Source organism: Blautia sp. HCP3S3_C12 (assembly GCF_052064155.1).
In the GTDB taxonomy this organism is placed as follows: domain Bacteria; phylum Bacillota; class Clostridia; order Lachnospirales; family Lachnospiraceae; genus Blautia_A.
This window is the reverse complement of record NZ_JBQHWC010000011.1, coordinates 57,672-110,477: the sequence shown is the minus strand read 5'-3', so window position 1 is coordinate 110,477 and position 52,806 is coordinate 57,672. Positions and strand designations below refer to the sequence as shown.

The 52,806-nt window shown below is 42.2% G+C and carries 42 protein-coding genes; 7 read left to right on the top strand and 35 right to left on the bottom strand.

Features of this window, described 5'->3' with window-relative positions:
* Positions 1-252: 252 nt before the first annotated feature.
* The gene (yedF, locus tag ACTNDS_RS10335) at positions 253-867 is read right to left on the bottom strand and encodes a sulfurtransferase-like selenium metabolism protein YedF (RefSeq protein ID WP_173743034.1); all 615 of its coding nucleotides are present in this window, start codon (positions 865-867) and stop codon (positions 253-255) included.
* Positions 868-1,162: 295 nt separating this feature from the next.
* Here yedF and ACTNDS_RS10330 point away from each other — a divergent pair, with 295 nt between their 5' ends.
* Positions 1,163-2,431 (top strand): sensor histidine kinase, encoded by a 1,269-nt coding sequence (locus tag ACTNDS_RS10330; RefSeq protein WP_441035518.1) that lies wholly within the window; start codon positions 1,163-1,165, stop codon positions 2,429-2,431.
* Position 2,432: 1 nt separating this feature from the next.
* Here ACTNDS_RS10330 and ACTNDS_RS10325 read toward each other — a convergent pair whose 3' ends face one another.
* On the bottom strand, positions 2,433-2,621 hold the full coding sequence (locus ACTNDS_RS10325) for a hypothetical protein (RefSeq protein WP_173743032.1): 189 nt from the start codon (positions 2,619-2,621) through the stop codon (positions 2,433-2,435).
* A gap of 245 nt (positions 2,622-2,866) precedes the next feature.
* On the opposite strand from ACTNDS_RS10325, the gene ACTNDS_RS10320 reads away from it, so the two are divergent.
* Positions 2,867-3,397 carry a hypothetical protein gene (locus ACTNDS_RS10320; RefSeq protein ID WP_441035516.1) on the top strand — a complete coding sequence of 177 codons (531 nt, stop codon included), beginning with the start codon at positions 2,867-2,869 and terminating at the stop codon, positions 3,395-3,397.
* A 58-nt stretch (positions 3,398-3,455) separates the two neighbouring features.
* Here ACTNDS_RS10320 and ilvC read toward each other — a convergent pair whose 3' ends face one another.
* The 3 genes from ilvC to ACTNDS_RS10305 form a co-directional block, all read right to left on the bottom strand.
* Entirely contained in the window at positions 3,456-4,475 is a 1,020-nt protein-coding gene (ilvC, locus tag ACTNDS_RS10315) for a ketol-acid reductoisomerase (RefSeq protein WP_441035514.1), read from the bottom strand.
* 78 nt (positions 4,476-4,553) lie between these two features.
* Complete coding sequence (ilvN, locus tag ACTNDS_RS10310; RefSeq protein WP_019161239.1) at positions 4,554-5,051, bottom strand: acetolactate synthase small subunit; 498 nt, start codon at positions 5,049-5,051, stop codon at positions 4,554-4,556.
* Positions 5,052-5,206: 155 nt separating this feature from the next.
* Positions 5,207-6,256: a tyrosine-protein phosphatase gene (locus ACTNDS_RS10305; RefSeq protein ID WP_173743030.1), complete on the bottom strand. Its 1,050-nt coding sequence runs from the start codon at positions 6,254-6,256 to the stop codon at positions 5,207-5,209.
* Between the two features lie 128 nt (positions 6,257-6,384).
* Here ACTNDS_RS10305 and ACTNDS_RS10300 point away from each other — a divergent pair, with 128 nt between their 5' ends.
* Complete coding sequence (locus ACTNDS_RS10300) at positions 6,385-7,329, top strand: AEC family transporter (protein ID WP_433844138.1); 945 nt, start codon at positions 6,385-6,387, stop codon at positions 7,327-7,329.
* 24 nt (positions 7,330-7,353) lie between these two features.
* Here ACTNDS_RS10300 and ACTNDS_RS10295 read toward each other — a convergent pair whose 3' ends face one another.
* The 18 genes from ACTNDS_RS10295 to purF form a co-directional block, all read right to left on the bottom strand.
* Positions 7,354-8,163 carry an HAD family hydrolase gene (locus tag ACTNDS_RS10295; RefSeq protein ID WP_441035511.1) on the bottom strand — a complete coding sequence of 270 codons (810 nt, stop codon included), beginning with the start codon at positions 8,161-8,163 and terminating at the stop codon, positions 7,354-7,356.
* A gap of 52 nt (positions 8,164-8,215) precedes the next feature.
* Positions 8,216-9,484 carry a M18 family aminopeptidase gene (locus ACTNDS_RS10290; protein ID WP_441035509.1) on the bottom strand — a complete coding sequence of 423 codons (1,269 nt, stop codon included), beginning with the start codon at positions 9,482-9,484 and terminating at the stop codon, positions 8,216-8,218.
* Between the two features lie 150 nt (positions 9,485-9,634).
* A complete protein-coding gene (locus ACTNDS_RS10285; RefSeq protein ID WP_173743026.1) occupies positions 9,635-9,961 on the bottom strand; it encodes a cupin domain-containing protein in 327 nt (108 codons plus the stop codon).
* A gap of 69 nt (positions 9,962-10,030) precedes the next feature.
* Positions 10,031-11,815: a bifunctional metallophosphatase/5'-nucleotidase gene (locus tag ACTNDS_RS10280; protein WP_441035507.1), complete on the bottom strand. Its 1,785-nt coding sequence runs from the start codon at positions 11,813-11,815 to the stop codon at positions 10,031-10,033.
* A 100-nt stretch (positions 11,816-11,915) separates the two neighbouring features.
* Positions 11,916-13,130: an LL-diaminopimelate aminotransferase gene (locus tag ACTNDS_RS10275; RefSeq protein ID WP_441035506.1), complete on the bottom strand. Its 1,215-nt coding sequence runs from the start codon at positions 13,128-13,130 to the stop codon at positions 11,916-11,918.
* Positions 13,131-13,380: 250 nt separating this feature from the next.
* A complete protein-coding gene (gatB, locus tag ACTNDS_RS10270; protein ID WP_441035525.1) occupies positions 13,381-14,823 on the bottom strand; it encodes an Asp-tRNA(Asn)/Glu-tRNA(Gln) amidotransferase subunit GatB in 1,443 nt (480 codons plus the stop codon).
* Positions 14,820-16,289 carry an Asp-tRNA(Asn)/Glu-tRNA(Gln) amidotransferase subunit GatA gene (gatA, locus tag ACTNDS_RS10265; RefSeq protein ID WP_441035504.1) on the bottom strand — a complete coding sequence of 490 codons (1,470 nt, stop codon included), beginning with the start codon at positions 16,287-16,289 and terminating at the stop codon, positions 14,820-14,822. Before gatA ends, gatB begins: the two co-directional genes overlap by 4 nt.
* Before the next feature lie 11 nt (positions 16,290-16,300).
* Complete coding sequence (gene gatC / locus ACTNDS_RS10260) at positions 16,301-16,594, bottom strand: Asp-tRNA(Asn)/Glu-tRNA(Gln) amidotransferase subunit GatC (RefSeq protein WP_008704901.1); 294 nt, start codon at positions 16,592-16,594, stop codon at positions 16,301-16,303.
* Positions 16,595-16,712: 118 nt separating this feature from the next.
* A complete protein-coding gene (gene aspS / locus ACTNDS_RS10255) occupies positions 16,713-18,044 on the bottom strand; it encodes an aspartate--tRNA(Asn) ligase (protein ID WP_441035523.1) in 1,332 nt (443 codons plus the stop codon).
* 393 nt (positions 18,045-18,437) lie between these two features.
* Positions 18,438-18,992, bottom strand: coding sequence for an ANTAR domain-containing response regulator (locus ACTNDS_RS10250; RefSeq protein ID WP_055153468.1), 555 nt, complete (start codon positions 18,990-18,992; stop codon positions 18,438-18,440).
* A gap of 248 nt (positions 18,993-19,240) precedes the next feature.
* Positions 19,241-20,563: a glutamine synthetase family protein gene (locus ACTNDS_RS10245; RefSeq protein WP_062807541.1), complete on the bottom strand. Its 1,323-nt coding sequence runs from the start codon at positions 20,561-20,563 to the stop codon at positions 19,241-19,243.
* Positions 20,564-20,855: 292 nt separating this feature from the next.
* Entirely contained in the window at positions 20,856-21,218 is a 363-nt protein-coding gene (locus ACTNDS_RS10240) for a type II toxin-antitoxin system HicB family antitoxin (RefSeq protein WP_441035501.1), read from the bottom strand.
* Positions 21,202-21,459: a type II toxin-antitoxin system HicA family toxin gene (locus tag ACTNDS_RS10235; RefSeq protein ID WP_025579462.1), complete on the bottom strand. Its 258-nt coding sequence runs from the start codon at positions 21,457-21,459 to the stop codon at positions 21,202-21,204. The genes ACTNDS_RS10240 and ACTNDS_RS10235 overlap by 17 nt, the downstream gene beginning before the upstream one ends.
* 338 nt (positions 21,460-21,797) lie before the next feature.
* A complete protein-coding gene (locus ACTNDS_RS10230) occupies positions 21,798-23,282 on the bottom strand; it encodes a glutamate synthase subunit beta (RefSeq protein WP_441035498.1) in 1,485 nt (494 codons plus the stop codon).
* A gap of 128 nt (positions 23,283-23,410) precedes the next feature.
* Entirely contained in the window at positions 23,411-27,964 is a 4,554-nt protein-coding gene (gene gltB / locus ACTNDS_RS10225; protein ID WP_441035521.1) for a glutamate synthase large subunit, read from the bottom strand.
* Positions 27,965-27,983: 19 nt separating this feature from the next.
* Positions 27,984-29,606, bottom strand: a complete 1,623-nt coding sequence (locus tag ACTNDS_RS10220; RefSeq protein ID WP_441035497.1) for a CTP synthase — start codon at positions 29,604-29,606, stop codon at positions 27,984-27,986.
* A gap of 300 nt (positions 29,607-29,906) precedes the next feature.
* The gene (locus tag ACTNDS_RS10215; RefSeq protein WP_441035495.1) at positions 29,907-30,134 is read right to left on the bottom strand and encodes an HPr family phosphocarrier protein; all 228 of its coding nucleotides are present in this window, start codon (positions 30,132-30,134) and stop codon (positions 29,907-29,909) included.
* 332 nt (positions 30,135-30,466) lie between these two features.
* Entirely contained in the window at positions 30,467-31,882 is a 1,416-nt protein-coding gene (purF, locus tag ACTNDS_RS10210; protein WP_303243486.1) for an amidophosphoribosyltransferase, read from the bottom strand.
* 399 nt (positions 31,883-32,281) lie between these two features.
* Here purF and ACTNDS_RS10205 point away from each other — a divergent pair, with 399 nt between their 5' ends.
* Both ACTNDS_RS10205 and ACTNDS_RS10200 read left to right on the top strand, forming a co-directional pair.
* Positions 32,282-34,381 (top strand): glutamine synthetase III family protein, encoded by a 2,100-nt coding sequence (locus tag ACTNDS_RS10205; RefSeq protein ID WP_441035493.1) that lies wholly within the window; start codon positions 32,282-32,284, stop codon positions 34,379-34,381.
* A 294-nt stretch (positions 34,382-34,675) separates the two neighbouring features.
* Positions 34,676-36,388, top strand: a complete 1,713-nt coding sequence (locus tag ACTNDS_RS10200) for an ammonium transporter (RefSeq protein WP_441035491.1) — start codon at positions 34,676-34,678, stop codon at positions 36,386-36,388.
* Between the two features lie 90 nt (positions 36,389-36,478).
* Here ACTNDS_RS10200 and ACTNDS_RS10195 read toward each other — a convergent pair whose 3' ends face one another.
* Together ACTNDS_RS10195 and ACTNDS_RS10190 are read right to left on the bottom strand one after the other, a co-directional pair.
* Positions 36,479-37,141: a trimeric intracellular cation channel family protein gene (locus ACTNDS_RS10195; RefSeq protein WP_441035490.1), complete on the bottom strand. Its 663-nt coding sequence runs from the start codon at positions 37,139-37,141 to the stop codon at positions 36,479-36,481.
* Between the two features lie 46 nt (positions 37,142-37,187).
* A complete protein-coding gene (locus tag ACTNDS_RS10190) occupies positions 37,188-38,234 on the bottom strand; it encodes a LacI family DNA-binding transcriptional regulator (protein WP_441035488.1) in 1,047 nt (348 codons plus the stop codon).
* A gap of 431 nt (positions 38,235-38,665) precedes the next feature.
* Between ACTNDS_RS10190 and ACTNDS_RS10185 the strand changes: the two genes are divergently transcribed.
* The gene (locus ACTNDS_RS10185) at positions 38,666-41,101 is read left to right on the top strand and encodes a GH36-type glycosyl hydrolase domain-containing protein (protein WP_441035486.1); all 2,436 of its coding nucleotides are present in this window, start codon (positions 38,666-38,668) and stop codon (positions 41,099-41,101) included.
* A gap of 54 nt (positions 41,102-41,155) precedes the next feature.
* Here the strand turns inward: ACTNDS_RS10185 and ACTNDS_RS10180 are convergent, their stop codons facing one another.
* The 3 genes from ACTNDS_RS10180 to ACTNDS_RS10170 all read right to left on the bottom strand — a co-directional run bounded on the left by ACTNDS_RS10180 (position 41,156) and on the right by ACTNDS_RS10170 (position 43,890).
* Complete coding sequence (locus tag ACTNDS_RS10180) at positions 41,156-42,031, bottom strand: LysR family transcriptional regulator (protein ID WP_441035484.1); 876 nt, start codon at positions 42,029-42,031, stop codon at positions 41,156-41,158.
* A 137-nt stretch (positions 42,032-42,168) separates the two neighbouring features.
* On the bottom strand, positions 42,169-43,179 hold the full coding sequence (locus tag ACTNDS_RS10175; RefSeq protein ID WP_008707497.1) for a GGGtGRT protein: 1,011 nt from the start codon (positions 43,177-43,179) through the stop codon (positions 42,169-42,171).
* A gap of 18 nt (positions 43,180-43,197) precedes the next feature.
* On the bottom strand, positions 43,198-43,890 hold the full coding sequence (locus ACTNDS_RS10170) for an iron-sulfur cluster assembly scaffold protein (protein ID WP_019161164.1): 693 nt from the start codon (positions 43,888-43,890) through the stop codon (positions 43,198-43,200).
* Between the two features lie 252 nt (positions 43,891-44,142).
* Here ACTNDS_RS10170 and ACTNDS_RS10165 point away from each other — a divergent pair, with 252 nt between their 5' ends.
* Positions 44,143-44,883 carry a TraX family protein gene (locus ACTNDS_RS10165; RefSeq protein ID WP_441035481.1) on the top strand — a complete coding sequence of 247 codons (741 nt, stop codon included), beginning with the start codon at positions 44,143-44,145 and terminating at the stop codon, positions 44,881-44,883.
* A gap of 110 nt (positions 44,884-44,993) precedes the next feature.
* Here the strand turns inward: ACTNDS_RS10165 and ACTNDS_RS10160 are convergent, their stop codons facing one another.
* From ACTNDS_RS10160 to argH, 7 genes are all read right to left on the bottom strand, one after another.
* Positions 44,994-45,662 carry a UDP-N-acetylglucosamine pyrophosphorylase gene (locus tag ACTNDS_RS10160; protein ID WP_173743425.1) on the bottom strand — a complete coding sequence of 223 codons (669 nt, stop codon included), beginning with the start codon at positions 45,660-45,662 and terminating at the stop codon, positions 44,994-44,996.
* A gap of 2 nt (positions 45,663-45,664) precedes the next feature.
* Positions 45,665-47,770, bottom strand: a complete 2,106-nt coding sequence (locus ACTNDS_RS10155; RefSeq protein WP_441035479.1) for a DNA topoisomerase — start codon at positions 47,768-47,770, stop codon at positions 45,665-45,667.
* 1 nt (position 47,771) lies between these two features.
* A complete protein-coding gene (locus ACTNDS_RS10150; RefSeq protein WP_441035477.1) occupies positions 47,772-48,527 on the bottom strand; it encodes a formate/nitrite transporter family protein in 756 nt (251 codons plus the stop codon).
* A 170-nt stretch (positions 48,528-48,697) separates the two neighbouring features.
* On the bottom strand, positions 48,698-49,735 hold the full coding sequence (gene selD, locus ACTNDS_RS10145) for a selenide, water dikinase SelD (RefSeq protein WP_441035475.1): 1,038 nt from the start codon (positions 49,733-49,735) through the stop codon (positions 48,698-48,700).
* A 103-nt stretch (positions 49,736-49,838) separates the two neighbouring features.
* Positions 49,839-50,075, bottom strand: a complete 237-nt coding sequence (locus ACTNDS_RS10140) for a DUF3343 domain-containing protein (protein WP_441035473.1) — start codon at positions 50,073-50,075, stop codon at positions 49,839-49,841.
* An 85-nt stretch (positions 50,076-50,160) separates the two neighbouring features.
* On the bottom strand, positions 50,161-51,246 hold the full coding sequence (gene asd / locus ACTNDS_RS10135; RefSeq protein WP_173743430.1) for an aspartate-semialdehyde dehydrogenase: 1,086 nt from the start codon (positions 51,244-51,246) through the stop codon (positions 50,161-50,163).
* A gap of 150 nt (positions 51,247-51,396) precedes the next feature.
* Entirely contained in the window at positions 51,397-52,776 is a 1,380-nt protein-coding gene (argH, locus tag ACTNDS_RS10130; protein WP_441035471.1) for an argininosuccinate lyase, read from the bottom strand.
* Between the last annotated feature and the right edge of the window lie 30 nt (positions 52,777-52,806).

Sequence of the window (52,806 nt, the reverse complement as noted above, 5' to 3'; positions counted from 1 at the left end):
TTCATAACAACCATCCTTTCGTTGATGAGAATAGTATATCACATATTTAGTTTAAAATATATGGTACTTATTTAATTTATGTTATACTAGTACATCGTTTCGTAAATAACTATACCAATCGCGTAGGATGCGGATTCGAGTGTGCAGGTCTAAAAACGCAGGCGTAGCGGGCTACGCTGAGGCTTTTAGACCTGTGCAATCGGATTCGCAGACAAGTGAGTGGTATAGTTATTTCGAAATCGATGTACTAATCTACGGGCGGATAATTTTATCCGCCCCCATCATTCGTTCAGTAATGGTATACATATCCGTAACCTTTCCTACCAAAAGCTTCTCCATCAGGCCATAATGTTTCAGGCAGGTACCACAGGTCAGTATCTCTGTCCCTTCTGCTTCCATTTTCTTCAAATCTTCTATGCTGTCAGAACCTTCTGTAGTAAGCTTCGCTCCTCCGTTGTAAAAAAGGATTGTATCCACATGGGTCTCCATCTGTGATAAAGCATATAAAAAGCCCTTGATCAGAACTTTTCCCAGTTCATCATCTCCCTTTCCCATAACATCAGCGGAAATCACTGCTACCTTTACTTTCTTTCCCGGCATTTCACAGACAAACTCCTCTTCCTTCACTTCTGTGCCTGTCTGTTCGGTCTGAACCTTCATTTTTACCCTGTATTTTTTTACCTCCAGTTTTTCTGACACAAAGGTACAACCGGTTTTATTTGCCAATCTGCTGAGATTGTTTACCGCAGTCTCATTGTCAACCAGGATTTCTATTTCATCTCCTGTTCCCGACTGATCGATCACCTTTTTTGTCATTACCACCGGTATGGGACACTGTTTTCCCAATGCATTTACTTCATATTTCATTTCAGATCACCTCATTTAGTTTTTTTGCAGGCAGATACATAGCATCATTTCTGCTTTTATCGCTTTATACATAAAAACATACCATAATTCACAGACTACTTCAACAAATTTAACCGAATCAAGCAAGTCCCCTGCGGAGGTTGCGAAAAGCAATAAGCAATCCACACTTCCTGTCAGATACCGCGAATAAATGTACAAACTTGCGAATGAGTCTGGAATCTTTTATACTGAATATATATAATGATGTTAGGGCCAAAATCACTTTGCCCCTAACCTGATATCAGGAGGTTCTGTTATGTTCATACAGATTCTGTCTGCCATCCACAATGCAGGCACTTTGCTTTTTGGAATTTACTGTTCCGCCTTTTTTCTTGGTGTAAAATCAAATAAGAAAAATATTTTATCCCTGTTCCTGCTGATTTGTGTTCAAGGTTCCCTGTACCTCATTAATTCAGCATTTTTCGGAGAGGCACTTGCCCTGCAATCCTATCCTTTAATTATACATTTACCTTTAATCCTGTTTTTATCTTTTTATTACAAATTTCCTCTGATTTCTTCCTGTGTTTCGGTTTTCTCCGCATATCTTTGCTGTCAGCTGAGTAACTGGATCGGATTATTTGCACTAAATCTAACAGGTACAGAATGGTGCTACTATTCTGCCAGAATACTGACTACGTTTGGAACATTTATCATTCTTTATAAATATGTTTTTCGTTCCACCCGTACCATTTTTGCAAAAGGCACCCGGGAACTGAGTATCATCGGATTCCTGCCTTTTGTTTATTATATTTTTGATTATGCATCTACCAAATTCTCCAGTCTGCTGTATTCCGGAAACAAAGCAGTCGTTGAATTTATGGGATTCGCTTTCTGTATTGCATATCTGGTATTTCTTATGATTTATTTCAGAGAATATGAAAACAAGCAGGAACTAAAGCAGTACAGTAACCTGATGGAAATTCAGCTTCAGTCCATGCAGAAAGAAATTGATCAGGTAAAAATCAGCAGTCAAAAACTGGCAATCCTGCGTCATGATATGCGTCACCACCTAAGCATCATCCTTATGCAGCTGCAAAATAATCATTTGGAAAAAGCACAGAAATATATCAAAGAGATCAGCTCAGCATACGCTGATACCATTATTTCCAATTACTCCCCAAATGAAATGCTGAACTCTGTAATCTCTATCTATGATTCCCGCTTCACAGACAGGGGATTTTCTCTTGACTGTAATATTTCTACGGGAAAAGATCTGCCCTGTTCTGACCTTGCATTCTGTACAATTTTGTCAAATGCACTTGAAAATTCCATGCATGCATTAGAACAGGCAGACAGACAATCCAGATGGTCCAGACTTACTATTTCTCAAAAAAAGAAACATCTTATGCTCCAGGTTGAAAACCCTGTAGCAAAAATGCCGGAATTTGTAGATGGTATTCCTGTTTCAGCAAAAGAGGGACATGGCATCGGAGTCAAAAGCATTATTTATTATGTTGAACAGTTAAACGGACAGTGCCAATTTTCTGTATCTGATCAACTCTTTATTTTAAAAATTTTCATATAACCTATTTGCATTCCAGTGCCTTTGCTTGTCTGTAAATCTCGCAGGCTCCTGTATTTACGCACCTTTCATGGGCACAATCCATAAATGACAGTGTTTTTTCGTTATCTTGTATGGTATATTCACAGCATACTGTCTGCCCCATATTACAAGTACGACAAAAACCACTGATAAATTCCTCTTCTATTTTCAAATTTTTCATCTCCTTCTTATCATCTCTTTCGTGGCAATGTCTGTTTCATCGGACATTGCCATTTGGTTATTTTACACAATTTCAATTTTAGTTATCTTATTTTTTATTGCATTTTATACGATACCGACTTATAATAATATTAGTACATCCACTTATTATATTCCCTAAAAATCATATGATGTCAGTAACTCTATAATATCACAGCTTTAATTCTAAATCAAAATAATAAGAAAAGAGGGAACATTATGAACAAAGAACTTTATGATGAGGCCGTGAGATCAAATGTATTATCAAAAGCATTAATCAGTACACTTCTGGAGAGTATGAATTACAGTAGTATTTCCTTTATCAACTGGACTGTGGAGGTTTTGAAGGTAATCCGCACCCGCCTGGAACGTGGAGATAAGATCATTGATGAAGTATCTGGAATCACCTATGACCTGAATTCTTTTCATAAATTTGTTAAAACTAATTTTTCTTCTTATATAACCAGCCAGGTCTTTGATACACCTGACAAAGCTGAAAAAGTATACTTCTCTTTGGAAAAAGCCTCCCCTGATGGTCATGCTTACAATATGATCATGACAGATTCCTCAAAGAACAAAACCTACAAATGGATTTCCAGTCTCAGTGAACGTTTCTCCCTGGTAGAAATGATCGCTACCGGTATTGTCTATCTAAAGGATATTAAGACCAATACTTACCAGCCATTTATATCCGGAAATGGAAAATATTGCAGATATGATTCTGAAAATGGACAAATAGTAGAATTATAATTTTTCACAACAAAACCCCTGTCAAAATTATGACAGGGGTTTCATACTTATTCTTTAATTAGTTATTAATAAGTTTGTCTTCGCCATTCCAGCTGTAAAGTTTACGGATCTCTTCGCCAACTTTTTCAGACTGATGCTCTGAAGCTAATTTTCTCATAGCTTTGAAGTGAACCTGTGCACCTGCATCAGACATATCAAGTAAGAAGTCTTTTGCAAATGTACCATCCTGGATATCAGAAAGAATTTTCTTCATAGCTTTCTTTGTATCTTCTGTGATGATCTTAGGTCCTGTGATGTAATCGCCATATTCAGCAGTATTGGAAATAGAATATCTCATTCCTGCGAATCCTGACTGATAAATCAGGTCTACGATCAGTTTCATTTCATGAATACATTCAAAGTATGCATTTCTTGGATCATAACCAGCTTCAACAAGTGTTTCAAAACCTGCCTGCATAAGTGCACAAACACCACCGCAAAGTACAGCCTGCTCACCGAAAAGGTCTGTCTCTGTCTCTACACGGAATGTAGTTTCAAGAAGACCAGCTCTTGCTCCGCCGATTCCAAGACCATATGCCAATGCAAGATCCTGAGCTTTTCCTGTGTAATCCTGCTCTACAGCGATAAGACAAGGTGTTCCTTTTCCAGCCTGATACTCACTTCTTACTGTATGACCAGGTGCTTTAGGAGCAATCATTGTAACGTCAACATTCTTTGGTGGTTTGATGCATCCGAAATGGATATTGAAACCATGAGCAAACATTAACATATTGCCTTCTTCAAGGTTTGGCTCGATGGATTCTTTGTAAAGTTTAGCCTGTAATTCATCATTGATAAGAATCATGATGATATCTGCCTGTTTAGCTGCTTCAGCTGCTGTATATACCTTAAAGCCCTGCTCTTCAGCTTTCTTCCAGGATTTGCTGCCTTCGTAAAGACCGATAATGACATCACATCCGGATTCCTTTAAGTTCAGAGCATGTGCATGTCCCTGGCTTCCGTATCCAATAATTGCAATTTTTTTACCATCCAGTAAGCTTAAATTACAATCTTCCTGATAAAAAATCTTGTTAGCCATTTTAATTTTCCTCCTGCTAATTTGTAAAAAAATTTATCGTTAAGGGATTCTCCCCTAGCAAACTATGTAATAATCAAGCTATAAAAAAGTCACATCATCTGAACCTCTGGATAATCCGGTAACACCTGTACGGGCCATCTCCAGGATTTCATAGTCCTTCATCAGATCAATAAATGCTTCCAGCTTATTATGAGTACCTGTCATTTCCAGTATAAGGGATTCCTTACTCACATCCACAACCTTGGCATGGAATATATCTGCAATGGAAATAATTCCCTGTCTCTGTTCCGGTCTGGCCGATACCTTCACCATAAGCAACTCATGGCATACACTGTTATCCGGTTCCAGGATCTTGATATCTCTTACATCAACAAGCTTGGCAAGCTGATTTGTGATCTGTTCCAGAATCAACTCATCGCCGCTGCACACAACAGTAATCCTGGAAAACCGGTCATCTGCCGTTACACCGCCTGTAATGCTGTCAATATTATATCCTCTGCGGCTGAACAGACCAGATACCCGGGTAGTCACACCTGCAGTATTATCTACCAACAGGGATAATACTCTCTTCTGCATGTTTCACCTGCTTTCAACGCACTTCATCAACGCGTTAATATAATAAATAGTTTGTATGGTTACCATTATATCAACAATCAACGTTTTGTCAATGATATTTTTGGTCAAACCAATCGGTTTTTTTTACTGATTTTTGGCTATTTTGAAAAAAATCATCAGATCAGATACTTTTCCCGCAGTTCCTCAATCATTTTGGGTTTCAGATAGAGCGCATCCCTGAAAAATCTTTCCATAGTGCCATACTCTTCCAGCACGGATTTATATGCAGTATCCAGGTAGTCCTCTCTGACCTGATACAATGCTGTCAATTTCTCTTCTGTATCTGCTCCTGCTTCCGGCCAGGTCTGAGACAGACGCAGCATATATTTAAGCTCCGATGACAGATAACGATTTGTGCGCAGATAATCCTGATAAATAATATCCTTCTTTACACCCAACAGTGCCAGAAGTAAGGCTGTAGCCAGCCCGGCTCTTCCTCTTCCTGTGTCGCTGTGCCAGAGAAGTGCCCCTTTTTCATGATGGTAAACCACATCCACAAACCTGGCAAACTGCTTGATAGCATAGAGATCCGTGCCTATCTGTGCATAGAAATTTCTCACATATTCCCAGGGATCGGCCGGAATTTTCTGCAAAAGTTCACGGATATCTCCGGTATCGCACAGGCCGGAAACCTCCTCCAGAATGGGAATGTGATAATATTCCACCCCTGCCATAATAAGATCCGGTTTTTTCCTGATTTCCGCGCCGGACCGCAAATCAATCACTGCTTTCAGATTATATGCTTCCATAAGAAGTTCCTTATCTGCCTGACTGATATGATACAGGGCTCCGCTGCGCAGAAGCCTTTTAGGCAGAATATGTCTGCCATCTTCCGTGACAATCGCACCCAGATCCCTGGTATCCGACAGGCTCTGAAGAAGCACTCTTCCTCCTTTAGGAAAGCCTGTTGCCATATCCGGATTCAGTGCCCTGAGAAGGCGGATACAATCTTGTACCTCTCTCTGGCTCATATCAAATTTATACCGTTTTTTTCTCCTGGTAACGATCACAAGATAATTTATGCTCAGCTGCCTGTCATCGCCTTCATCTGCGCCTTCTTTTCGCATATAGGCCCATACAATGTCTCTACATGGAAGACTGTTTATCATCATATGTCTGGTAAATACCAGAAATCCATCTTCAATTCGTATCTTTCCGTACTTCATGTTTCACCACTCCACTATCTACGGTTTTTCAAAATTTCTTTTTCAGAATAGCATAGAAATCCGTATTTGACAATTCCTGACAAATGTTTATAATCATGAATGTTATTAATTTTGAAAGGACACCTGTTATGGAAAATCTTGTTTTCTGTCTTAATGCCACCATTCCCATTTTTCTTACTTTGATGCTGGGACTTTTTTTCAGACGGATCGGACTTTTTGATGACACCTTTGTAAGCCGCCTGAACAAATTTGTATTTAATGCCGCACTTCCTGCACTTTTGTTTCTGGATATTGCAGAGTCTGACTTTTACAGTGTTTGGAATACGAAATTTGTATTGTTCTGCTTCTTTGTAACACTGATCAGTATTGGAATTTCCACAGGACTTTCCTATTTACTGAAGCCACGCAATATTCAGGGTGAATTTATCCAGGCTTCTTACCGCAGCAGTGCTGCCATCCTTGGCATCGCCATTATCCAGAATCTCTACGGTAATGCAGGAATGGCTCCCCTTATGATCATCGGAAGTGTGCCTCTGTATAATGTAATGGCAGTTACCACACTTTCCCTTTTCGCACCCGGAGGTGGAAAGCTAGATACCGCAAAGCTTGTCAAAACCCTAAAAGGCATTGCCACTAATCCTATTATCCTTGGAATCCTTGTTGGCATGGTATGGTCCCTTTTACATCTTCCTCTGCCTGCAATCATAAGAACCTCTGTGAATAACCTGGGAAAAACCGCTACTCCTCTTGGTCTGATGGCTATGGGCGGTGCGCTGAAATTCGGCAAAGCCTTTTCAAGGCCAAAACCGCTGATCGCCTGTACCTTTCTGAAGCTTGTAGGATATGAAGCTGTATTTCTTCCCATTGCCGTATTATTTGGCTTCTCCCATGATATGCTGGTGGCTATCATTATCATGCTAGGCTCTGCCACTACTGTAAGCTGTTATATCATGGCCAAAAATATGGAGTATGACGGCGATTTTACTTCCGGTGTGGTTATGACTACCACTCTGTTAAGCTCCTTTACCATGACAATCTGGCTCTACATATGCAAAAGCCTGGGACTGATCTGATCCCAGGCTTTTTATATTAGAACTTTATATCAGCTTCAAATATTCCAATCCATTTCTGATTCCATAATGGAACATATCCTGCGTAATATGGTCTGCCAGAGCTTTTATTTTCTCTGAACCATTTCCCATAGCAACCTTCACTGCCGCATATTCAAACATGGCAAGATCATTATTGCTGTCTCCAAATACGATGGTATCCTCCCATGGAATATCAAAGAGCCTGCACACTGCCGAGATTCCCACTGCCTTGTTAAAGCCTTTGGGAACAAGTTCAATGGTAGTTCCCGCAATTCCTGAACCGCTCTCATGACGGATAATATCATAATACTTACTCAGTTCTCTGCAGGCAGCCTCTGCATCACAACCCTTTATCATTTTTGCACTGATTTTATTAATGTGCATACAGTCTTCATTTCCCTTGATGGGACGCCATTTGGGTCCCAGAGATTCTGTGATCAGGTCTGTATACCAGTTCACATCTGTATTATATTCATCCTTATCATAATACATAAAATCTGCACCTTCCATAACCGGGACCAGACCATATCTGCGCAGAATTTCCACTGACTTTTTTGCAATCTCCGGAGTCATCTCTTTATTAAAAAGACGTTCTCCATCCTTTTCAATGGTAGCCCCGCAGGCACTGATCATACCGGTAAACGGAAGTTCTTCCAGATACCAGGAAACAAAGGCCCTGCTCCTGCCTGTACACAGCCATGCTTCATGACCGTTTTCTCTTAATTTCTTCAATGCCTCCTTCGTGCTCTGGGGTACACCCTTTTCCATATCGCAGAGTGTTCCGTCTGCATCAAAAAACACTGCTTTTCTGTTCACTTTCTTATCTCCTGATCTATATTTACATTTTATCTGCCAGTGTGCCCACAAGCTATGCAAAAAGCACTGACGCAGCCTTTATCAGGCTCTCTGTATCCTTGGCACCTGTAGTTTCATATACAGAATGCATAGCAAGCTGTGCCAGACCAATATCCACTGTTTTCATAGGAACCTGAGTATTGGAAATATTTCCCAGTGTGGAACCACCTGCCATATCTGAGCGGTTCACAAAAGTCTGGTACGGCACCTTTGCCCTGTGACAAATGTCTTTGAAAATTGCAGCGGACACTCCGTCTGTACAATATTTCTGATTTGCATTGTACTTGATCACGATTCCCTCATTCAGCACCGGACGATTTACCGGATCTGTCTTATCTGTATGGTTTGGATGGAGAGCATGAGCATTATCTGCAGAAATCATAAAGCTGTCTGCAAGTGCCATATAGTATTCCTCCTGAGTTCGTCCCAGTCCCATATTGATCCGCATCAGAGTATCCTTAAGGAATGTGGAGGCAGCCCCCTGTCTTGTACTGCTTCCCACTTCTTCATTATCCAACACACAATGGACAGCAATACTTTCCTTACGCTCTCCCTGCAGAAATCCTTCCAGAGAAGAGAATGCACACTGTAGGTCATCCAGTCTGGGCGCAGAAACAAATTCCTCATTTATTCCCCAGAGAGCACCCGGAGTCCTGTCATAAAGAAACAGATCATGTCCCAGAATATCTTCTGTCTTTACATCTGCAGCTTCAGCCACAGTTTCCATAAATCTGCCCTTTCCTTCCTTATCACTGAAAAGAGGCAGCATATCCTTCTGTACATTATATTTGTATCCCTCATTTACTTCCCTGTTCATGTGAATGGCAAGATTGGGAATAACCAGCAGATCTCTGTCCACAGTCACCATCTTCTCTCTGACCTTTCCATCCTGACGAACGATCAGTCTTCCTGCCACTGACAGAGGTCTGTCAAACCATGGAGACAGAATCATTCCACCGTAACGCTCTACATTCAGTTTGATATAAGCATTCTCCACCTCTATTTCCGGATTCTCTTTGATCTTAAGAGAAGGGGAATCACTGTGGCTTGCCATAATATGAAATTTCCATACAGGCTTTTCAGGAATAGAAAAAGCTATGATAGCAGAATGATTTCTGGTCACATAATAATTTCCACCTTTTTTAAGCTTCCAGTGTTTCTCTTCTTTCAGTTCTTCAAAGCCTTCCTTTTCAAGTCTTTTCGTCATCTCTGCCACTGCCTGAAATGCAGTAGGGCTTTTCTCTATAAATTTCAATAATTTTTTTGCATTGTTCTTATACATATGTTTTTCTCCATCTGTGCAATTCTTATTTTATGGTAAATCTCAAATACCAAAGTCTGTATTTATTATAGCCACCCGGCTTTGTCTTAGCAACAAAAAACAGCAGTCAGTTTTTCCTTTCGAAAAATATCTGCTGCTGTTTTTTAGCTATCAGTCTTTAATGATCAATGCCATAAATACCAAATCTGTGTTTCCTGTATTGGCAAGTCCATGTCCATGATTATCCGGAGTAAAAGTAATATCGCCGGACTTAACAGGACGATAAGTACCATTATCATTGTACTCTCCCTGTCCCTGTAAAATATAATAAGTTTCGCTTTCTCCATGATGCTCATGATATCCCAGTGAACATCCCGGTTCCAGAGTTACCTGTGCATACAGTCCACATTTACCGTTTAACTGCTCTGCATCCAGAAGCTCCTTGATAATTACATGTCCATTGCCGCCTGCCATATGCTCTTCACGTCTGATTCTCATTGCATTGTCCTCCTGTAAATTATACTTTGTCTTTTATAATACCACGGTTCTGTATAAAATACCATTTTTTTATTCTTCCGCCGTATCGTCTGCTTTCTCTTCTGTGACCAGGGTAATTCGTCCCTGTCCATGTGCCTGTGCGTACTCATCACCAATCACATCGTCAAGGGAAGCTATATAATCAATAACCAGGTCATGATCAATGGTCCATTCTTCTCCTTCAGCCGGTGATATAACCTTTGATCCCTTAAACATGGTCATTCCATCTCCACATTCTTCAGAATAATATCTGTTAATGGCAAGAGTATAGGTTTTATCCTTATCAAGAGGTTCCTCTCCCACCATAACATCCTTTACGCGGTATTCACCATCTACAGAAACAAACTCACCTTCGCTGTTTACATTTACAGAGGATTTCATTGTGGTATCAATGGTGTAGGTCAGTCCGGAAGGCTGGATAAATCCGCCGCATTCTTCCGGTGCCAGGCGTGCTCCCATTTCCAGACAGTCAAGAATCTGCTGTCCTGTTACTTCAATGACTCCCGCCTCTGAGTTCCACGGCAATACAGTGATCAGATCCATATATTTGATCTCGCCTGCACCAATATCTGCACGTATACTTCCTCCGTTCATAAATGCAATATCTGCTCCTGTCTGGATGCGGTATGCATCTGTGATAAAATCACCCATATTTGTCTCTTCATTGCGCACAAGTCGTATTTCCGGATTATCCGGATCATTGATCACAAGTGCATGTTCTGTATTTCCTACTTTTACAAACAGATATTCATATTTCTTTTCAATATCCTTAACCATAGTATCTAGTTCTGTGTAGACTTCTGAAGAAATCTCATCCTCTGTCAGTTCATTGACAAGACCACTGGATATGGTCATTTCATTGTCCTGTGAAGCGTCAAATTTGACAACTCCGATATTTTCAAGCTTGGTCCCTACAGCAGTGAGGAGAACCTCATCTCCATTTTTGTCATTGATCACTTCACCTGCAATGGTGTCGTGAGCGTGTCCGTCTAGGATCACATCAATACCTTCTGTATTTTTGATCACATTGCGGGAAGACCATGCTTCTTCCACACCGGAATCACCAAGATGTGCCAATGCCACCACATAATCCGCACCGTCTGAAACAGCGGCATCTACTGCATTCTGGACGGTTTCATATAACTGCTCATTGGTCTGTGCACTGAAACCATAGATGAATTCTCCGTCTTCATTCTGGAAATAAGTAGGCGTAGATTTTGTGATCGTTTCCGGTGTACAGATTCCTACATAGCCGATTTTAATTTCTCTTCCATTAACTTCATAGGGAACTACTTTGTAAGCATCAAAAACAGTCTCTCCTGTCTCTGTGCTGACAAAATTACAGGAAAGGAAATCTGCTGATGCATTTTGTGCATAGGAGAGAAAAGTATCCATACCATAATCAAATTCATGATTTCCCGGTATGCAGATATCATATCCTATCTTTTCCATAAGATCCATTGCATCCTGTCCATCTGACTCTGTGGTCACAACAGAACCCTGGATCGCATCCCCCAGGTCAATCACCGTCAGCTGATCTGTTGTTTCACCAACTTCTGCCTTAACCGCAGCAAGTCCTGCATAACCAAGGCTTGCAGAAGAACCGGAATAATTTTCATCACTGCTGATTCCTCCATGTACATCACTGTCAAAGAGAAGAACAATCTGATTGTCATTAAGCTCCATATCCTTCAGACTGCCGGTTGTACTCTCCGCTGCGATCTGGATTTCCGGTTTTGTTTCGCCTGCATATACTGTAGCAGACACCATTACTGCTGAAAGAGTGAATAAATAAAGCATTGTTCTTTGTTTCATAAAAATACGCCTCCTTTCTTTAATACCTTAAGTATACTTGAGAAAGGAGGCATATTCAACAGCTTCTGCCATTCTTTTTAATACTATTGCAACCGAAAAACTACAGATTTTTGATTCTCTCAATGGCCTCTATGGTATTCTCATGGGTTCCAAACGCAGTGAGGCGGAAGAATCCCTCACCATGAGCACCAAATCCTGAGCCCGGAGTTCCTACAATATTGGCTTTTTCAAGAAGATAGTCAAAAAACTCCCAGGAAGTCATCTTATCCGGTGTTTTCAGCCAGATATACGGAGCGTTTACGCCACCGGATACTGAATAGCCTGCTGATGCCAGACCTTCGTAGATAGCTTTGGCGTTGCTCATGTAGTAACCTACCTGTTCTTTCAGCTGTGCTTTTCCTTCAGGAGAGTATACCGCCTCTCCTGCACGCTGTACGATGTATGGAGCACCGTTGAATTTAGTGCCATGACGTCTTGCCCAGAGACTGTGGAGATCTACACCGTCACGAACCAGATCCTTTGGTACAACTGTAAAGCCGAGGCGGACACCTGTGAAACCTGCATTTTTGGAGAAGCTGCGCAGTTCGATGGCGCAGGTTCTTGCTCCTTCGCACTCATAGATGCTGTGCGGTACATCTTCTTCGGAAATGTATGCTTCATATGCTGCATCATAGATAATGACGGAACCGTTTTTATTTGCATAGTCCACCCATTCCTGAAGCTGGGGTTTGGTGATGGCACCACCAGTTGGGTTATTCGGGAAGCAAAGGTAGATAAGATCCGGTACTTCTTCCGGGAATTCCGGAAGGAAGCCGTTGGATGCTGTACATGGCATATAGATTACGTTATCAAAGTTACCACGTTCTTTGTTGTATTCTCCTGTACGGCCTGCCATTACGTTTGTATCTACATATACAGGATATACAGGGTCGCACACTGCAATCTTGTTATCCAGTCCGAAGATTTCCTGGATATTTCCGGAATCGCTCTTTGCACCGTCAGAGACAAAAATTTCGTCTGCTTCAATGTCGCATCCTCTGTCTTTGTAGTCATTCTTTGCAATGGCAGATCTTAAGAATTCATAACCAAGATCCGGTGCATAACCATGAAAAGTAGCTGCATCTCCCATTTCATCTACAGATTTATGGAGTGCTTCAATGATCGCCGGAGCCAAAGGCTGGGTTACATCACCGATTCCCAGTGAGATCACGTTTGCCTTTGGGTTGGCTTCTTTATATGCTTTTACTTTTTTTGCAATTGTGGAAAACAGATAGCTTCCCGGTAATTTCAGATAGTTGTGGTTTACTGTTACCATGTTTGATTTCCTCCCTGGCATATTTCGCAGTTTTTATATACCTGTCTACAGCAGGCTGCTGCTTTGCCTTTCCATTTCTATTTGTGTCTTTTCTTCAAATATGTTTTATTCGAATTTTATTATACTTAATTATTTAATAATGTAAAGTCTCAAAGTGTTTTCTGAACATAATTTTTAATATTAACATTACTGTTCACTGGTAATATGTTAACATTTTTTACCCCGGCCATAATGTCCGGGGTGATTTATTTTATTTGCGCTTCTCTACTTCTTTCATTAGTGTCTCGCGGACGCTTGCAGGATTTGCCTTGCCTTTCATCTCTTTCATGATCTGACCTACAAAGAAGCCCATGACTTTATCTTTACCTCCCAGAAGTTCTGAAAGTGGTCCTGGGTTAGCATCCAGGATCCTGTTGATGGTTTCTTCCAGAAGTCCTGTGTCTTCTACAATCTTCAGACCATGTTCCTCAATGTAGGCTACAGGATCAATATCTTTATCAAAAACTTTCTCAAATACCTTCTTGGCATTCTGAGGACTGACTTCGGATTTTTCTACCATTACCAGAAGATCTGCAAGATGTTTCGGTGAGAAAGATACCTGTTCCGGATCCATTGCCTTGTCTTTTGTCAGGCGGAGTACCTCACCCATAAACCAGTTTGCTGTCTTCTTTGCATTTCCGTAGATTGCTGCTGTTTCTTCAAAAAGACCTGCAAGATGACGGGATTCTGTAAGGATTCCCGCATCATATGCCGGGAGTCCGTACTCTTCCTGATAGCGGACCTGTTTCACTTCGCGAAGCTCCGGCTGTTCTGCTTTGATCTTTTCAATCCATGCATCAGAAATATGGATCGGAGGCAAGTCTGGATCAGGGAAATATCTGTAGTCTTTGGCATCTTCTTTGGAACGCATGGCGTAGGAATATTCTTTATTGTCATCCCAGCGGCGTGTTTCCTGTGTAACTGCCTTGCCTTCTTCGATCAGTTCGATCTGACGTTCTCTTTCGCCTTCGATTGCTCTGGCAATGGCTTTGAAAGAGTTCAGGTTCTTCATCTCTGTTCTGGTACCGAATTCTTCTGCTCCCACTTCACGGACAGAAAGGTTAACGTCTGCACGCATGGAACCTTCCTGAAGCTTACAGTCTGATACACCCAGATACTGCATCATACAACGGAGTTTTTCAAGATAGGCGATTACTTCCTCAGAGCTTCTCATATCCGGCTCAGATACGATCTCGATCAGCGGGACACCGCTTCGGTTATAGTCTACCAGGGAGCAGTCTTCCCATTCATCATGGATCAGTTTACCTGCATCCTCTTCCATATGCATTTCATGGATGCGGATTTTCTTTTTGCCTGCAGAGGTTTCAATCTCTACCCATCCGTCATGACAGATTGGCAGATATAACTGAGAGATCTGATAGTTCTGTGGGTTATCCGGATAGAAATAGTTCTTACGGTCAAATTTGCAGTACTGATGGATCTGGCAGTTTGCTGCAAGACCTGCTTTTAGGGCAAACTCTACTACTTTCTTATTTAATACAGGCAGGGAACCCGGCATACCTGTGCAGACCGGACATGTATGTGTATTGGGTGCTCCTCCGAACTCTGTGGAGCATCCGCAGAAAATTTTTGTTTTTGTTGCAAGTTCTACATGGACTTCAAGTCCTATGACTGTTTCGTACTGTTTCATTATCTGGTGCCTCCTTCTCCTGGCACGGCAAAGGAGCCGCGGCTGGTTTCATAGGCGTGTGCTGCACGCAGGATTTTCTTTTCCATGAAGCAGTCCCCGATCATCTGGATACCGATTGGGAGACCTTTGCTGTCTTTTCCGCATGGAACTGTAATTCCCGGAAGACCGCAGAGATTGACTGCTACTGTGTAGATATCTCCAAGATACATGGCAAGGGGATTCTTTAAACTTTCACCGATCTTCGGTGCTGTAAATGGAGATGCAGGTGCAAGGAGCACATCATATTTGCCAAATGCCTGGTCAAATTCTTTCTTGATCAGGGCTTTTGTGCGGAGTGCCTTCAGATAGTATGCATCATAATAACCTGAGCTTAATACGAAGGAACCAAGCATGATGCGGCGTTTTACTTCCTCACCGAAACCTGCTGTTCTGGTCTTTTTGTACATGTCGTGAAGACCTTCATATTCTGCTGCACGGAAACCGTACTTCACTCCATCGAAACGTTCCAGGTTGGAACTTGCTTCTGCACTGGCGATAATATAATAAGCCGGAATCATGTATTCCATGGTTTTGATAGAGAAGAATTCTACTTCTGCTCCCAGTTCTTTCAGCGTATCAAGAACACCCATAAAAGATGCTTTTACTTCCGGATCAAGTCCCTCTGCCAGATATTCTTCAGGAACCCCGAATTTCATCCCCTTGATATCTCCTGTCAGTTCTTTGGAGAACTGAAGATCTTCTCTTTTCATGGATGTGCTGTCTTTTGTATCATGTCCTGCGATGATCTCCAGAAGAGTTGCACAGTCAGATACGTCTTTTCCTACAGGTCCGATCTGATCCAGGGAAGACGCATAAGCTACAAGACCGTAACGGGATACTGTTCCATAGGTTGGTTTAATTCCGGTTACACCACAGTAGGAACTTGGCTGACGAATAGATCCACCTGTATCTGAACCAAGTGCCAGATAAGTTTCTCCTGCTGCCACTGCAGCACAGGAACCACCTGAAGAACCGCCTGGTACGTGTTCCAGATTCCATGGATTTCTGGTGATGCCGTAAGCGGAAGTCTCTGTGGTACTTCCCATGGCAAATTCATCCATGTTTGTTTTTCCGATAATGACCAGTCCGGCTTTTTCCAGACGGTCAATGACTTCTGCATTATACTGAGGCACAAAATTCTCAAGAATCTTTGATGCACAGGTAGTTTTCTTTCCGTTAATACAGATATTATCTTTGATCGCGATGGGTACGCCTGCAAGAGGACTGGTATAAGTACCGTCCTCGATGCCTTTCTGTACTTCTTCTGCACGTTTGTATGCTTCTTCTTTATATGTGTCAAGATAAGCGTGTACTTCTGAATCCTGTTTCTCAATCTGTTCAAAAACAGTTTTTACTCCATCCAGGACGCTGACCTGACGCTGTTTTATTTTTTCCCCAAGCTGCAGGGCTGTTAATTTTTCCAACTCCATTGTCCTGTCTCCTATCCTATGGTTTTCGGAACCTGATACTGTCCTTCTTTTGCCTTCGGTGCATTTGCCAGCATTGCTTCTTTGTTGTCTCCGTTTGTGACAACGTCCTCACGAAATACGTTTTCGTCCTGGAAAATATGGGACATAGGCTCTACTTCCGATGTATCCAGTTCATCCAGTTTCTCTACATAATCAAGCATTTTCTGCATTTCAGCTTTTGCTTTTTCCTTTTCTTCTTCCGAGAGGGAAAGCTTGGCCAGGATGCAGACATTTTCCATTGTTTCATCATCTATGATCTTTGCCATGTTTTTCTCCTTATATATACTGCCTGTAACATTCAATATTGCTTTTATTTCTTTCTGCCCGGAATCAACCTGCCGTTTCCGGTCAATATATAGGCAGCTTTCCAAGTTTCTGACTTATTTACGGTTCCAGACGGTTCATATCTCGCGGGAAGAGACAGGTTTCACGAACATTCTCTTCACCGATAAGCTGCATGGTCAGACGTTCCAGACCGATTCCCAGTCCACCGTGAGGCGGCATACCATGTTTGAAGGTATCCAGATACTGTTCCATGCCTTCCTGCGTCATACCTCTGTCTTCAATTTTCTGTACCAGCATGTTGTAATCATGGATACGCTGTCCGCCTGTTGTGATCTCAAGGCCTTTGAATAACAGGTCAAAGCTTAAGGTAAATCTTGCGTCTTCCGGATCATCCATTGCATAGAATGGACGTTTCTTTGACGGATAATGTGTGACAAATACGAAATCTGAGCCATATTCTTCTCTGAAATACTGTCCGATCAGTGCTTCTTCTTCCGGCTCCAGGTCAAATGGATTTCTGATCTTACGGTTATATTTCTGCGATACCAGTTCTTTGGCTACGTCAAAACGGACTGCCGGGATTTTGGATACATCCGGGATATCAAGCTTCAAGATCTGTACTTCTTTTGCATATTCTGTTTTCAGAAGGTTCATGGCATACTGGAGGAATCCTGTTTCCATTGCCATAATTTCTTCGAAGCTGTCAATATATCCCATCTCGAAGTCCAGACTGGTGTATTCATTTAAGTGACGTTTGGTGTTATGTTTCTCAGCACGGAATACAGGACCTGTCTCAAATACTCTGTCAAATACGCCAACCATCATCTGTTTGTAGAACTGTGGGCTCTGCGCAAGTACTGCAGGTTTGTGGAAGTAGCTGAACTTGAAAAGGTTTGCTCCACCCTCTGCTCCTCTGGCTCCAATCTTCGGAGTGTGAATCTCTGTAAATCCCTGTCCGTAAAGATAATCTCGGAATGCTTTTGTCAGTGCCTCCTGGATTTTAAATTTGGAACGCTCCTGAATGTTTCTCAGGGAAATCGGTCTGTAGTTTAATTTTGCTTCCAGAGAAGTGTTCAGTTTCCATTTGTCGATTGCCATCGGAAGAGGTTCTGCAGGTGTTGATAAAATATCAATATGACGGATAAGAAGTTCTCTTCCGTGGGGTGCTCTCTCCTCTTCATGCAGGATTCCTTTCACCCTGACCGTCATTGCTTCCTTCAATTCATGAATGGAAACATTTGCCATTTCATTTTCATAGACTGTCTGGAATAAGCCTTCCCTTCTTCTAAGAATGATAAATGCCACATCACCCATATTACGGATGCTGTGAACAGCGCCTTCGATTACGGCTTCCTGGTTCAGGAGATTATTACCTACGAGTTCCTCCCAGGTATTGATTTCTTTTTTCCATGTTCCATCCATAAATTCCATTTCCTCATCCTCCATTTCTTCATTTCTGAAAACCTTTGTGATATCTTCACTGGTTTCAAGTTCAAAAGGCTTTTCGTGCAAGCACAACGACTTTTTGGCTTAAAACCCTGGAATATCAAAAAGGCGTAATCAGAAAATCCGGAGACACTTATCCCCTGGACTCTCTGATTACGCCTTTGTAATCATTCTTCCTGTTATTATCTATTTTATGTTTGTTTGTGTTCTTTCTATATATAATATAATGTTAGGGTTAAAATGTATTTTGCCTCTAACTTGATATGAACAAAAATATATTCTGTATATTACCACATATTCTGTCAAAATAATATCGTCATTTTTTACAAAATTCTCCTTATTATTTTCGGATATTTTATTTAGAACGTGTTTGAAAAATCAGATTTCATCATACATCAGCATGAGTAACATCTGTGCAGTTTCTACCATGTTGGTTCCTGAATCCATGCTGCATTTCTGGATGTGTCGATATGCTTCCTCTTCTGTCATCTGGTTTTTTTCCATCAGAAGGCGTTTGGCATTCGAGATATAATTCTGTTCTTTTTCTGATCTGGGCTTTGGTTTCTTCTTTTCTTTTTTGATCCGGCGTTCCAGATGATAGAGCATGTCATTGACCGTATCTATCAGTACGCTTGCTTTCATCGGCATCTGTACAGTGCTGACGGAATTCGGTGCTTCATCTATAATACGCTGAGAAGCCAGAAGCAGCATTTCAAAATACTGTGGCAGGTCATCGAGAGCGTCTTTATAATAGGCATCTGTCAGCTTATACCCGCATATCAGGACACCACTGTCAAGTTCTGAGATACTGGCCAGCGCATTAGAGACAGAGCTGCAGACAGAAGCTACTGTGAGCCCATGTCTGTTAAGTATTGTGCGGATTTTCTTTGCGTCTTCAATTTTCGGTAACGCAATCACAATGCTGCTACTCATAACTCTGCCACTCCTATTTCTGTTACAGCCTGAGTTTCCGTCCACTGCTTATTGCTTTTTACAACCTCCGCAGGGGACTTGTTTGATTTTGATCAAGCGGATGTTCGCAATCCGCTTCGCTACTTGCTCATAACCGAATAACTGCTTCGCAGTTTATCAGAAGAAGCTTCGCTCCTCCTGATACAAACAAGTCCCCACCCACTGCTTATTGCCTTTTACAATTTCTACAGGGGACTTGTTTGATTCGGTTAAATTCTGTATAAGTATTCCTCGATTTCCCAGGCTGAAATTTCTCTTGTATAACGCAACCATTCTTTTTTCTTGGCTGCTGCGTATTCTTTACAAAATTCTGTTCCAAGTACTTCTTTGATCCAGTCACTCTGTTCGAAGTAATCAATTGCTTCGTTCAAATTTCCCGGAAGATTTTCAATCTTCATTGCTTTCTGGTCTGTTTCGGATAACTCTCTGCTGGAGGACTTAGTCGGATAAATCTTCTTATTGATTCCATCCAGTCCTGCTGCCAGACATACTGCAAATACCAGATACGGATTTGCTGCTGCATCCGGACTTCTCAGTTCGATCCTTGTCTCCATACCTCTGGATCCCGGAATTCTTACCAGTGAATTCTGGTTGTTCTTTGTCCATGTCAGCTCTGTCGGTGCTTCATAGCCCGGAACCAGACGTTTGTAGGAATTTACGATAGGATTGGTGATCAGTGCCATCTCTTTGCTGTGAGCCAGAAGACCTCCTACGAAGTAATAAGCTTCTTCGCTTAATTCCTGTGGATTTCCCGGATTGACGAATACATTTCTTCCATCTTTAAATAAGGAGAAATGAATGTGCATTCCGGAACCGTTTACTTCTGCCCTTGGTTTCGGCATAAATGTCGCATGAAGTCCATGGCGTTTGGCAATGGTACGGACCGTCATCTTGAATGACATGATCCGGTCTGCAATCGTACGGACTTCACCGTATTTGAAATCTACTTCATGCTGTGCAGGAGCAGTTTCATGGTGAGAAGATTCTACCTCAATCCCCATGTCTTCCAGATTTAATACAATATCACGTCTTGCGTTTTCACCCAGATCCACAGGGCTGACATCCAGATATCCGGCCTTTTCATGTGTTACAGTAGTCGGAACTCCGTTATCATCTGTATGAAAAAGGAAAAATTCACATTCCGGATCTACCAGACAGGTGTATCCCTCCTTCTTTGCCTCCCGGGCGGTTTTCTTCAGGATATATCTCGGACTTCTCTCATGAGGGGTTCCGTCCGGACAATAGATATCGCATAACAGTCTGGCAACTTTTCCCTGCTGTGGTCTCCATGGGAGAATTGCAAAAGTGTCAAGATCCGGTCTTAAGTACATATCCGGTTCAGATTCTCCTGCTATTCCTGCGATAAAGGAACCATCTACAATACATCGGTTGTCCAGTGCACGGGGAAGTTCCCGGGCAGTTATGGCGATGTTTTTCAGCGTTCCGAACATATCTGTGAACTGGAGACGGATAAATTCCACGTCTTCCTCCTCAGCCATCTGTAATATTTCTTCTCTGGTATAATTCCCCATTTTCATTCACTCCTTGTCAGCATAGTTTCTGCTGTTTTTGCTTTCTTAATAATTCTTCGATACAGTTTTGTCCTGTCTGGAAATTTTATAGATTCTTTTTATAGTGATATAAAAAAGGGCGCACTTTCTACAGTTACTTTTCTATAGAAAGAACGCCTTTGTTCATGTAGGCAATTATAGCAACATGACTATTTTTTGTCAACTGCTTATTTTTATAAATAAATCACCGGCTCTTTCCATGTTACTGTGCGCTACGCTTTCAATAACACGCTTTGCAGCTTACTTATAATCGCTATTTTGAGAATACCGCATCATTTCTCGAAAGAAGATATACGCAGTACTGATTCATACTGATTCCCTCCCTCTGAGAATGTTCTACCAGTAGTCTATGCAGGCTTCTTGGAATTCTCAGTTTAAACTGTCCGGAATAATCTTCAAGGCTATCTGGTTCATGGATTTCTACTCCTTCTTCTAATGCAGCTTCAAGCCATGCTTTTTTTGCATCCAGGGCATTTGAAATTGCACTTTCCACTGTTTCTCCGCAGGTAATGCAACCAGGGAGATCCGGATACGAAACTACGAATCCTCCTTCGGTTTTATCTTCTACAACTTCCATGCGATAAGACATTGACATATAATCATTCAGCGTCTTCATGATTCTTCGCCTCACTTTCTACTATTTCCCTTACCATTTCTACATATACTTTCTTTATCGGCTCATGTTTTGGTATTGTAATAGGCATACATCCAGACTTTCTAAATGTATAATGACTGCTTCCACTTCTCGGAACATTCATTTCATATCCATAACTTTCCAATACTTTTCGCAATTCATCAAACCGAAGATCTTTTGATAAATTACATATACGTGTTATCAGTTTATCCCATTTTGACATTCTTATATCTCCTATTTACATTATATGTGGTATCGTATATGGTGTCAATCAATTTTTCTATACCAAATTTGAAAAGATTTCTGTATTCTCCGAAAGAGAAATACGCAAAATACAAATTCAAAAATACTGTCTTTTGTACTTAATCATAAAGGGAAATGGATGAACCGAATAGCTCAAAAATTATCTTAGATATGCAAATTTAGTGTAGCAAATGTATTATTCTCTGTCAACTATAATTATTATAATGCAAGACCCAAAAATCACTTTCAAAAAAGGTGCTGTTGCCTGACATCCTTTTCCGTCAGGCAATAGCACCTTTCTCATATTTTATCTTATTTTTACAGATAGGAATATCCCATCAGTGATTCATCCACCGCTTTCGCAGCTTCTCTGCCTTCGCGGATTGCCCATACTACCAGGGACTGGCCTCGGTGCATGTCTCCTGCAGTGAAGACTTTGTCTACGGAGGTCTGGTACTGATCTGGCTTTGTATCTACGTTAGTTCTTCCATTGATGGCTACCTTAAATGCATCTGTTACATATTTCTCACTGCCAAGGAATCCTGCTGCGATAAGGACTACGTCTACAGGGATGACTTCTTCGGTTCCTTCTACAGGAACCATCATCATACGTCCTGTCTTTGCATCTTTTTCACTCTTTAATTTAGTGAGTTTTGCCTGGCAGACATTTCCGTTTTTATCTTTGATAAATTCTGTAACAGTAGTCTGGTATACTCGTGGGTCATGTCCGAATACAGCAATGGCTTCTTCCTGGCCATAGTCTGTTTTGAGGACTCTCGGCCACTGCGGCCATGGGTTGGATGGTGTTCTTTCCACTGGCGGCTTCGGCATCATCTCTAACTGGATCACAGATTTGGCACCCAGACGTATAGATGTTCCTACACAGTCATTTCCTGTATCACCACCACCGATGACCAAAACATTTTTTCCTTTGGCAAGTTCATATGGAACTTTGGCAAAATCAGAGTCCAACAGCGCTTTTGTTACCTGTCCCAGGAAATCTACTGCGAAATAAATTCCTTTTGCATCCCGTCCCGGAACTTTAATGTCTCGTGGATTGGATGCTCCGCAGGCAAGGATGACGCGGTCGAACTGTTTCAGAAGTTCTTCTGCTTTGATGTCCTTTCCTACGTTTACATTTGTAACGAATTTAACTCCCTCTTCTTCCATAAGATGGATTCTTCTGTCAACAACAGCTTTGTCCAGCTTCATGTTAGGAATACCGTAACGGAGAAGTCCGCCTACACGGTCTTTTCTTTCAAATACAGTTACGCTGTGGCCTCGTCTGTTTAACTGCTGAGCTGCTGCCAGTCCAGACGGACCGCTTCCGATGACTGCGATGGATTTGCCTGTACGCACTTCCGGGATCTGCGGAGTTACCCATCCGTTCTCGTAGGCTGTCTCGATGATCGCACGTTCATTTTCTTTTGTGGAGACTGGTTCTCCGTTTATATTACAGGTGCAGGCTGCTTCGCAGAGTGCAGGGCAGACACGGGAAGTAAATTCCGGGAAGCTGTGTGTCTTGCTCAGTCTTAAGTATGCCTGTTTCCAGTTGCCTGTATAAACCAGATCGTTTGTCTCAGGTACAAGGTTGTGCAGAGGACAGCCGGATGCCATACCGCCGATCATCATACCTGACTGGCAGAATGGGACACCGCATGCCATGCAGCGTGCGCCCTGAAGTTTCTGTTTTTCTTTATTTAATGGGGTCCTGAATTCTTTGAAGTTTGCGATGCGGACCTTTGGCGGCAGAACTTTTGCCGTCTCTCTCTCATATTCTAAAAATCCTGTTGGTTTGCCCATGATTTCCTCCTTTTCGCCGCACTGGCTGCGGCAATGCTGGTATGGTATAACCCACGCCATCTTTTTTTATTTACTTCAAAAGATGACGGGGCAACATTGATAAGTTCACACGATATATTCAATTATTATCAATGTTTAGCGCCAATACTTTCGTAAAACGCTTCCATCTGTGCCTGCTGACTGTTGAGTCCCTTTTCTTCCAGTTTTGCACTTAATGTTACCATCTTCTTGTACTCATTCGGAATGAGTTTTTTGAAGTGTGGCAGATAATAGTCAAAGTCAGCCAGAACTTTCGCACCGAGTTTGGAGCCTGTAGCTTCTACATGAGCTTCGATCAGGTCACGGAGTTCTTTTTTGTCATATTTGTTTTCCACTTTTTCGATGGAAATCATAGCCTTGTTCAGGTTTTTGTAGAGGACATTGTCTACATCCAGTACATATGCGATACCGCCACTCATACCTGCTGCAAAGTTCTTGCCAGTCTTGCCAAGTACGACTACGCGGCCACCTGTCATATATTCACAACCGTGCTCTCCTACACCTTCTACAACTGCAGATGCACCGGAGTTACGGACTGCAAAACGTTCGCCTGCAACACCATTGATAAATGCAGTACCGCTGGTTGCACCATAGAGGGCAACGTTACCTACGATAATGTTCTCTTCTGCCTTGTAAGCAGCTTTCTCCGGAACTTTCAGGATCAGTTTACCACCGGAAAGTCCTTTTCCGAAGTAGTCATTGCTGTCACCGGTCAGTTCCAGTGTCAGACCTTTCGGGATAAATGCACCGAAGCTCTGTCCGCCGGCACCGTTGCAGTGTACAGTGATGGTGTCATCTGCAAGTCCGTCTTTGTTCTTTCTTGTGATCTCTGCACCAAGGATTGTTCCGAATGTACGGTCAATGTTTGTCAGGTTTACAGAAAGCTCTGTTTTCTGACCTTTATTGATGGCATTTGCACATTTCTTAACCAGAACTTTTTCGTCCATGGTCTTTTCCAGTTCGAAGTTGTATACGGCTTTCGGGTCAAAGGTAACTTTCTGATCTTTGCCTGCAAATGGATTGTTCAGGATCGCACTTAAGTCTACTTTGCCCTGATGTGGTTCCTGTACATTGTCTGTCTGAACAAGGAGATCTGTACGGCCAACCATTTCGCTGACTGTACGGAATCCCAGTTTGGACATGTATTCTCTTAATTCCTGTGCGATAAAGCGCATGAAGTTCTCTACATATTCCGGTTTACCTTTGAATCTCTTACGAAGTTCCGGATTCTGTGTTGCCACACCTACCGGGCAGGTATCCAGGTTGCATACACGCATCATTACACATCCCATGGTTACGAGAGGAGCTGTTGCAAAACCAAATTCCTCTGCACCCATCAATGCTGCGATTGCAACGTCACGACCACTCATAAGCTTACCGTCAGTCTCAATGCGTACACGGTTTCTCAGCCCATTTTTGAGCAGTGTCTGATGTGTTTCTGCAAGTCCCAGTTCCCATGGAAGTCCAGCATTGTGGATAGAACTTCTCGGAGCTGCACCTGTACCTCCGTCATAACCGGAGATTAGGATGGTCTGTGCACCGGCTTTGGCAACACCTGCTGCGACGGTACCGACACCTGCTTCTGATACCAGTTTGACAGAAATATCTGCATATTTATTTGCATTCTTAAGGTCATAAATTAACTGTGCCAGATCCTCGATAGAATAGATATCGTGGTGCGGTGGCGGGGAGATCAGGCTGACACCCGGTGTGGAATGACGGGTCTTAGCGATCCATGGATATACTTTCTTTGCAGGAAGATGTCCACCTTCACCTGGTTTTGCACCCTGTGCCATCTTAATCTGGATTTCTCTTGCAGATACAAGGTAACGGCTGGTTACACCGAAACGTCCGCTGGCAACCTGTTTGATTGCGGAGCATCTGTCATTGCTGCTTCCTGCAGAGTCCAGTCTCTCGTCACTTTCACCACCCTCACCTGTGTTGGATTTTCCATGGAGGTGGTTCATGGCGATCGCCAGTGTCTCATGTGCTTCCTGTGAAATGGAACCATAGGACATGGCACCTGTTTTGAATCGTTTTACGATTTCATCTACACTTTCTACTTCTTCAAGCGGAACCGGTGTCTCGGCAAATTTAAAGTCCAGAAGACCTCTTAAGTTTCCGTGGTTTTCTTTATCTACCAGATCTGTGTACTGTTTGAACAGATCATAGCTTCCTGTCCATGTGGACTGCTGCAGAAGATGGATGGTCTGAGGATTGTAACGATGTTCCTCTCCCTGGCTTCTCATCTTATGTGCACCAACGCTGTCCAGTGTCAGGTCTGTCGGAAGTCCTAACGGGTCAAATGCTTCTGAGTGAAGTTTCTCTACATTCTCTTCGATGTCTTCCAGTGTGATTCCGCCTACACGACTAACTGTACCAGTAAAGTATTTCTCGATCACATCTGAGGAAATACCGATTGCCTCGAAGATCTGAGATCCCTGATAAGACTGGATGGTGGAAATACCCATCTTGGAAGCAATCTTTACAATACCGCTGATGACTGCATGATTGTAGTCATCAACTGCTGCATAATAGTCTTTCTCCAGCATATGGCTGTCGATCAGCTCATGGATTGTCTCAAGGGCAAGGTATGGGTTGATGGCGCTTGCACCATAGCCAAGTAAAGTTGCAAAATGATGTACTTCTCTCGGTTCTCCGGATTCCAGAATGATGGCAAGAGAGGTACTCTTCTTTGTTTTTACAAGGTGCTGATGAACTGCGGATACTGCCAGAAGTGACGGAATTGGCATATGGTTTTCATCTACTCCCCTGTCTGAAAGAACAAGGATGTTTGCACCCTCACGGAATGCTTTATCTACTTCTACAAAAAGACGGTCAATTGCTCTCTCAAGCTTGGTGCTCTTGTAATATAAGGTAGAAACAACAGCTGTCTTGAAGCCCTCATGCTTGAAGCTCTTGATCTTCATCATGTCTGTATTTGTCAGGATCGGGTTGTTGATTTTTAATACCTGACAGTTTTCCGGTTTCTGCTCCAGCAGGTTTCCGTCTTTACCTACATAAACACTTGTGCTGGTAACGATCTCCTCACGGATCGCATCGATTGGAGGATTGGTAACCTGTGCAAAGAGCTGTTTAAAGTAGTCAAATAATGGCCTGTTCTGTTTGGAAAATACTGCAAGCGGGGTATCCACACCCATAGCTCCGATGCTCTCTGCTCCGTTTAACGCCATGTTTCTGATGGAAGTACGGTACTGCTCATAAGTATAGCCGAATGCTTTCTGCAGACGTGCTCTCTGCTCAGGTGTATATTCTTCCGGTCTTTCGTTAGGAATCTTGATATCTTTTAACTGTACCAGATGACTATCCAGCCATTCACCGTATGGCTGCATTTTTGCATATCCCTCTTTCAGTTCATTGTCATCGATCACTTTTCCCTTTACAGTATCTACAAGGAGCATTTTTCCAGGATGAAGACGCTCTTTTAATACGATTTTCTCTTCCGGAATCGGCAATACACCAACTTCGGAGGAAAGAATCATGTATCCGTCAGAAGTGATATAATATCTGGATGGACGAAGACCGTTTCTGTCCAGGACAGCTCCCATCACATCACCGTCTGAGAAGAGGATAGATGCAGGTCCGTCCCATGGCTCCATCATGGTTGCATAGTACTGATAGAAATCACGCTTTGCCTGTGAAATAGTATCATTGTTTGCCCATGGTTCAGGGATTGTGATCATCACTGCAAGAGGCAGCTCCATGCCACTCATTACCAGGAATTCCAGTGTATTGTCAAGCATTGCAGAGTCGGAACCATTTCTGTTTACAACAGGGAGCACTTTATGAAGCTGTCCCTCCAGATATGGTGATTCCATATTTTCTTCTCTTGCAAGCATCTTATCTGCGTTGCCGCGGATGGTGTTGATCTCACCGTTGTGTACCATAAAGCGGTTGGGATGTGCTCTCTCCCAGCTTGGGTTTGTGTTGGTACTGAAACGGGAATGTACCATGGCGATCGCAGATTCATAATCCGGACTCTGGAGATCTTCAAAGAATGTACGAAGCTGTCCAACCAGGAACATACCTTTGTAAACGATGGTACGACTGCTCATGGATACTACATAAGTATTATCATTACTCTGCTCAAACTCACGTCTTGCAATGTAGAGCATACGGTCAAATGGAAGACCTTTTTCCACATCTTCCGGCTTTTTGATAAATGCCTGCATAATGCATGGCATACATTCTCTTGCCTTGTGTCCAAGCACTTCCGGAAATACCGGAACCTGACGCCATCCAAGAAGTTCCAGACCTTCTTTCTCAAGAATGATCTCAAACATCTTCTTTGCCTGCGCGCGTTTGATCTCGTGCTGTGGGAAGAAAAACTGTGCGATACCGTATTCTCTCTCATCTCCAATTTCAAATCCCTCTTTCTTACAGGCTTTTTTGAAAAATTTATGAGAAATCTGAAGAAGAATACCTACACCATCACCGGTTTTGCCTTCTGCATCTTTACCTGCACGGTGTTCCAGATGTTCTACGATTTTTAATGCGTTTGCAACAGTATCGTGGGTTTTCTTTCCTTTGATATTGACAACTGCTCCGATACCGCAGTTGTCATGTTCAAATTCAGGCCGGTACAGACCTTGTTGTTGCTGCTGTTCTCTCACTTCTTTCATAATCTCCTCATCCTTTCTGTTATTCTTCATTCGTATCACTCTGCCTAAAGTTCACAGCCGCCTGAATAAATCCTCTGAATAAAGGATGTGCATGATTGGGGCGGGATTTGAATTCCGGATGGGCCTGGGTTCCTACATAGAACGGATGCCCTGCGATCTCGATCATTTCTACAATATGGTTATCAGGGGAAGTTCCTACAATATTCATTCCCTTCTCCTGAAGTTCTTTACGGAATGCATTGTTTACTTCATAACGATGTCTGTGGCGCTCATGGATTTCTTTTTTGCCAAAGAGTTCATAGGATCTGGAATCTTCTGCAAGAATACATGGATAGCTTCCAAGTCTTAAGGTTCCACCAATATCTTCGATATCTTCCTGATCAGGCATTAATGCAATTACCGGGTGTTTGGTTTCCGGATTCAGTTCAATACTGTTTGCATCTTCGTATCCAAGTACATGACGGGCGAATTCTACAATTGCCATCTGCATTCCCAGACAGATTCCAAGATATGGAATCTTATGTACTCTTGCATACTGTGCTGCCAGGATCATTCCTTCTGTACCTCTGTTTCCGAAACCACCCGGAACCAGAATACCATCTACATTGTGAAGCTGCTGATCCAGATTCTTCTCTGTCAGTTCTTCGGAATCGATCCACTCAAGCTCTACTTTGGCTCTGCAGGAAATTCCGCCATGTTTCAGTGCCTCTACTACACTGAGATATGCGTCATGAAGTTGTGTATATTTTCCTACAATTGCGATTTTTACTGTTTTGTTCGGATTTCTCAGACTTTCTACCATTTCCTCCCAGTCACTTAAATCCGGTTTTCTGTTTTCCAATCTCAGGCTGGAAAGAACTACATCTGCAAGCTTCTCTCTTTCCATTGCAAGAGGGGCTTCATATAAATATTCCACATCCAGGTTCTGAAGCACATGTGATACAGGTACGTTGCAGAATAAAGCGATTTTTTCTTTAATGTCTTCTGTCAGTTCATGTTCACTTCTGCACACCAGTACATCCGGCTGGATTCCCATTCCCTGAAGTTCCTTTACGCTTGCCTGTGTAGGTTTTGTTTTCATTTCTTCGGATGCTTTCAGATAAGGAATCAAAGTCACATGAATAAGGATTGCATTGTCATGTCCCACATCATGCTGAAACTGACGGATTGCTTCCAGAAACGGCTGACTTTCAATATCACCAACGGTTCCTCCCACCTCGATAATGGCAATCTTATCTTCATCTGATGATTTGGCGCGATAGAAGCGTCCCTTAATTTCGTTTGTAATATGAGGGATTACCTGCACGGTACCTCCACCAAAATCTCCGTGACGTTCTTTCTGAAGAACAGACCAGTAAACCTTACCGGTTGTCACATTGGAATTTTTATCAAGACTTTCATCAATGAATCTCTCATAATGTCCCAGATCCAGATCAGTTTCTGTACCATCATCTGTTACAAAAACTTCTCCGTGCTGAATGGGATTCATAGTTCCCGGGTCAATATTAATGTAGGGATCAAACTTCTGCATGGTGACCTGATAGCCTCTTGCTTTAAGAAGACGTCCCAGAGATGCAGCAGTAATTCCCTTTCCAAGACCGGAAACAACGCCTCCTGTGACAAATACATACTTTACTGCCATTTGATTTCCTCCTCCATCATCCTTGGTTCTCTAAAACTGATAACATAAATTCTTTCCGGAAAATCTGGATTTCAATAATAAAAAACGCCAGGTACAGAAGCTCTGTAGGGACACTTTGCCCACAAGTTCTGTACCTGACGCCTTTGTCAGATTTATTTTTCTTATTCAAAACCATATTTCCGATTTTTATCTTAAAATATGCTATACTATAAAACAATTTTTTGTCTTTGTCAATATTGAAATACCTGATTCGGTTAAAAAAAGTCAGGAACAGACATACTGTTCCTGACTTTTATAGCTTCAGGCTACTGCAAACTTTTGAAGAGTACGCTCAAACTCCTTATTTTCTCCATGACAATCTACAGTCAAAACCTTTGTCAGATCCATACTTAAAATCCCAAGAATGGATTTCGCGTCAATGAGAAACCTATTATAATAAATATCAATATCAAAATCACATTTGGAAGCTGCCTTTACAAATTCCTGTACATCCTCCACTGCATTTAACTTAATCTTACTCTGTGTCATAATGATCACCCTTTCTGGATACTCTGTTCATACTTTTATCAGTGAACCTATCACCTTTCAATTGCACACATTATGTCCTACACATTTCGATTTGTCAAGATTTTTCACGATTTCCTGTTGACGTTTTTTCTATTTCATTTTGTATATTTTATACAATTATAGTGCCACGAATTTAGTCATTTTGTCTTTTCATGTTTTATATCTTCTCATATTGGCTTGACCATTTTACGGGAATCTCTTTATAATTATATGCATTTTCCCCAATTTTCATGATTCTTTATTTCCTGTATCCAATTAATGGATGTGCTGGTATATCCTTTCTTTCTCAAGAATCAGCATTTTACAATATCCATAAAATCAGCATCTTTATAGTCAGGAATATCCATTGGATACTTACCGTCAAAGCAAGCCTTGCAGAGAGGAAGTCCTCCTGCCATGCCTTTCAGATAATCTGTCTGCATATATCCAAGAGAATCCGCACCGATCATCTGACAGATTTCCTCTTCACTGTGGCTGGCAGCAATAAGCTGATCATTAGAAGGTACATCTGTGCCGAAATAACACGGGTGCAGAAATGGCGGGGAACTGATACGTACATGTACCTCTTTTGCCCCAGCCTCTTTTAACATATGGATCAGATTGGCAATCGTGGTACCTCTTACAATTGAATCATCTACCAGAACAATTCTTTTCCCCTTCACTACAGACTCCAGTACACTTAATTTCAGATGTACGCTGGATTCTCTTTCTTCCTGGGTAGGCTTGATAAAGGTTCGTCCAATGTAGCTGTTTTTATAAAATGCAAAGGCAAAGGGAATCCCTGATTCTTCTGAATATCCCTTTGCTGCCGGAAGACCGGATTCCGGAACACCTGTAACAATATCTGCTTCTACAGGATAAGACTTGGCAAGCGATTTACCACCCCGGATTCTGGCATCATAAACCTTTACTCCATCGATCGTACTGTCAAGGCGGGCAAAATAAATATACTCAAATACACAATGTGCCTTTTTTGTACCGGCAAGCTCCATATTGGATTTCAGTCCATCTTTTGTGATAGTAAGAATTTCACCTGGTTCAATATCACGGACAAACTCCGCACTCACTGAGGTCAGCGCACAGCTTTCAGAAGCAATCACATAAGCATTTCCTCTTTTTCCCAGGCATAAAGGCTTCAGGCCATAAGGATCTCGGACAGCGATAAGTTTTCTCGGGCTCATAACAACCAGTCCATAAGCGCCTTTGATCTTCCTGGCTGTTTTTAAAACAGCTTCTTCTACTGTTTTGGAATGTACACGTTCTCTTGCAATATGGAAAGCAATCACTTCTGAATCTGTAGTGGTATGGAAAATTGCACCATTCTGGATCAGTTCCCACTTCAGTTCCGGTGTATTGACCAGATTTCCATTATGAGCCAGCGCCAGAGTTCCCTTTACATAAGACAAAACCAGGGGCTGCGCATTTTCAGCAACAGAAGCTCCTGTTGTAGAATATCTTACATGACCAATTCCAATATCTCCTGAATATTTACGCACTACATCCTGGCGAAGCACCTCACTTACCAGTCCAAGATCCTTGTGAAATTTTACATTTCCTCTCTCTCCTCTGGTATCTGAAACCGCCAGTCCACATGATTCCTGTCCTCTGTGCTGCAGGGAAGTCAATCCATAATATATGGAGGGAACCACATTTCCTCCATCCAGATCATAAATGCCAAACACGCCACATTCTTCTTTTATTCCAGCCATCTGATCTCTCCTCCGATTTCTATCATATTTGTTTATTGTATTACTTTCCATTCAGCCATTGCCTTCCAAAATATGGTCCGCACTTTTGCTAAAAACTTGCATAGTAAATTATAATAACAGAATTAGATTTGTCAACTGTTCCTTTTTATTTTTATTGTCTATAATTTTTTCTGTTTTTTTATTTTTTTTATTTTTTAAAAAAAGTACTTGACATCTCTTTTTATATCGTTTATAGTACAGCACATAAAGCAAAGGCGCTTTGAACTGATGTAAATCAGATTCGAAGTGCCTTTTTCGTTTTATACAAAACTTTTCGTTTTATAGAAAATGTTATGCGAATGAGGGATTTTCTATGAGACGAAAAATTGATGAACCATAATTCGAAAGGAGAATACCTATATGGCACAGAATATCCCAGAACTGTATGGCAGCCTTGTATTCAACGACAAAGTAATGAGAAGCAAACTGCCAAAAGACATGTACAAAGCATTAAAAAAGACAATTGAGAACGGCACCCACCTTGAACTGGATGTTGCAAATTCTGTAGCTGTTGCCATGAAAGAATGGGCAACAGAAAACGGAGCAACACATTATACACACTGGTTTCAGCCAATGACAAACGTAACAGCAGAAAAACATGACAGCTTTATCTCTCCAACAGGCGATGGACAGGTAATCATGGATTTCTCCGGTAAGGAACTTGTAAAAGGTGAACCTGATGCTTCCAGTTTCCCATCCGGCGGACTGCGTGCCACCTTCGAGGCAAGAGGATATACTGCATGGGATCCAACTTCTCCTGCATTCATTAAAGACGGAACACTTTACATTCCTACAGCATTCTGCTCCTACAGTGGCGAAGCACTGGATAAAAAGACTCCTCTTCTCCGCTCCATGCAGACATTGGACAAAGAGGCTGTAAATCTTCTCCATATCATAGGAAACAAAACCGTTAAACATGTAAATACCACCGTTGGTCCGGAGCAGGAATACTTCCTGGTAGACAAAGAATTATATAAACAAAGAAAAGATCTGGTATTCTGTGGACGTACTTTGATCGGTGCCCCTGCTCCAAAAGGGCAGGAGATGGAAGATCACTATTTCGGAGCACTTAAGCCGCGAGTTGCAGCTTACATGCATGATCTGGACGTTGAGCTCTGGAAGCTGGGCATCCCGGCCAAAACTAAACACAATGAAGTAGCTCCTGCACAGCATGAATTAGCTCCTGTATTTGATACCACAAATGTTGCAGTTGACCACAACCAGCTTACAATGGAAATCATGAAGAAAGTTGCTGACAAGCATGGTCTGGTCTGCCTCCTTCATGAAAAACCATTTGACGGCATTAACGGAAGCGGAAAGCACAATAACTGGTCTATGGTCACAGATGATGGCATAAATATTCTGGATCCTGGCAAAACGCCGGGAGAAAACACACAGTTTCTGATTTTCCTTACTGCTGTGATCAAAGCAGTAGATGAATATGCAGATGTACTTCGTATTTCTGTTGCAAGTGCAGGAAATGATCACCGTCTGGGTGCCAACGAGGCTCCGCCTGCAGTTGTATCCGTCTTCCTTGGTGATGAACTTACAGAAGTATTAAAAGCAATTGAAAAAGATGAATATTTCGCAGGAAGCCGTGCTGTCCAGATGAACATCGGTGCCAAGGTTCTTCCGCACTTTATAAAAGATAACACAGACAGAAACCGTACTTCACCATTCGCATTTACCGGTAATAAATTTGAATTCCGTATGCTGGGATCTGAAGCTTCTGTTGCAAACCCAAATATCATCCTGAACACAGCCGTTGCTGAGGCTGTTCATCAGTTTGCTGAGGAATTAAAAGATGTTCCGGAAGACAAAATGGAAGAATCAATCCATGAACTGATCAAAAAGACCATTATTGCTCACAAACGTGTTATTTTTAATGGTAATGGTTATACAGATGAATGGATTGCTGAAGCTGAAAAACGGGGTCTCTTTAACCTGAAATCTACCCCGGATGCTCTTCCACAGTGGATTGCAGACAAAAATATCGAGCTCTTCACAAAATATGGCATTTTTACCAAAGAAGAAATTGAATCCCGTTATGAAATCTGGCTGGAAGCCTATTCCAAGATCGTTAATATCGAATCCAATACTATGGTTGAAATGGTACAGAAGGATTTCCTTCCATCTGTATTTGAATATATTGACAAGCTGGCGGCTACTGCTATTTCCAAAAAATCTGTTATTGCAGATATCAGTACTGATGCAGAAGGTAAACTGATTAAAGAACTCTCTGATCTTGCCGGTGATATCACCAAAGGTCTGGAAACCTTGAAAGCAGATACAGCAACAGCTCTTGCTATAGAGGATCCTCTTGCAAATGCAAAGGCATATCAGTCCATAGTACTTTCCGACATGGAAAGCTTAAGAAAATCTGTAGATACAGCTGAAACACTGATTCCGGATGCACTGCTTCCATATCCTACCTATGACAAGCTTCTGTTTTCCGTATAAATGATATGATTCTGAATGTTTATAGGATTGTTGGAGCTACAAATCAACGGAACAATCCGTAAATATTTAATACATTGGTAACAACAGGGGAATATCCCTTTATGAACTCTACTTCATAATTCATTATCGATTTCCTCATCCATTAATCACACGATATTTTGATATTCCCCTGTTTTACATATATTTATAACAAAAATTTTAAGTTCGCAAAAGCGCGACAGAACCCTTTTAGGGATTCTGCCGCGTTTTTCGATATAGAGGAAATTTATTCATGAATGAGGGAGGAGTAATATTATGGAATTTTCTTCAGTAAACACAATATGGGTGCTGGTCGGCGCCGCACTGGTCTTCTTTATGCAGGCCGGATTCGCAATGGTAGAAACAGGCTTCACACGAGCCAAAAACGCAGGTAACATTATTATGAAAAACCTGATGGACTTCTGTATCGGTACTCCGGTCTTCTGGCTGGTTGGTTTCGGTCTGATGTTTGGTGCAGGAAATGGATTTATCGGAAAGATCGGGGGGATTGCTTCTGAAGCACACTACGGTACAGGAATGCTTCCTGACGGAGTTCCTTTCTGGGCATTCTTAATCTTCCAGACAGTATTCTGTGCAACATCCGCAACAATTGTTTCCGGTGCAATGGCAGAACGTACCAAGTTCCTTTCCTATTGCGTCTACAGTCTTATGATCAGTCTTGTTGTATATCCGGTATCCGGACACTGGATCTGGGGTGGTGGATTTATCAGCCAGATGGGATTCCACGATTTCGCAGGTTCCTGTGCAGTACATATGGTAGGTGGTGTGGCAGCTCTGATCGGTGCCATCATCCTTGGACCTCGTATCGGTAAATATACAAAGGACGGCAAATCAAAAGCTATCCCGGGACACAACCTTACAGTTGGTGCTTTAGGTGTATTTATCCTCTGGTTCTGCTGGTTCGGATTTAACGGTGCTTCCACAGTAAGTATGGAAGGCGATGCAATCGTAAGTGCAGGTAAAATCTTCGTTACTACTAACCTTGCAGCAGCTGTTGCAACTGTAACTGTTATGATCATTACATGGGTACGTTACAAAAAGCCAGATGTTTCCATGTCTCTGAACGGTTCTCTTGCAGGACTTGTAGCAATTACAGCAGGATGTGATACAGTTTCTCCTACATCTGCAGCAATCATCGGTATTGCTTCCGGTTTCATCGTAGTATTTGGTATTGAATTTATTGACAAAGTCCTGAAAATCGATGACCCTGTTGGTGCTGTCGGTGTTCATGGTTTAAACGGTGCATTTGGTACTCTTGCAGTTGGTCTTTTCTCCGACGGTGCAGGTACAGGTTGGAAAGGTCTCTTCACAGGCGGTGGTATTCACGGTCTTGGTGTTCAGTTTACTGGTATGATCATTACAATCGCATGGGTTGTTGTTACTATGACAATTATCTTCCAGGTAATCAAGCATACAATCGGACTTCGTGTTTCAGCTGAAGAAGAAATCGCAGGTCTTGACTCCAAAGAACATGGTCTTGCAAGTGCTTATGACGGTTTCGCAATGGCAGGTGTTCCGACTCCTATGGGAACTTCCATAAAAGCTCCTGTTGTCACAGCCAGACCTTCTGCTCCTGCTGAATCAGTTCCTGAACTTCCGAAAGAAGGCGTTCACAAGCTTACAAAGGTTGTTATCATCACTCGTCAGAATAAACTTGATGAATTTATGCAGGCAATGAACGAGATCGGTGTTACAGGTATCACTATTACGAACGTTCTCGGATGCGGTGTACAGAAAGGTGCTCCATCCTACTATCGTGGTGTTGAAGTAGAAATGAATCTTCTTCCTAAGATCAAGATTGAGATTGTTGTCAGCCTGGTACCTGTAAAGAAAGTTATTGAAACTGCCAAAGCAGTCCTTCATACAGGTCAGATCGGTGATGGTAAAGTATTTGTATACGACATTGAAAATGTTGTTAAGATCCGTACAGGCGAAGAAGGTTATCTCGCTCTCCAGGATACAAAATAAAATACAAAATAAAATACAAAATAAATAAGCACTCAATAACTATCCTGCTATAAAGTCAAGAAGGAGTCCGGAATAAATCCGGGCTCCTTTTTATTTTTCACTCTCATTATGAGACAATCTGGGCAAATTCCAGCGATAATGTGCTGCCAGATACCGAATCAGTATGACTACAAAGCAGGCTACCATCATTGCTTCCACATTTCCCACAAAACGATTCATATACACACATACAACCGCTCCTACAATAGACGCACATGCATAAATATGCTTTACAAAAATATAAGGCGGTACTCCTGCCATCATGTCACGCATCAGGCCTCCCCCTACTCCTGTAATCGTTCCCAGAAACACCAGGAGAAACACATTATCCATATATCCACTGCGAATTCCCGTATTCACTCCCACTACTGTAAAAATTCCCAGACCGATAGAGTCCATCACCAGCATGACTCTGTCATAGGTAAGCCGCATATGCCCTTCCAAAAGCTGACGTTTCCAGTAAAAAGCCAGAAAAACCAGACAGGAAGTAATGGTAGCCACCAGGGCATATACCGGATTTATAAACACATTAGGCGGAATAATCCCCAGCACAATATCCCGGATCATCCCTCCGCCCACAGCTGTCACTACCCCCAGTACACTTACACCGAAAATGTCCATATTCCGTTCTACACCTACCATTGCCCCGGAAGCAGCAAAAGCAACCGTACCTGCCATTTCCATAAAAAAAGTTATAATACTCTGATAATCCATATTTACCTCTGACTTTTATATTTTAGTTCATAAATTATATCATTTTTTATAACTTATGTGAAGCAGGATCCTGCTTTTTCAGACCTCTTATTTTCTTCACAGACGCTCCCTTAAACAAAGTTCCGTCTACTGAAAAACGGTCAATCAACGTCGTCTTGGGATTCTCAATCAGATCGATCAGCTTCTCCGCAGCCATCCTGCCAATTGCCGCTGTGTCCTGACAAAGGGTGGTAAGCTTTGGCTCCAGAATTTTCGCAATATCAATTCCATCATAACCTGCAATAGAAATATCGTCAGGAATCCGCAGCCCTCTCTCTCGAATTTCATTAATTCCTCCAATGGCCGCATAATCATCCGGATAAATAATGCAGGTAGGAGGATCCGGAAGTTCCAGCAGTTCACCGGTTGTCCGTGCTGCACTGTCTGCATCTCTGTATGGGCTTTCTTTTACATATTCATCCGGAATCTGAACCCCCAGTCTCTGCACAGTTCTGTAAAAACTGGTGAGACGCATCCTGGTAACAGAGGTATTGTCACCGTGAATATAGGCAATCTTTCTGTGACCCTGCTCGTAGATATAGCTCACCAGCTCCTCCATACCCTGACTGTTGTTGGAAACCACTGCAATATTCCCGTCAAAAACATGATCAATCGTCACCACCGGAATCTCTGAGCGGATCAGTTCCTGCACTTCATCTGTATAAAAGTCAACACAGGCGATCACCACTCCGTCTACCCCTCTATAGCGACAATGTTCATAATAGCTTAACTTCTGTCCTGAGATTTTACCGCTGGTAAAGGTAATATCATAGCCTCTCTCCTCTGCTGTCCGTTTAAAGCTTTCAAGCACATGATTAAAATAATTATGGGTAAGTCCGCTGCGTGCTTCATCTACAAACATAACTCCAATATTGTAGCTTCTCTTTGTCTTTAATGTTCTGGCAGAGGAATTGGGCAGATATCCCATTTCCGAGGCAGTTTTCAGAATCAGTTTTCGCGTCTCTTCACTGATATCTGAATAACCGTTCAGCGCTTTGCTCACGCTTGCCACAGAAACATTACATTTTTTTGCAATTTCTTTCATGGAAACCATATTTACTCCTCAATCTGTCACTATGCACTCCGTGAACAGTAACTCCTTTCCTTCTAAAATTTTCGTAATCGTTTTCGTACTTTTATTTATATCTATTGTATAACTACTCACACAATTTTTCAAGATAACATTTTCCATTTTTGTGCAATATTTACTATTTTTGTATGATTACACAATTTCTCTATCCTATTTTTTCATTTTATCACAAATCAATTTCATCATTTTAACGAAAATTCGCCTATTATTTTGGACAGTTATTTTTCCTGAAAACAGTTGATTTTCATATTCTATTCCGCTATACTAAGGAAAAACAGCAGAATGTCTCACGATTCCATGTCGTTCCTTTCTGAACTTATTCGTTTTCGTGATTTAATTTTCTGTATTTTCAGCAAACATGTCATATCTCATCACAACAAATAGGAGGATTTTTTATGAAATTCGGTTATTTCGATGATCAGGCGAAAGAATATGTCATCACAACCCCTGACACACCCCTTCCATGGATCAACTATCTGGGAACTCAGGATTTCTTCTCCCTGATTTCCAATACCTGCGGAGGCTACAGCTTTTATAAGGATGCCAAGCTTCTACGCATCACACGCTACCGTTACAACAATATTCCGGTAGATTCCAACGGCAAATATTATTACATCCATGATGGCGAAGATATCTGGAATCCAGGTACAATGCCTTCCAAAACACCTGTGGATTCCTATGAATGTCATCACGGAATCGGATACAGCCGTTTTCTCTCTTCTAAAAACGGATTAAAGGCTGATCTTCTGGCTTTTGTACCGGTAAATACTTCCTGTGAGATCAATAAACTGACTCTTACCAATACCACTGACAAACCCAAGACTTTCTCTCTTTTTTCTTATGTAGAGTTCTGTCTCTGGAATGCAGTTGATGACAGCACAAACTTCCAGCGAAACTTAAGTATTGGTGAAGTTGAAATCGAAGGCAGCACAATTTATCACAAAACAGAGTACCGCGAACGCCGCAAACATTACAGCTTCTTCAGCGTAAACTGTCCGGTAGACGGATATGACACAAGCAGAGATGCTTTCCTGGGACATAATAACGGAAACGCTTTCCCTGATGCTGTAAAGAAAAACAAAGCAGGTAATTCTGTAGCCAGCGGCTGGTATCCTATTGCAAGCCATCAGATTAATCTTACACTTTCCGCCGGAGAATCCCGTGATCTGGTTTTCGTTCTTGGCTACAGTGAAAATCCTCAGGATCAGAAGTTCATTGCTCCTAATGTAATCCGCAAGGATGGGGCTCACAAAATCCTGGAACAGTTCCAGACAACACAGCAGGTTGATGCAGCATTTGCAGAGCTGAATGCTTACTGGTCCAAGCTGCTCTCCCGTTACCATGTAGAAAGTAAGGACGAAAATGTAAACCGTATGGCCAATATCTGGAATCAGTACCAGTGTATGGTAACTTTCAATATGTCCCGTTCTGCTTCCTATTACGAATCCGGCACAGGCCGCGGTATGGGATTCCGTGATTCCTGCCAGGATCTCCTGGGATTCGTACATCTGATCCCGGAACGTGCAAGAGAGCGTATTCTTGATATTGCAGCCACACAGTTTGAAGATGGAAGCGCTTACCATCAGTATCAGCCCCTTACCAAAAAGGGAAATCTTGATATCGGAAGCGGTTTCAACGATGATCCCCTTTGGCTGATTGCTGCAGTTTCCGCATATCTGAAGGAAACCGGTGATTTCTCTATTTTAAACGAAATCGTTGACTTTGACAACCAGAAAGAAAAAGCTGCCCCACTGTACGAGCACCTTCGCCGTTCTTTCGAATATACCAGCACTCACCTGGGACCACATAAGCTGCCTCTCATTGGACGCGCAGACTGGAACGATTGTCTGAACTTAAACTGCTTCTCCACAGAACCAGGAGAACCATTCCAGACAACCGGACCTTCCGAAGGACCAGTTGCTGAATCAGTCTTTATTGCAGGAATGTTTGTAAAATACGGTAAAGAATTTGCTCAGATCAGTCGTCATATAGGTGATACTACAGCTGCTGATAAAGCAGAAAAAGCTGTAGATGATATGTATCAGGCAGTTCTGGATGCAGGCTGGGATGGCGAATGGTTCCTCCGCGCATATGACGCGCAGTCCCAGAAGATTGGATCAAAGGAATGCAAAGAAGGACAGATTTTCATTGAGCCACAGGGCTTCTGCGTAATGGCAGGAATTGGCGTCAAAGAAGGACTTGCAGAAAAGGCTCTGGATTCTGTTAAAAAGCACCTGGATACCAAATACGGCATCATGATCCTGCAGCCGGCTTATACCCAGTATTATCTGAACCTTGGAGAAATTTCCTCCTATCCGCCGGGATATAAAGAAAATGCAGGTATCTTCTGCCACAATAATCCATGGGTATCCATTGCAGAAACAGTAATCGGCCGCGGCAACAGAGCCTTTGAAATTTATAAAAAGACCTGTCCTTCCTATATTGAAGACATCAGCGAAATCCATTGTACAGAACCTTATGTTTACTCCCAGATGGTAGCAGGTGCTGACGCAGTTTACCATGGTCAGGCTAAAAACAGCTGGCTCACAGGTACTGCAGCATGGACTTTCTGGAATCTTTCCCAGGCTATTCTGGGTGTACAGCCATCTTATGACGGATTATGCATTAATCCATGTATTCCGGAAGGCTTTGGAGATTTCACACTCACCAGAACTTTCAGAGATGCTGTTTATCATATTGATGTGAAAAACCCGGATAATGTACAGAAAGGGGTTAAGAAAATCAATGTGGACGGTAAAGAATACGAAAGCTGTCTGATTCCTTTTGAAGAAGGCAAAAAAGAATATCATGTAACTGTATACATGGGATAAAATTTTAAAACAGCCCTATCATTTTCTGTGATATGGCTGTTTTTTGTTACTTTATTATATCATCTCCGGCAGGATTTTCTGAATGCATTCAATAAATTTCTGCGCCGCAGGAGTAATACTTTCCGCATTGCGCAATGCAATTCCCAGTTCTCTGGTCACAGAAGGCTCAAGAGGAAGGGTCTTTATCGCTTCCTGAGTATGGCCGATCACAAGTTTTGGCAGAATACTCACACCAAGATGGCTGGATACCATTGAGAGGATTACATGGTCATCTTTTGATGAAAACTTGGTATCTGGAGTAATATCAGCGATTTCCAGTGCTTCATGCACATCATAATCTACGCCTTCAGCAGAAATAATAAAGGACTTCCCGGCCATTTCTGAGATAGGAAAAGCTTCTCTTCCCCTTGTATCATAATCCTCAGGAACTACTGCCAGCAAAGGATCTTCATACAACGGAATCCAATCCAGACAGCCAATGTTTCTCTTACTCAGCAGCCCGAAATCTGCTTGGTTATTTTCCACCCACTGCACAATATCATCTGTACCACCCTCCATCAAGGCAATATCGATACCCGGATATTCCTGCTGAAAAGCATGGATGATCTCCGGCAGCCAGTTTCGTGCTATGCTTGCAAAGGAAGCAATGGTAAGCCGTCCTGTTGTCAATCCGTTCAGAGAACTGATGGTCTGCTCCAACTGTTCATTAATGGACAGTAGCTGACGTACCAGAGGCAGGATGGTCTCTGCATTGGTGGTAGGAATTACCCCTTGTTTGGTTCTGATAAAAAGAGGAAAGCCAAATTCAGCTTCCATCCCTTTCAGAATATGGCTCACACCAGGCTGAGTATACCCCATCCGCTCTCCTGTTTTTGTAAAATTTTTAGTATCTGCCACATCGGCAAATAAAGCATATTTATTAATCTCCACTCCGAATCCCCTCATTTTCCGGTCGCAAACTATACATTTTAGCGTAAAAAGGGGAGCTACTCAATTAAGAATAACTCCCTTTTTATTATTTTTATTACTCCGTTTGGACACGATAAATGCTTATTTTAAGCTATTTATTAGAATTTACCAGCTTTAGCAGCTTCCTCGATGGAAACAGCTACTGCAACTGTCATACCAACCATTGGGTTGTTACCAGCGCCGATGAGACCCATCATCTCTACGTGAGCCGGTACAGAAGAAGAACCAGCGAACTGTGCATCAGAGTGCATACGTCCTAATGTATCTGTCATACCGTAGGAAGCTGGACCTGCTGCCATGTTGTCTGGGTGAAGTGTACGTCCTGTACCACCGCCGGAAGCAACTGAGAAGTATTTCTTACCTGCTTCAAGACGTTCTTTTTTGTATGTACCTGCAACCGGATGCTGGAAACGTGTCGGGTTTGTGGAGTTACCTGTGATAGAAACATCAACGTCTTCTTTCCACATGATAGCAACACCTTCCGGAACGCTGTTAGCGCCGTAGCAGTTAACTTTTGCACGAAGTCCTTCGGAGTATGCTTTTCTGAATACTTCTTTCACTTCGTTCTTGTATGGATCGTATTCTGTCTCTACATATGTAAAGCCATTGATACGGGAGATGATCTGAGCTGCATCTTTTCCAAGACCGTTCAGGATAACACGTAATGGTTTCTGACGAACTTTGTTAGCTTTCTCAGCGATACCGATAGCACCTTCAGCTGCTGCGAAGGACTCATGTCCAGCCAGGAAGCAGAAGCACTCTGTTTCTTCTTCAAGAAGCATCTTGCCAAGGTTACCATGTCCAAGACCTACTTTACGTGTATCAGCAACGGAGCCAGGAATACAGAATGCCTGAAGTCCTTCACCGATAGCTGCTGCTGCATCTGCTGCTTTCTTGCATCCTTTTTTGATTGCGATTGCAGCACCTACTGTGTATGCCCAGCAAGCGTTCTCGAAACAGATTGGCTGAATGCCTTTGATCTGATCGTATACATTAAGACCTGCGTCTTTTGTGATTTTCTCAGCTTCTTCGATAGAAGCAATGCCATAGCTGTTTAAAACAGAATTGATCTTGTCAATTCGTCTCTCATATGATTCAAATAAAGCCATTTCCTGTTACCTCCTAAATTATTCTTTTCTTGGGTCGATAATTTTAACAGCGTCTGCAACACGGCCATACTGACCTTTTGCTTTTTCCCATGCAGTATTCGGGTCATCGCCTTTTTTGATGAAATCAGTCATTTTTCCAAGGCTTACGAACTGATATCCGATGATCTCATCATCTGCATCAAGAGCAATACCTGTTACATAACCTTCTGCCATTTCAAGGTAACGAGGTCCTTTTTTCAGAGTTCCATACATTGTACCAACCTGAGAGCGAAGTCCTTTACCAAGGTCCTCGAGTCCAGCGCCTACAGGAAGTCCGTCTTCTGAGAATGCAGACTGTGTACGTCCGTAAACGATCTGAAGGAAGAGTTCTCTCATAGCTGTGTTAATCGCATCACAAACTAAGTCAGTGTTCAGTGCCTCCATAACAGTAAGACCCGGAAGGATCTCAGAAGCCATAGCTGCAGAGTGAGTCATACCTGAACATCCGATAGTCTCAACCAGTGCTTCCTGGATGATACCTTCTTTAACATTTAATGTAAGCTTGCAGGCACCCTGCTGTGGTGCACACCAGCCAACACCGTGTGTAAGACCGGAAATATCTTTGACTTCTTTTGCCTGTACCCATTTAGCTTCTTCTGGGATTGGAGCGGCGCCATGATGAACGCCCTGTGCAACTGGGCACATTTCTTCTACTTCGCGTGAATAAATCATTGTAAAACTCCTTTCAAGTATAGATTAACTTCATGTTGTTATACTCGCCACTGTACAGAACTGCTGAATGAACTGCACAGGGCAAATCTCTGAGGTCTGCTGAATGACTTCAGATGAGTATGCCTAACAACCTAGTGTTATTTTCTCACAAAAGTGCTGATTCGTCCAGTCATAAATTGTAAAATTTTTAACCATCTTTGATTTTTTTGTGGTAAAATAGTTCTAATTTCTATTAATGAAGGGATTTCTATTATGACAACAAAGTTACCTGCTTCCTTTCTCCCTGCAAAATTTCAGGTTCTGAGTGGAAGCACTTTAAAATTAATTGCTATCACCCTGATGCTGGTCGACCATACCGGCCTAATGATCCTGTATAATTATCCTGCCACAACCGCAACCCTTTTCAGTTTCGGCGACGTGGATTACAGCTGGTATCGGATTTTCCGGGATATTGGCAGAGCTGCTTTTCCGATTTTCTGTTTTCTGTTAGTGGAAGGATTTCTGCACACGCACAACCGCAAAAAATACGGCTTGAATCTTTTTTTATTTGCATGTATCTCTGAGATTCCATGGAACTTCATGTTTACCAATACCTGGAGATATGAAAAGCAGAATGTATTTTTCACCCTGTTTCTTGGATACCTGGCATTCTGTGCGTTGGAATACTTCTGGGACAATCAGAAAATGCAGCTTGTCTGCGTACTGGCACTGCTAGCCGTCTCCGTATTCCTGAAGGCAGATTACGGATGGCGAGGATTTGTATTCCTGCTGATCATGTACTGGTTCCGCAATGAGAAAACAGCCCAGGCAATCATCGGAAGCTGCTGGCTTTACTACGAATGGAAGGCATGCTTTGCTTTTCTTTCCATTAATATGTACAATGGCGTACGTGGATTTATCAAAGGAAGATTTTTGAAATATTTCTTTTACTGGTTTTATCCGGTACATATTGCCATTCTGGTAATCCTGAGGAAAGTTTTATTTCATATGTAATATCAATTACAACAGATATCTTCTATATCTGACAGACAAAAAAATATAAAAGAGCAGGCTGTATGACTGAAATAATATCATTCCTACAGCCTGCCTCTTCTATTTTTTAATTATCTCTTTTCCACAACTTCTGTTTTTGACTTGTAAATATGATTTGCAGGTACGCAGCCTCTTACTGAAGAAAGCGGATAAATATTGCAGCAGCGTCCGATCACAGTTCCGGGATTTAATACGGAGCCGCAGCCTACTTCTACGTTATCTCCAAGCATGGCACCAAATTTCTTCAGACCTGTTTCAATCTTCTCCTCACCATCTTTTACAATTACCAGTTTCTTGTCAGATTTTACATTGGAGCAGATGGAACCTGCGCCCATATGGGATTTGTAACCAAGAACTGCATCACCTACATAATTGTAGTGCGGAACCTGTACCTTGTTGAAAAGTACAGCATTCTTTAATTCTGTAGAATTACCTACTACCGCACCCTCACCTATGATCGCTTTTCCACGGATAAATGCACAGTGGCGTACTTCTGCTTCTTTACCAATAATGACCGGACCGTTGATGCAGGCCGTAGGTGCTACTTTGGCACTTTTTGCGATCCATACATCTTCTGACGGGTGGTCGTATTCTTCCTCACTTAAAGTCTGTCCCAGTTTCAGAATGAAATCTCCGATCTCCGGTAATACTTCCCATGGATAGTTTTTTCCTTCAAATAAATCCTTTGCGATTGTTTCATTAAGATCCAGAAGATTTGCAATTGTATAATCTTTTAACATTTTTATTTTCCTCTTTTCTTTCCTGCCGGTTCTTTATAGTTCACTGCTGCAGCATCAAAGAAGCGCCGCAGATAAGCCTGATAATTATTCTTTTCCACCTGCTGGGTCTGAATACGCACAAAATGTTCCAGCTTGTCCATGTATTCCTGTTCTGTAATGCTTCCCTCTGCCACATAATTAAGTCCTTTTTCCCAGCTGGCAGTAAGTTCCGGATTCAGAAGCTGCCGTATGGAGCAGTTTACCACATCAAAGATCATCTCTCCAAGAAGTGTCGGAGTGATGACCTGGGTTTTCTTGTTCAGTGCCAGATATTTGATATTGCACAGCTTCTTAAGAATCTCTGCTCTGGTGGCACTGGTACCAATTCCGCAGCTCTTGATCTGAGCACGTAATTCCTCATCCTCAATAAGCTGTCCGGCATTCTCCATTGCAAGAATCATGGAACCGGAATTATAACGCTTTGGTGGTGATGTCTCACCCTCCTTAATACTCAGGCTGTCCACGGAAAGTATATCACCTTTTTTCAGATTCTGCAATGCGGTAAGAAGGCGGGTATCACATGCCATATCTTCTGAAGAATTATCTGAACCATTCTTTCCATTATCTGGATCAGAATCTTCATTTCCGTTATTCCCCGCCACACCGGTTCTGTTTCCGCCACTCATGGCATCTGCTACTTTCCGCTTCGCAAAAGAATTTGTGGCAACTTTTAAATACCCTTCATCCAGCAGTACTTTAAACGAGGAAAAGAAGCTCTCATTCTGAATCTTTGTTACAAGACTGACCTTCTGATATACAGCAGGAGGATAAAAAATACATACAAACCTTCTGACAATGGTCTCATATACACGCTGCGCAGTAAGAGAAACACCTCTTAATGCATTTAATCCTTGCCCTGTAGGTACAATTGCATAATGATCTGTAATCTGCTTATCATTAACATATCTGGTCTTTGCCAGATTTTTGTAATTTTCCTGTTCAATAATGTGCTGTGCGATTTCCGCTGTATGTTCATAATTTCGCAGCCCGGAAATATTCTTATAAATCTCCTTTGCAGCCGCAGTCGACAATACACGGGCATCTGTTCTGGGATAAGTGACCAGTTTCTTCTCATACAATTCCTGTACGATCTTCAATGTCTCATCCGGGCTGATCTTGAACAGTTTGGAGCACACATTCTGAAGTTCCGCCAGGTTAAATAAAAGCGGCGGATTCCTGTTCTCTTTTTTTCTCTCGATTTTCTCTACTGTACACTGCAGAGGCTGACTTACCGACAGCTCCTGTATCAGTTTTTCAGCATATATTTTCTCTTTAAATCCGTTCTCTTTATACAAATAAGGAGTCTGGAAATATCTGCTGCCTTCCACAGCTCTCCATTCTCCCTCAAAGTTTTCTCCCTCAAGGGCAATGCTGCTGAGTACGCGGTAAAACGGAGTTTTCACAAACGCACGGATCTCGCGCTCTCTTCGCACTACCATTCCAAGCACACAGGTCATAACCCGTCCTACAGAAATGGCCTGATATTTCGTATTTAAATAATTTGACACACTGTTTCCATAACGCAGTGTCAGTACACGGGAAAAATTAATTCCCATGAGATAGTCTTCTTTCGCCCGAAGATAGGCTGAAGCAGAAAGATTGTCATATGCTGACAGATCCTTTGCCTCTCTGATTCCTCTCATGATCTCTTCTTCTGTCTGAGAGTCAATCCAGACTCTCTTTTCATTTTTTCCATGAACGCCTGCCATCTGTGCCACCAGACGGTAGATGTATTCTCCCTCCCGTCCGGAGTCGGTACACACGTAAATAGTGTCCACATCCTCTCGGTTAAGCAGTCCTTTGACAATCTCAAACTGCTTCTGCACTCCGGGGATCACTTCATATTTAAATTCGCGCGGCAAAAAAGGCAGGGTATCTAAACTCCACCTTTTATATTTGATATCATATTTTTCCGGGTAACTCATGGTGACCAGATGTCCCACACACCAGGTCACCACGCTGTCCTGAGATTCCAGGTAGCCATCCCGTCTTTGTCCGTTGATCTTCAAAGCTTTTGCGAATTCCTGTGCCACACTGGGCTTTTCGGCTATGTATAAAGCTTTTGACATATTATTTATCTGCACTCATCTTTCTGAGCGGCCATGCCAGCAACAGGGCACCGCCCACCATATTTCCTAAAGTTACTACTACCATGCTCTTTAACATGGCTCCAAGGGATAATCCAGGTACCAGGCAGTATGCAGTAACAAAGATTCCCATATTTGCGATGCAGTGCTCAAATCCGCTTACGACGAATCCTGAAATACACATAACGATCATCAGGAATCTTCCTGCATCACTCTTTAATTTCATACCGCAGAGTACACCGAGACAGACGAAGAAGTTACAGAGTACTGCTCTGAAAAACATCTGTCCGAGCGGAACACTCAGCTTGTTTCCGATAAATCCTGCAAAATAATCTGCTGTTCCGGACGCTCCGGCCCATACAAACAGCAATGCTAAAATTGCACATCCGACAAAGTTTCCAAGGTAGCTTACTCCCCATACCTTACCGGCCTCTTTCCAGCTTACCTGTTTATCATAGGCTCCGAACGCCATTACCATATTATTTCCGGTAAAAAGCTCACCGCCTACAAAGCTGATCAGAAGCACTGCAATGGAGAATACTAATGCTCCCATAAATTTTCCCCATTCAGGCATGGTCTTGGAGAATACGTTTCCAACTACATTACTGTAGATCATGGCCACATCAATAAAAAATCCCGCCATGACCGCACGTATAAAGTACTTGAAAAAGTTGGTATTCACCAGGTTGCTCTTGGCTTTCGCCGCGTTTGATACTTTCTGCACATCCTCAAAATTCATAATAACACCTCCGCAATGTTTTTAACAAAAACATTATAACACTTTGATAACTTTATCACAATCTTTATTTGTTATAATAGTTTACTAAATACATTGTCATTTTTTGGTTATTATTAAATTTAAACAAAATATTCAGATATTGATTTTTTATATCAATAACATCAGGCATTCTAATCAAATATTACATATTTATCCTGCAATTCTGTAACAGTACCGATAATTCCTCCGGAAATATCCATTTTTCCCAGTTCAGCAGCAAGCTGATCCGCCTCATCTGACGGCACTGCAAGAAGTAGTCCCCCTGAGGTCTGAGGATCAAAAACCACATCCTCCTTCCAAAGCTCCCTAATCTCACTTCGGATTGCCTCTCCTGCAAACTCCCGATTTCTATATGCACCCTCAGGAACCAGTCCCATCTGGGCATATTCAGCCACACCATCCATGACAGGAAGTTTCCCGGAATGAATCACCAAAGTCTTTCCACTGCCCTTTGCCATCTCCAGGCTATGTCCTGCCAGACTGAATCCAGTCACATCTGTGCAGCTGTGAATAGTATATTTTCCAGCAATCTCCGCTGCATATTTATTCAGCTTTGCCATCACCCTCTGCACACTCTCTGTTTCCTCTGCTGATGCCATTTCTGCTTTGATCGCCGTATTTAAGATACCACTTCCCAGAGGCTTGGTGAGAATCAATATATCTCCTTCCCTGGCTCCATAATTCTTCCACATTTTCTCAGGATGTACATACCCGGTAACACACAGACCATATTTAGGTTCTTTATCATTGATGGTATGTCCTCCTGCAAGAACTGCACCGGCTTCCATTACCTTATCAGCTCCGCCTCTGAGGATCTGTTCCAACACTTCCGGTCCCAGGCAGTTTGGAAAAGCCACCACATTCAGGGCCAGCTTGGGAATTCCCCCCATAGCGTAAACATCACTCAGCGCATTAGCCGCTGCAATCTGACCATACATATAGGGATCATTTACCACTGGTGGAAAAAAATCCACTGTCTGGATCATTGCAAGCTCATCTGATATTTTATATACTGCAGCATCATCCGAAGTCTCCGGCCCTACCAGAAGCATAGGGTCTGTAAACTTTGGCAGTTTTTCCACCACCTGTGCCAGAACCTTAGGACCGATTTTGGCACCACAGCCTGCCGCACTGGCAAGCTGGGTAAGATATACTTTATTATTTTTCATCAGGATAGCTTCTCCCTTTCTCAAAACCAGTATATTTTTCCAATGTCAGGCTCACTGACAGCTATATTTTAGCATAAACCACTCTGCGCGTCAAAGCTGTATGTCACATCAGAATCTGGTATATTCCTTCATATTCCAGGTCTTCCTCACTGAGGTATTTTTCTACAGTATCCTGATTTTGTCCGCTGCACTTCCACGCCAGTCCACAGGAAGCTGAGATTTCTCTGGGTACAGGGATAATCCTGCCTTCAAATCCTGTTTTCTTTCCTCTGCTCTCCATAGCCATTGCCTGAGTAGTGGACACAAAGGTAATGATCACTGTTAAATTTTTTTCTCTCATATCTGCTTTTATTCCTATCTTCCACCATTGTATCATATGGTCAGAAAAGGGATGTCATACAATGACATCCCCTTTATTTTTCTTATTATTTTGCCTGAATATATCCCTTTGCCTTCAGAGTCTCTGCACAGAGAACAGCTCCGCCTGCAGCACCTCTGACTGTATTGTGGGAAAGTCCTACAAATTTCCAGTCATACACAGTATCCTCACGGAGACGTCCTACAGATACTCCCATACCATGCTCAAAGTTTACATCTTCTGTAACCTGTGGACGGTTGTCCTCTTCCAGATACTGGATAAACTGCTTCGGAGCACTTGGAAGCTCTAATTCCTGCGGAAGTCCTTTAAACTCTACTAATGCTTTGATCAGCTGCTCTTTTGTAGGATTCTTGCGGAATTTAACAAATACAGCTGCTGTATGTCCGTTCAGTACAGGTACACGGATACACTGGCATGTGATCACCGGCTCTGTAGCAGGTTTGATCACACCGTCTTCTACTTTACCCCAGATTCTTAATGGCTCTTTCTCGCTCTTCTCTTCCTCGCCGCCAATGTATGGGATGATGTTTCCAACCATTTCCGGCCAGTCCTTAAATGTTTTACCTGCTCCGGAGATTGCCTGATATGTAGTAGCAACTACTTCATATGGCTCGAACTCTTTCCATGCAGTTAATACAGGAGCATAGCTCTGGATAGAGCAGTTTGGTTTAACAGCGATAAATCCGCGTGTTGTTCCGAGACGTTTCTTCTGGGATTCAATTACATCGAAGTGTTCCGGATTGATTTCCGGCACTACCATCGGTACATCCGGTGTCCATCTGTGAGCACTGTTGTTGGAAACAACCGGTGTCTCTGTCTTAGCATATTCTTCTTCGATCTTCTTGATCTCTTCTTTTGACATATCCACAGCAGAGAATACAAAATCAACTGTAGCAGCAACCTTCTCCACTTCGTTTACGTTCATAACAACAAGCTTTTTCACAGCTTCCGGCATCGGTGTGTCCATTTTCCATCTTCCGCCTACAGCTTCCTCATATGTTTTTCCTGCGCTTCTCGGGCTTGCAGCTACGGTTACTACCTCAAACCATGGATGATTCTCAAGAAGTGAGATAAATCTCTGTCCTACCATACCTGTGGCACCTAAGATACCAACTCTCAGTTTTTCACTCATAATATAATCTCCTCTTTGCGTATCATCTGACTCTATTTTCCTGCGTCAGACCTTCTTTTTCAGATGTCTCCATTTCACGTACATCTGTCGTTCTTGTACATACTATAACAAATTAAAGTAAAATGCAACCCTTTTTTATGTTTTTTCAAATTAATTCTGTTCCAGATATTTCCGGTTCTCTGCAATTACCTTTTTCATAACTTCAGATCCCGGGGCACCGATAGTCATACGTTTCTCTACACAGGTTTTCATACTGATAGCTTCATAGATATCCTGTTCAAATACAGGACTGATGGCCTTGTATTCTTCCAGTGGAAGTTCATCCAGTGAAATCCCTTTGTCAATGCAGGTAAGGACCAGACGTCCTACAATACCATGGGCATCTCTGAAAGGTACACCGTGATTTACCAGATAATCTGCTGCATCCGTAGCATTGGTAAATCCGTTCTTTGCACTTTCTTCCATATTTTTTTTGTTAAACTGCATAGTTGAGATCATTCCTGTAAACAATGCCAGACAGCCCTTCACTGTGTCAATGGCATCAAAAGTAAGTTCTTTATCTTCCTGCATGTCTTTATTATACGCAAGAGGAATTCCTTTCATAGTGGTAAGGATAGAAGTCAGAGCTCCATATACACGCCCTGTTTTTCCTCTTACCAGTTCTGCAATATCCGGATTCTTTTTCTGAGGCATAATACTGCTGCCTGTGCTGTAAGCATCATCAATTTCCACAAAACGATACTCATTGGAATTCCACATAATGATTTCCTCGCAGAAGCGGCTCATATGCATCATTATGGTAGAAAAGGCTGACAAAAGCTCAATCACATAGTCTCTGTCTGAAACAGAATCCATACTGTTTCTGGTCGGTCCGTCAAAGTCCAGAAGCTGTGCAGTATATTCCCTGTCCAGCGGATATGTGGTTCCTGCCAGTGCTCCTGCTCCTAAAGGACAGGTATTCATTCTCTTGCGGATATCGGAAAGTCTGCTTCTGTCACGGACAAACATCTCAAAATATGCACCTACATGATGTGCCAGAGTAACAGGCTGTGCTTTCTGCAGATGGGTAAAGCCCGGCATATATGTATGGATATTCTCCTCCATGATCTTCTGCAGTGCTTCAAGAAGCTTCTTTACCAGCTCATCCGTCTCATCGATCTCATCCCTCACATACAGCTTCATATCCAGTGCCACCTGATCATTACGGCTTCTTCCTGTATGAAGCTTCTTACCGGCATCTCCGATTCTGTCAATGAGATTTGCCTCTACAAAGCTGTGAATATCTTCATATTCAGATGTAATCTCTAGTTTTCCGGATCTTACATCTGCAAGAATTCCATCCAGACCATTTTCAATCTGTATTTTTTCCTCTTCTGTCAGGATTCCCTGTTTTGCAAGCATTGCTACATGTGCTTTGCTTCCTCTGATATCCTGCTCATAGAATTTCTGGTCAAAAGAAATTGATGCATTAAAATTATATACCAGTTTGTCTGTTTCTTTGGTGAAACGTCCGCCCCAAAGCTGTGCCATAGTATTTATTCCTCGTTTCTTTCTGAATTT

Coding starts and splice junctions, on each gene's coding strand:
- yedF (WP_173743034.1), bottom strand. CDS start 867: ATGAAATATGAAGTAAATGCATTGGGAAAACAGTGTCCCATACCGGTG.
- ACTNDS_RS10330 (WP_441035518.1), top strand. CDS start 1,163: ATGTTCATACAGATTCTGTCTGCCATCCACAATGCAGGCACTTTGCTT.
- ACTNDS_RS10320 (WP_441035516.1), top strand. CDS start 2,867: ATGAACAAAGAACTTTATGATGAGGCCGTGAGATCAAATGTATTATCA.
- ilvC (WP_441035514.1), bottom strand. CDS start 4,475: ATGGCTAACAAGATTTTTTATCAGGAAGATTGTAATTTAAGCTTACTG.
- ilvN (WP_019161239.1), bottom strand. CDS start 5,051: ATGCAGAAGAGAGTATTATCCCTGTTGGTAGATAATACTGCAGGTGTG.
- ACTNDS_RS10305 (WP_173743030.1), bottom strand. CDS start 6,256: ATGAAGTACGGAAAGATACGAATTGAAGATGGATTTCTGGTATTTACC.
- ACTNDS_RS10300 (WP_433844138.1), top strand. CDS start 6,385: ATGGAAAATCTTGTTTTCTGTCTTAATGCCACCATTCCCATTTTTCTT.
- ACTNDS_RS10290 (WP_441035509.1), bottom strand. CDS start 9,484: ATGTATAAGAACAATGCAAAAAAATTATTGAAATTTATAGAGAAAAGC.
- ACTNDS_RS10285 (WP_173743026.1), bottom strand. CDS start 9,961: ATGAGAATCAGACGTGAAGAGCATATGGCAGGCGGCAATGGACATGTA.
- ACTNDS_RS10280 (WP_441035507.1), bottom strand. CDS start 11,815: ATGAAACAAAGAACAATGCTTTATTTATTCACTCTTTCAGCAGTAATG.
- ACTNDS_RS10275 (WP_441035506.1), bottom strand. CDS start 13,130: ATGGTAACAGTAAACCACAACTATCTGAAATTACCGGGAAGCTATCTG.
- gatA (WP_441035504.1), bottom strand. CDS start 16,289: ATGGAGTTGGAAAAATTAACAGCCCTGCAGCTTGGGGAAAAAATAAAA.
- gatC (WP_008704901.1), bottom strand. CDS start 16,594: ATGGCAAAGATCATAGATGATGAAACAATGGAAAATGTCTGCATCCTG.
- aspS (WP_441035523.1), bottom strand. CDS start 18,044: ATGGAATTTATGGATGGAACATGGAAAAAAGAAATCAATACCTGGGAG.
- ACTNDS_RS10250 (WP_055153468.1), bottom strand. CDS start 18,992: ATGAGTAGCAGCATTGTGATTGCGTTACCGAAAATTGAAGACGCAAAG.
- ACTNDS_RS10245 (WP_062807541.1), bottom strand. CDS start 20,563: ATGGGGAATTATACCAGAGAAGAAATATTACAGATGGCTGAGGAGGAA.
- ACTNDS_RS10240 (WP_441035501.1), bottom strand. CDS start 21,218: ATGAAGACGCTGAATGATTATATGTCAATGTCTTATCGCATGGAAGTT.
- ACTNDS_RS10235 (WP_025579462.1), bottom strand. CDS start 21,459: ATGTCAAAATGGGATAAACTGATAACACGTATATGTAATTTATCAAAA.
- ACTNDS_RS10230 (WP_441035498.1), bottom strand. CDS start 23,282: ATGGGCAAACCAACAGGATTTTTAGAATATGAGAGAGAGACGGCAAAA.
- gltB (WP_441035521.1), bottom strand. CDS start 27,964: ATGAAAGAAGTGAGAGAACAGCAGCAACAACAAGGTCTGTACCGGCCT.
- ACTNDS_RS10220 (WP_441035497.1), bottom strand. CDS start 29,606: ATGGCAGTAAAGTATGTATTTGTCACAGGAGGCGTTGTTTCCGGTCTT.
- ACTNDS_RS10215 (WP_441035495.1), bottom strand. CDS start 30,134: ATGACACAGAGTAAGATTAAGTTAAATGCAGTGGAGGATGTACAGGAA.
- purF (WP_303243486.1), bottom strand. CDS start 31,882: ATGGCTGGAATAAAAGAAGAATGTGGCGTGTTTGGCATTTATGATCTG.
- ACTNDS_RS10205 (WP_441035493.1), top strand. CDS start 32,282: ATGGCACAGAATATCCCAGAACTGTATGGCAGCCTTGTATTCAACGAC.
- ACTNDS_RS10200 (WP_441035491.1), top strand. CDS start 34,676: ATGGAATTTTCTTCAGTAAACACAATATGGGTGCTGGTCGGCGCCGCA.
- ACTNDS_RS10195 (WP_441035490.1), bottom strand. CDS start 37,141: ATGGATTATCAGAGTATTATAACTTTTTTTATGGAAATGGCAGGTACG.
- ACTNDS_RS10190 (WP_441035488.1), bottom strand. CDS start 38,234: ATGGTTTCCATGAAAGAAATTGCAAAAAAATGTAATGTTTCTGTGGCA.
- ACTNDS_RS10185 (WP_441035486.1), top strand. CDS start 38,666: ATGAAATTCGGTTATTTCGATGATCAGGCGAAAGAATATGTCATCACA.
- ACTNDS_RS10175 (WP_008707497.1), bottom strand. CDS start 43,179: ATGGCTTTATTTGAATCATATGAGAGACGAATTGACAAGATCAATTCT.
- ACTNDS_RS10170 (WP_019161164.1), bottom strand. CDS start 43,890: ATGATTTATTCACGCGAAGTAGAAGAAATGTGCCCAGTTGCACAGGGC.
- ACTNDS_RS10165 (WP_441035481.1), top strand. CDS start 44,143: ATGACAACAAAGTTACCTGCTTCCTTTCTCCCTGCAAAATTTCAGGTT.
- ACTNDS_RS10160 (WP_173743425.1), bottom strand. CDS start 45,662: ATGTTAAAAGATTATACAATTGCAAATCTTCTGGATCTTAATGAAACA.
- ACTNDS_RS10155 (WP_441035479.1), bottom strand. CDS start 47,770: ATGTCAAAAGCTTTATACATAGCCGAAAAGCCCAGTGTGGCACAGGAA.
- ACTNDS_RS10150 (WP_441035477.1), bottom strand. CDS start 48,527: ATGAATTTTGAGGATGTGCAGAAAGTATCAAACGCGGCGAAAGCCAAG.
- selD (WP_441035475.1), bottom strand. CDS start 49,735: ATGAAAAATAATAAAGTATATCTTACCCAGCTTGCCAGTGCGGCAGGC.
- ACTNDS_RS10140 (WP_441035473.1), bottom strand. CDS start 50,075: ATGAGAGAAAAAAATTTAACAGTGATCATTACCTTTGTGTCCACTACT.
- asd (WP_173743430.1), bottom strand. CDS start 51,246: ATGAGTGAAAAACTGAGAGTTGGTATCTTAGGTGCCACAGGTATGGTA.
- argH (WP_441035471.1), bottom strand. CDS start 52,776: ATGGCACAGCTTTGGGGCGGACGTTTCACCAAAGAAACAGACAAACTG.